Below are 56,155 nucleotides of genomic sequence, written 5' to 3'. Positions count from 1 at the left end.
CATTTTGTTTTTTTTTGGACAAGTTTCATTTGACTGCGGATCTCTCATCGAAATAGAATCGGACACAATATAATCCGCAAAGTCCTACCAAAGTATAAACCACCCGACTTAGCCCGGAAGACGCCCGATGGGAATCCCCTCCCAATAAAGCAGAAACCAAATCCCACTCGAAAAGCCCAACCAGCAGCCAATTCAGCGCTCCAATGATAACCAGAGTCAACGCAAATTTTGCCATGTTATCACCCTCTTTGTTAGGAATAGTTGCTTTTTATTCAACTTTACTATGCCATTATTGTAGGAATTTTATTCAATTACCTGGCAGTAGGAGGATTTACCATGGAAGAAGATGATTATGGGTTAGAAAGATTTTGCATACTACTCCTACACATACGGATAACTCTAAGGAGTGAGTAAATGGAACACGCAGCCGCACCCTACCTCTACATCCGGCTTCGTCGGAGAGCCCGTGTTCGCAAAGGAAAACCTGTACTTCTAAGCGACATCGCGCAAATAATCGTTGATCCTGAATATGAGGTTTCACTCCGTGATCTGATTATTCACAAACCTCAACATGAAGATGGCAACCGAGTGCTCATCGATATGATGCTAATTGTCCGAAAGGTCAAAGAACGTCACCCTGAACTGCAAATTGAGCATTTTGGCGAGCCTCACGTGCTGCTTGAGATTTATACCGACAACAAGAAGCCGAATCCGATTCTAATCGGGATGGTATGGCTGCTTTTGTTTATCGGCTCAGGGTTGGCGATTATGAACTTTCATGCCGATGTCAGCATGTTAGAGGTTCATAGGCGCATCTACGAACTGATGACGGGGAAAAGAGTCGATCATCCGCTTATTTTGCAAATTCCATATTCCTTTGGCATTGGCATAGGGATGGTGATTTTTTTCAATCATTTATTTAAGAAGAAATTCAACGAAGAACCGAGTCCGCTGGAAGTAGAAATGTTTATGTATCAGGAAAACGTGAACCATTATGTCATAACAGAGGAATACAGCAAAATTCATAAGGGAGACGACGTCAAGTGATTGCACAGCTGGGGGAAGCTGTTCTTGCCGCATTCGTCGGACTCGCCGGCGGCATCGCTGTGGGAAGCGGAATGGTGGCTTTTCTGGTCGTGCTGGACATAATTCCGAGGCTCGCCCAAATCACTCGTTCCTTCCATAAAATCCATACGTATGAAGCGGCAGTCGTGGCCGGTTCGTTGGTTTTCACTTGGGTCGATTTTGGAGACGGCAAGTTGCATTTATTCCCGATGGGGACCGCCTTGGTGGGATTGTTTGCGGGGTGTTTTGTCGGGATGCTGGCCGCTGCATTGACGGAAATCATCAATGTGCTGCCCATTCTCGCTAAAAGGCTTGGCATGGGATCCTATATGATTTTATTGCTGATGGCCATGATATTCGGCAAAGTGATTGGATCTTTATTCGAGTGGCTTCTTTATTGATAAAGAGGAAAGGAAGAAAAAGTTGGAGGGATCTAGATGAAAGTTATTGTGAAAGCAGGAGATTCGAGCGAGAAGGGCGATTCCCCGCATCAAGGGCAAGAACAAAAATTGGCTGTCGATGAGGAAGGAAATCTCTCTCCGTACAATCCGGAAACGGATATGACACCTCGAGAAAAAGCATTGAAAATTCAAGAAGACATTCCGCGCAATTTGCGGGAAGTGCAAAGAGTGCTGGAGGAACGTGTTGGCCTCAATCGCAGTTTCGATCTGGTGCTTAGAGAGATGGTGTTCGGCTCCAAACGTGTAGGCATTTTCTATTGTAACGGATTTGCGAAGGATACTGTGTTAACGGACATCATTACCCGCCTGTCCTATGCGGACAAAGAAGCGGTTTCGCACCATACAGTCGAAGCGTTCATGGAAAAACTGATTCCGCATATTCAAGTGAAAAGCTATAAGAAGATGTCCGAGGTTGTCGGTCAAGTGCTGATGGGCGGTACGGGACTTTTCATCGAAGGCGAAACTACGGCTATTGCGATCGACGTCAAGAACTATCCGGCACGTTCCACGGAAGAACCGGATTTGGAGCGGGTTGTTCGCGGCTCCCGTGACGGCTTCGTCGAAACGATGCTTATTAATGTGACGCTCGTTAGGCGCAGGATTCGCGATGAAAGATTAAAGCTTGAGATCATGCAGATCGGGAAGCGGACCAAGACGGACGTCTGCATTGCCTACATTAATGATATCGCCGATGCCAATTTGGTGGAATCCATCAAAGATAAGATCAAACAAGTCCAGATTGACGGACTTCCGCTCGGTGAAAAGCAACTGGAGGAAGCCATTGTCAATAAAGGCTGGAATCCCTATCCCATGGTACGCTTTTCCGAGCGGCCTGACGTCATATCGGCTCATTTGCTGGAAGGCCACGTATGTTTGTTCGTAGACACTTCACCGAGCGTAATGATTTTGCCTTCGACGTTCTTTCATCATGTTCAACATGCGGAAGAGTATAGACAGACACCGTTTATCGGTACCTATTTACGATGGGTGCGGTTCGCCGGGATGATGGCATCCTTGTTCTTGTTGCCGCTCTGGTATCTGATGGTTGCTGACCCTTCGTTGAAACCGGCAGGGTTGGAGTTTCTCGGCCCGCAAAAGCAAGGAGCGCTTCCTTTGCTCGTGCAATTTCTTCTGGCCGATATCGGAATTGATCTGATGAGGATGGCGGCCGTGCATACGCCTACTCCGTTAGCCACTGCGATGGGCTTGGTTGCAGCGATCATGGTCGGAGATATCGCGGTGAAAACAGGGCTGTTTATCAACGAGGTGATCCTGTACTTGGCACTGGCTTCGATCGGTATGTTCGCCACGCCAAGCTATGAGCTGGGGCTCGCCAACCGAATAACAAGATTAGTTCTACTCATCGCTGTGGCTATTTTCAAGGTGCCGGGACTAATAGTTGGAGGCACCCTGTGGCTATTGTGGCTGGCAACGCGGAGATCCTTTAACTCACCGTATATGTGGCCCTTAATTCCATTTAACGCCAAGAGTTTCTTCTCCATTCTGCTGCGCAGACCTGTGATGGACAGCAAAACGCGACTCAGCTTAACGAAGCCTGTCGATGGTACTCGGCAACCGAAATAAGAGCGAAAAAAAGGACATGGAACCATCCTGTCCTTTTTGCTGTTTTGTCGAAGAAGTGTATTGTCAAAACCGCTTCCCTTATGGTACGTTTAATAGAAATGCCCTTAAAGTAGCTTCGGCGGAATATTGGAATAGCAATGTGTAGGAAGAGGGGAAAACAAAGCTATGTATTTGCACGGTACGAGTAAAATAAATGATCAAGGCCACCTCGAAATTGGCGGTGTCGACACGACTAAGCTGGTTGCCGAGTATGGTTCACCCTTATATGTTTATGATGAAGCGCTTGTACGTCAGCGCTGTAGAGAATTTGTAGAAGCTTTTCAGGCTTCCGGTTTAAAATTTCAAGTAGCTTATGCCAGCAAAGCATTTTGCGTTATGGCGATGTGCCGCATCGTCAGCGAAGAAGGGATGTCGCTGGATGTTGTCTCCGATGGCGAGCTGTTTACGGCGCTGCAAGCAGGATTCCCGGCAGACCGGATCCACTTTCATGGCAATAACAAAACCCCGGACGAAATCGCGATGGCGATCGACGCCAAAATCGGCTGTTTCGTGGTCGACAATTTCATCGAGCTTCACCTGCTGAATACAATAGCCTTTGAGAAACGCCAAAAAGTGAAGATTTTGCTGCGGATTACACCGGGTGTAGAGGCGCATACGCACGAATATATTTCGACAGGACAAATCGATTCCAAATTCGGTTTCGATTTGGGGAACGGTTCCGCATTCCGTGCCGTTCAAGAAGCTTCGCAATTAAGCAATTTGGAGCTTCTAGGCGTACATTCCCATATCGGTTCGCAAATTTTTGAAGTTGACGGGTTCCGTATCGCGGCTGAGAAAGTAGCTGATTTTGCGGTCCAAGTGCGCGGGCAAATCGGGTTTACGTTCAAAGTAATCAATCTTGGCGGCGGTTTTGGCATTCGCTACGTGGAAGGAAACACGCCGCTTCCTGTTGCGGTATACGTCAAAGCAATCACAGACGCAATTAAAGAAAACTTCGGGAAGAACGATTACCCGCTGCCTGAAATTTGGGTAGAGCCGGGCCGCAGCATTGTTGGCGACGCGGGAACTACGCTTTATAGCGTGGGAACAACCAAAGACATTCCAGGCGTTCGCAAGTATGTAGCCGTAGATGGCGGGATGACCGACAATCCGCGTCCAGCCTTGTACGAGTCTGAGTATGAAGCGATGCTGGCTAACCGAGCTACCGAAGTCCCTGAAGAGGTCGTATCCATTGCCGGCAAATGCTGTGAAAGCGGCGATATGCTAATCTGGGATCTCAAATTGCCTAAAGTTAACGTAGGCGATGTGCTGGCTGTATCCTGCACAGGAGCTTACAACTATGCCATGGCAAGCAACTACAATCGTATCCGCCGTCCGGCTGTTGTATTTGTAAAAGAGGGTCAAAGCGATCTCGTCGTAAAACGCGAATCTTTTGACAACATTGTCAGTAACGATGTGATTCCTGCAAGAATGAAACAAGTTAGCGGAACCGTTTAAGATCATTGATTTGAGCGAAGAAACCAGGAGCCGAACTCCAGGTTTCTTTTTTGTTGTATAGAAGATCATAGAGCAGTCTTTCCCAGGCCACCTTAAACGAATAAGCGCAGCTTGCTTTGCGCATAGTAAAGTTCGACGCAGGATACCAGCAGAGTAGGGAGAGAATCACGATGGCTAAAAGCAAAGGTCAACAAAAAGCTCACGGAATTGGACAAGTAGAAGACCAATTGAATAATCAGGCGCAAGCTGCGGAGGAAATGCAAGGGCTTAATGAAGCCGATCAGCATGTAATTGCAGCGGCGCAAGAAGAAAGCTCGGAACTGAATGAAGTCATTGAACGAGAAATAACTTGAAGGCATGTATGGTTAAGGGCGAATAGGAGCAAAGAACCACCATCTTCGAATGAAGAGCCGGTGGTTTTTTTGCGTGGATGAGCAGGAGTTTCCTGAAAAAGTAGGCTCCGGTTTGTGAAATGGACGCATTCATAGTAGAATAAGGTATTATTGTCTAAAAGGAGTGGACCTCACATGGCCAAACAAGCAAAAATTAAACTCGCAGGCGGCGGAGAAGTCGTTATCGACCTTTTCGAAAACGATGCACCGAATACGGTTGCCAACTTTGAAAAACTAGCAAACTCCGGTTTTTACAACGGACTTGTCTTCCACCGTGTCATTCCTGGATTCGTCGCACAAGGCGGTTGTCCATCCGGTACGGGCACAGGGGGTCCTGGCTACCAAATCAACTGTGAAATCAACCCGAACAAACATGAGCGCGGAACACTCGCAATGGCTCATGCAGGCAGAAACACAGGCGGCAGCCAATTCTACATCTGCTACGCACCACAGCCGCACCTTGATGGTCAACATACGGTTTTCGGTAAAGTAACGAAAGGTATGGAGCTTGTCGATGCGTTCAAAGGCAGAGATTTGATGGAGAAAGTTGAAGTTGTTGAAGCATAGTTCATAAGCAAAAATAAGGCTGCCCACAGGTTCGAAAAACCCGTGAGACAGCCTTTGCTTTAACTAAGCAAGCGAGTTGAGCATAGATGGTGGAGATTCCTATCCCGTCCTTCTGAAAAAAGACCTTGCTTTTTCCAAGACCTAGTGATAAATTCATAACCAAAGAAATCTGTTTCTCGCGAGAGTTACATGATGACTTTTATAATGTGTGCAACCTTCGGGGCGTGGTGAAATTCCACACCGGCGGTGATACGTTTGGAAGGAAATCCATACTTCCGATCGTTCAGTCCGTGACCCGTTTTGAAGCTCAGCGGTACCTGACATACAGCTTCGCTACGGCTGACCCGGTGCAATTCCGGGACCGACAGTATAGTCTGGATGGGAGAAGGAGAACGCGAATACCAGATTCGCTATGCACGTTTGTACATTTTTTCACATGGACATAAATTCGGCAGGTCTGTCTTTATCGATGGACGGGTCGTTGTTGTTTGATTTGAGCAAAAATGTGGACAAACGCGTGTAGATGAAGCTTCTTCGTGTTACCTACAATCTCTAGCCCCTATCCTATACTGGATGGGGCTTTTTTGCATTCGATTTTTACTTAGGAACGAGGGGTGGACGTCACGCAGTTATTAAATGACGAAGCCTACATGCGGCTCGCGCTGCAAATGGCGCAGAGTGCGCTTGGGCAGACGGGGATTAACCCTGTTGTCGGGTGCGTCCTCGTGAAGGATGGACGCATCGTCGGTATGGGAGCGCACCTGAAGCGTGGGCAAGGACACGCGGAAGTGCTCGCCTTGCAGATGGCCGGCGAGGAAGCGAAGGGCAGTACGGCTTATGTGACACTGGAGCCGTGCAGCCACTACGGGAAGACGCCGCCATGCAGCGACCGGCTCATCGAAGCCGGCGTGACGCGAGTCGTCGTCGCCGGTACCGATCCGAACCCTCAGGTCGCGGGTTCGGGCATTGCCAAGCTGCGCGCCCACGGCGTAGACGTGACCGTCGGGCTGCTGGAATCGGAAGCCTCGGCCATGAACGAGGCTTACAATAAGTTTATCGTCACGCGCATGCCCTTCGTGACGCTCAAGACGGCGAGCACGCTCGACGGCCGGATCGCCTCGAAGACCGGCGACAGCAAGTGGATCACGTCCGAGGCGTCGCGAGCCTTTGTCCATACCCTGCGCCACCGGCATCAGGGGATCATGGTCGGCGTTGACACCGTCATCGCCGACGACCCGCAGCTGAGCGCGCGCGGCGACGTACCGGCTGTGCAGCCGGTACGGATCGTCGCGGACTCGCAGCTGCGCATCCCGCCGGGCGCCCGCGTGCTGCAGGAGCAGGATCGTCAGCCGACGATCCTGCTCGCGAGCGCACAGGCGCCCGCTGAGCGGCGTGCCGCGCTGGAAACGCGCGGCATCGAAGTGCTCACCTGCGGCGACGGCCCGCAGGTGGATCTAACGCTCGCCATGCGTCAGCTCGGCGAGCGCGAGATCGGCTCCATCCTCCTCGAGGGTGGAGGCCGATTGAACGGCGCCATGCTAGAGCGGCGCCTGATCGACAAGCTGGTGCTGATGTACGCGCCGAAAATTATCGGCGGCGGCAGCCTGGCACCAGGGAATTTCAACTTCGCCGGCTTCGCGAAGATGGCGGAGGCGATTGAGCTCGACCGCGTGAAGGTCGAGCAGTTCGGTCCCGATATTAGCATTACCGGCTATCCGATCTACAAGGGATGAATATCGAAAGAATGGAGGGCTGGCATGTTTACCGGCATTATTGAAGAAATCGGCCGCATGCGCCGCATCCATAGTCAAGGACAAGCGATGGTGTTGACGATAGGCGCCAAGAAAGTGCTCGAAGACGTTCATCTTGGCGACAGCATCGCCGTTAATGGGGTTTGCTTGACGGTGATTGCTTTTGACACGGATTCCTTTTCCGTGGACGTGATGCCTGAAACGTACCGCAAAACCAATCTGCGCAAGCTGCAAACCGGCACACGCGTCAATTTGGAGAGGGCCATGGCAGCAAACGGACGCTTCGGCGGACATATCGTTCAAGGACATGTTGACACGACGGCGACGATAAGCTCCCGTACCCCCGAAGAAAATGCGGTTGTCTACCGGTTTGAACCGGAGAACAAGCAAATTTTCAAATATATCATTGCAGGCGGCTCGATCACGATCGATGGCATTAGTCTTACGGTTGTGAACGTGACGGACCGTGAGGTTTCGGTCTCCATCATCCCGCATACGCTTGCGCAAACCGTACTTTACGATAAAAAAGCCGGAGATACGGTGAATATCGAGTGCGACGTGCTCGGTAAGTACATGGAGCGTCTTCTCGGATTCGGTCCGTCAGGCGCGGCCGGAGGTCATTCAAGCGGGCAAGGCTCATTATCGGAAAGCTTTTTAGCCGAGCATGGCTTCATGTAGGTTCAGAGTTAGGAGAGATGAACAATGACTGACATACGTTTTAATTTGATAGAAGAAGCGATTTCCGATCTCATGCTGGGCAAAGTCATTATCGTTGTGGATGATGAGGATCGTGAAAATGAAGGGGATTTTATCGCGCTCGCGGATAAGGCGACTCCTGAAGTGATCAATTTTATGATTAAAGTAGGTCGTGGCCTCGTGTGCGTGCCGATTACCGAAGAGCGGGCGCAAGAGCTTGACCTCCCGCCGATGGTCGCTCGCAATACAGACTACCATGGCACAGCATTTACCGTTTCTGTCGATCATGTCGAGACGAGCACCGGAATTTCTGCCCATGAACGTTCTCGTACGGTCCAGGCGTTAATCGATGCCCGAACGAGACCGCAAGACTTCCGCAGACCCGGTCATATTTTTCCGTTGATAGCCAAAAAAGGCGGCGTGCTCCGCAGAGCAGGGCATACCGAGGCCGCAGTCGACCTGGCCAAAATGTGCGGCTCTTATCCGGCAGCTGTCATCTGTGAAGTGATTAAAGAAGACGGTACGATGGCACGTGTACCTGATCTTATGGAAATCGCAGCCGAGCATGAGCTGCGCATCATTACGATTCAGGATTTGATTCATTACCGGAATCAAAAGGAGAAGCTCGTCGAGCGTGAAGTGGAGATCAAGCTGCCGACCGATTTTGGCACATTCAAAGCAATTGCCTATACCAATCAGTTGGACAATAAAGAGCATGTGGCGCTGGTAAAGGGAACGATCGACCCCGAAAAACCGACTTTGGTGCGCGTACACTCCGAATGTTTGACCGGCGATGTGTTCCATTCGCACCGCTGTGATTGCGGCCCGCAACTCGATGCTGCATTAAAACAGATTGATGAAGAAGGCAATGGTGTATTATTATATATGCGTCAGGAAGGTCGCGGCATCGGCCTGATCAATAAATTGAAAGCCTATGCGCTGCAGGAGCAGGGATTCGACACGGTTGAGGCGAATATTAAGCTTGGCTTTGCTCCGGATCTTCGGGATTACGGCATCGGGGCGCAAATTTTAAAAGATCTCGGTATTCGCCAACTTCGCCTTCTGACCAACAATCCACGCAAAATTAAAGGCTTAGAGGGCTACGGCCTTGAGGTTGTCGAGCGGGTAGCCATTCAAATGGAAAGCAAAGAGCATAACCTGAATTATTTGCAGACCAAAAAGCAAAAACTTGGACACATGCTTGAGTTTCACGACTCCGGCAGCGGCATTTAAATACGGAACTTAAAGAGTGAAAGGGAGAAATCACATGTCAAAAATTTATGAAGGTCATTTAGTCTCGCAAAACTTGAGATACGGCATCGTTGTCGGCCGTTTTAATGAATTTATTACATCCAAGCTGCTGGGCGGCGCTCAAGACGCTTTGAAACGCCACGGCGTTCAAGATGATGAAGTGGAAATCGCCTGGGTGCCTGGTGCTTTTGAAATTCCTTTAATCGCGCAAAAAATGGCTGAAAGCGGCAAATATGACGCCGTCATTACTTTAGGTACAGTCATTCGAGGCTCAACGCCGCATTTCGATTATGTGTGCAGCGAAGTTGCGAAAGGCGTATCCGCCATCAATTTGAAAACAGGAGTGCCTACGGTGTTTGGCGTATTGACCACGGATTCGATTGAACAAGCGGTTGAACGTGCCGGCACTAAAGCAGGCAACAAAGGTTGGGAAGCGGCAGTTACCGCTATCGAAATGGCCAACTTGACGAAACAATTGACTTCCTAATGCTTTCTTATTTCCATCTGGAAACCTTGCTGCCTCGGCTGTTCGCTTTTCTCATCGCCATGACGTTGCATGACGCGGCGCATGCCGGAACCGCATGGTTATTAGGAGATCGGACAGCCCGGGAGGGTAAAAGATTATCGCTGAACCCCTTGGCACACTTAGATGCTTTGGGGCTCGCGATGATTGCTTTCGGCCCTTACGGTTGGTCGAAAAAGCTTCCGGTTGACGTGGCTCGCTTTCGCTTACGACCAAGGTTGTCGAATACGCTTGTTTATCTCGCAGGTCCTTTTATGAATCTATTACTCGTCTTTTTCTTCTGGTGGTTGAATTTCTTTCTGCCTTCTTGGATAGGAGGCGGTATCGAAACAATGGCCGTGGAACAATGGCGAGTTTATTTGCAGTATTGCGTAATTGTGAATTTAATGGTATTAATCATACATATATTACCGTTGTATCCGCTAGACGGATGGTACATCCTTAAAGGACTCGCCGCAAGCCACAATCAAAGTTGGTTTGAGCGAAATGAACGTTATGGTTTACTGCTTGTCCTACTTTTGATGATAACGCCTATCGGTCAATGGGGATTGGCACACGCCTATCCGATTGCCGCGCAGCTTGTGATGAATATATTTGCACTATGACAAGGGGGATTGCTGGATGAAAGTCACTTATAAACTGGAAGCGTTTGAAGGCCCCCTTGATCTGCTGCTGCATCTTATCGATAAGAACGAACTGGATATTTATAATATTCCGATCAAAGAGATCACCGATCAGTACTTGGCCTATGTGCAGGCGATGCAAGAGCTGGAGCTGGAAGTCACGAGCGAATTCCTGGTAATGGCGGCAACGCTGTTATCCATTAAGAGCAAGATGCTCTTGCCGAAGCCGCCGGTTATTGAATTTGATGAATATTATGATGAGTTCGAAGATGAGCTGGATCCTCGAGCCGAACTCGTCGCCAAACTGATCGAGTACCGAAAGTACAAGTCGATCGCGGATATGCTCAGGGATAAAGAAGTAGAGAGAAGCATGGTGTATACCCGCGAGCCGGAAGATTTAACGCCGTTTTTGCCGGTTGTACATGAGAATCCGGTTGAGGGATTGGATGTCGCCGATTTATTATTCGCTTTTCAACGCACCTTGCGGAAGCTGGCCAATCGCAATATCGTCGCCAGAATTCGTCGCGATGAAATTTCCGTGAAAGACCGCATGCGAGAAGTTGTAGATATGCTCAAATTCAAAGGCGGGAAACTGCTTTTCTCTAAGCTTTTCGACTATGAAATGACACGTGAAGAAATCGTCGTCACCTTCTTGGCTTTACTTGAGTTAATGAAAATGAAAAAGATTATGTGCTTCCAGCATCAGCTGTTTGAAGACATTGTCATCCATGCGAAAGAGGAGGATTCTGAAATTGACGCTCAATTTTCAACAGATGAAATCAATTATTGAAGGACTGCTCTTTGCTTCCGGCGACGAAGGCTTGGATGCCAAGCAATTGGCTGAAGTGTTGGAGCTCGACGTGCATCTGGTTCACGACTTGGTCCGCGAAATGAAGACGGACTTCAAGCGCAAAGGCAGGGGCATTCAAATCGTTGAGGTGGCCGGCGCTTACCAATTGACAACGCTCGCCGAGCATGCGCCATATTTTGAACGGCTTGCGTATTCGCCCTCGCGCTCATCGCTCTCTCAAGCAGCACTGGAAACATTATCGATCATTGCTTATAAACAGCCGATTACAAGAGTGGAAATTGAAGAGATCCGCGGCGTTAAATGCGACCGCGCCTTGCAAACGCTAACCGCCAAAGACCTGATCGAAGAAGTGGGCAGGGCCGAAGCTGTAGGAAGACCTATCTTATATGGCACCTCGAAACAATTTCTTGAATATTTCGGGCTTAGCTCGATTCAAGAGCTTCCGGATTCCACAAGCATCCAAGGGACTTTTGACTTAGAGGAAGAAACACGCATGCTGTTTGATCGATTAGGCGATGATCAGAAGCAGATTACGTTTGAGGATATGGATAAAGTCGTCGAATAATGCTTTTCACATACTCCGATATGCATTTCATTTCCTTTTCAAGGTCATACTAACTCCAATGGCGAGAAGATTCTTTCTTGCGGTGGAGTTTTTTTGCTGTACAGGAAATAGTTCAAAGCATTTCTATTCATAAATGGGGGATCTTGAGGGAGGGATCTGCGCGTTGTTTTGGTTAGGCCTAGTTGGCTTCCTTATTGTGATCGCACTTTTAATTACCATGTTTAGTTTTATTCGCGGAGAGTTTTATTTTTCACGGGTAAAAGACAATGACACGCTTTCGATGGAAATGAGAGCTTTATTTGGGTTGGTGCGATACCGGTATGTCATTCCGATTATTCAATTTAAAAGTTTCGCACAGGGGATTATGATTAAATCCGAAACTGTGAATAAAACTAGCACTGAACTTAAAGATGCGACCAAAGATCACATAACGAAGGAAAAAGTCGTTGAGTTTTTCAAACAAGCGAAGATTGCCCTTGTGAATACCCTGAATTTTTATGATTGGATGAAGCAAACGTTAGCTAAAGTACAGTGCACCGAAATAAAGTGGATTACACGCATTGGCATCGGTGACGCACCTGAAACCGCGATTACAACAGGAGCCATTTGGGCTATTAAATCTTCCTTGCTCGGCTTTGCAGCGAAGTTCGTACAAGTCCAAACAAGGCCTCGGGTTGAAGTCATCCCTCAATACAACGAACCGCAATTTTCAACCGAGTTTCGGCTTGCGGGCCGCATCCGGGTATGGTTTGTATTGTTTGCCGGCGTACGGCTCCTGGCGAGAGCGGCCAAGATAAAGGGAGGAATACGCACTTGGTACCAAATTTTCTTAAAAGCTAGAGCCAAAATGGCATCTTGATTTTTGTACATAAGGGCATTCCCGCGAGGGCACTATAAAAAAGAACCATTATTGCTCTTTCAAGCTTATGGCTTTCACTATCTACGAAAAAAAAGGAGGAATATCAAGATGTCCGAACATCCGATTCAAGGTCTCATGAAAGTAGCGATGGAAAATATTAAAGAAATGGTCGACGTCAATACAATTGTCGGCGATCCTGTTGAGACCCCAGATGGTAGTGTCATCATGCCTATCTCCAAAGTTGGTTTTGGCTTCGCGGCAGGCGGAAGCGAGTTCGTTACAGACTCCGAAATTGAGATCGAAGGCGGCGCTATTAATAAAAGCGATGCATTAAATGCAAAAGTTGCCCTTCCTTTTGGCGGCGGCAGCGGCGGCGGGGTATCCATTACACCTATCGCTTTCCTCGTTGTTGGTAAAAATGGGGTAAAAGTGGTTCCGCTTGACAATCAAACACACATACTGGAACGTTTGATCGATTCTGCGCCTCAAGTAGTGGATAAAATCCAGAGCATGCTTAAAGGCGTTGGAACCAAGACGGCGAGCAACTTGGGTACTGCGACAACGGGTTCAACGAGCGTAACGAATATCGAAAATCAGAACTTTATCGTTTAATGGGATGAAGAGCAAAGAGCTGATCTCGCGGTTGCGGGCAGCTCTTTTTTGTGCGTTTTTACATCAAGTAGCGCAGGTACACATAAACTTGCGCCAGCATCAATGAAATAATCGTAATGGGTGCGCCGATTTTTAGAAATTCCCAATAACTAAATCCTTTTCCTTCTTTCGTGGCAAGACCTGCGACAATAACATTGGCAGAAGCCCCGATAATGGTGCCGTTGCCTCCTAGACATGCGCCAAGCGCCAGCGACCACCACAAGGTGTTCACTTCCGGTGAATTCACAGACAGGCCGAGACCTGCCGCCATGTCTTTGATTAACGGAATCATCGTAGCGACAAAAGGGATATTGTCAATCGTTGCCGAGGCTATGCCCGATCCCCATAAGATGAGCACGGAAGCGATTCTGATGTCCCCTTCGGTTACGTCCAAAGCTTTCATGGCCAAATCTTTGATCAATCCGACCTCTTGCAGCCCTCCCACCAAGCTGAACAACCCCGCAAAGAAAAAGATCGTCACCCACTCTACTGCGTCGAATGCGGTCTCTACATCATGCTCTTTCAGACCAAAAAGCATAAGCAGAATTGCGCCTGTAATCGCTACAACAGCTGCATCAACATGGATGACGGCATGGAGCATGAAACCGAGGATGGTCAGCGATAAAATGACGAGCGACTTTCTCATGAGAACGTGATCTCTAATCAAATCTTGTTCCTTCATCTCCATGAGCTTTGCTTGAAGCTCAGGGTTTGGTCTTAATTGATTCTTATAAATCCAATAAAGTATGAATAACGTGACTCCCATAATGATGACTGTGATGGGTGCGAGATGAACTAAAAAGGCATTAAAAGTAAGATGAGGGTTAGCGGAGCCAATCATGATATTAGGCGGATCGCCAATCAGGGTAGCTGTACCTCCAATGTTGGATGCGATGATCTCGGCTAATAAGAAGGGGACCGGATTCACTTCCAGAATACGTGTAATCGCAAATGTCACGGGTACAACCAATAATACGGTTGTAACGTTATCCAAGAGCGCTGATCCGAAGGCCGTTAGTACGGACATGGCCAATAATATCCGCAGCGGATCTCCTTTCACCCGTTTAGCCGCGCGAACCGCGGCGAATTGAAATACGCCGGTTTGATTCGTAATGCCTACAAGAATCATCATCCCGATCAAAAGAGTGATGGTTTCCCATTCGATGTACTGCTGAAAAGCTTTGTGGACGTCGAGAATACCCACGAAGACCATAATTGCGGCACCGAGCAAAGCGATCACTGCGCGATTAACCTTTTCCGAAATAATGAGTGCATAGGTGATTAAAAAAATAATCAGTGCGAGCCATGTAAGCATGTTAGCCCTCCTTGTCTATGTGTAGTTTGTGCGGAGAACCCCAAAAAATGCAAAAAGAAGCCTGCGTTGGCAGGCTCCTCCGGTGATCTCCGTATGAAATTCTATCTCATTATAGCGAGAGGCGTCCGGTTTGTAAATAACCTGGTTCAAGGTCTATCCCCGCTAGAGAAGCATATACTTGTACAAAGTTTTGGCATGAGCGAGCAAAAAATATTTTTGATACAAGCTCTTTCGCGTAGGAGGAAGAAAATGAAGAACAGAGTCGTCAATACGATCTTATGGACATTGATTGTCGTCTTTCTATGGACACCTTATGGACAAGCGGAGGCTGCCCCGCCTGGAATCAGTACGAACGCGACCGGAGCATCGCTTATTGATGTGGAATCCGGACGCATTCTATACAGCGTTAAAGGTGACGTGCCGATGCGTATTGCCAGCTTGACCAAGATCATGACGGCGATCGTTGCCATTGAGAACGGCAAGCTAAATGATATGGTAAAAGTTAGTAAAAACGCGTTCGGCAAAGAAGGCTCGTCCATCTATCTCAAACTTGGCGAAGAAATGCGCCTGCACGATATGCTGTATGGCCTGATGCTGCGTTCGGGCAATGATGCGGCGACTGCCATTGCCGAACATGTTGGCGGGAGCGTGGAAGGCTTCGTCTACATGATGAATGAAAAGGCGAAAATGATCGGCATGGATCATTCGAATTTCACGAATCCGTCCGGGCTAGATGAAGGCGAAGGCCATCGTGCCAGCGCTAACGATATGGCCAAGCTGACCGCCTATGCATTGAAAAACCCGATTTTTCAAGAAATCGTGAGCACGAAAATGAAAAAGGTACCGAATCCGAATGAAAAATGGGATTACACGTGGTTCAATAAAAACAAGATGCTGTCGATCTTCGAAGGATCGGACGGTGTCAAAACGGGATATACCAAGCTGGCCAAGCGCTGTTTGGTTTCGTCGGCGACGCGAAATGGACAACAGCTTGCCGTCGTGACTCTTGACGATTCGACTGATTGGGCAGATCATGCCAGATTGCTCCAATACGGATTCAAGAATTATCCGCTTCAGCAAGTGACGTTAAAAGGAGGGACTGTTGAAGGCAGCCCATGGGTAGTCGGCCGTTCTTTTTCTTATCCGCTAGGGGAAGGGGAGGCAGGCTCCATTAGTAAAAAGCTCGTATTTACGGATACGGCATCAACGAATTACCGTCTGGGAGAGAGAGGGATCATTCAGATTTATCTGAATCAGAAGCTGATCCAAAACGTCCCTTTGTACGATAAAGCAAGTGCCCGCATGCAAGAGTCCGATCAATCCACGTTCAGTTTTAAAGAAGGAAAGGCTTACCAGGAAACATTGACTACGAAATATCTACTGATCTGTAGAATGCTAGTACAGAAATTATTCACGTTCTCTATGTCCGAATGGGCCGACTAGGGGGGATTCAGCAATGGTGAATTGGATTTGGTTGTTTTTTATTGTTGTAGGATTCGTCGTGGCGGCGTTTAACGGCAATGTGGAGATTGTGACCCAAGCTGCTTTTGATGGGGCGAAAAGCGGAGTGACTGTGTGCTTCGGACTGATCAGCATTCTCGTTTTTTGGCTAGGCATGATGCGAATCGCCGAAGATGCGGGGTTACTTGGCAAGCTTGCGATTCTTTTGCGTCCGGTTGTACGATTTCTTTTTCCCAGTGTCCCGAAAAACCATCCGGCATTAGGCTACATCATGTCCAATATGAGCGCTAATATATTAGGGTTGGGAAATGCAGCCACGCCAATGGGGATCAAAGCGATGCAGGAATTGCAGAAGCTGAACACGGATAAAGAGACAGCGAGCCCGGCAATGTGTACCCTTCTGGCATTAAATACGTCGAGTATTACGCTCATTCCGACTACGCTGATTGCCATCCGAATGAATTTTAATTCCGTGAATCCGGCTGAAATCGTCGGGACCACGCTCATTGCCACAGCGATATCGACGGCTGCAGCAATTCTAGTGGATCGTTGGTATCGAAGGTCGCGTTCGCCCATACCGCCTTTGAAAGGATGATTACACATGTACGCCTTCATTTCGCTTCTATCGGCATGGGCTATCCCTGTCATGATTGTTTTCATACCTTTATATGCTGCATACCGTAAAGTTCCGGTCTATGAGTCCTTTGTGGACGGGGCGAAAGAAGGGTTTGATACGGCTATTAAAATTATTCCGCATCTCGTCGGCATGATGGTCGCGATCTCGGTTTTTCGCGCATCGGGAGCGATGGATATCTTACTTGGCTGGATGCGGCCGTTTTTCGAGAACCTGGGCATCCCGACCGAGGTGCTGCCGCTAGCGATTCTGCGCCCTATTACGGGTGCGGGGTCTTTGGCTTTTACGACCGATCTTATCGAGCAATTCGGGCCTGACTCCATGATCGGGCGCATCGCATCTACCGTTCAGGGCAGTACAGACACGACGCTTTACGTGATAACGGTGTATTTCGGCGCGATCGGCATCCGCAAAGCGGGCTACGCGCTTAAAGTCGGATTGATCTCCGACCTCGTAGGTTTTGTGGCATCCATCGTTATCTGTTACCTTGTTTTTGCTTAAATCGCTGCGCTCTTGTGATTTACATGCAACTCCGTTATCATTAGCATGAGGTGAATAGCGGATCATGGAAAGACTGCAAAAAGTTTTAGCCGAAGCGGGAATCGCATCCCGCCGGAAATGTGAGGAAATTATTACAGCCGGGCGCGTGCAAGTGAACGGAGAAGTTGTCACTACGCTCGGGGTGAAAGTGAACTCGCAGGAAGATGAAATTAAGGTAGATGGACGAGCCATCAACCAACAGCAAAAAATATATGTGCTTTTGAATAAACCCAAGGGCGTCATTACAAGCGCGACAGATCCTGGCGGACGGAAAGTCGTCACCGATTTCTTGCCCGGCATTAAAGAACGTGTCTACCCGGTCGGTCGTCTCGACTACGATACGGAAGGCCTTCTACTTCTGACCAATGATGGGGAATTCGCGCATTTGTTAACACACCCGAAACATCATGTACCCAGAACCTATCAGGCTACAGTTAAAGGTGTGCCTCATGGTACGCTTCTCGATAAACTAAGAACAGGCGTTCAATTAGAGGATGGAATGACCTCTCCGGCGGAAGTGGAATATGCGGACGTGAATCCGGAGAGAAATGAATCGATCATTGAGATCACGATCTATGAAGGCAGAAACCGACAAGTACGACGTATGTTCGAGTCGATCTCATTTCCGGTTATCCGTCTTAGACGAATAAAGTTTGGTCCGATCTTCCTGACAGGAGTGCCGCGAGGGAAGTATCGCCATCTCACCGTGAGTGAAATCAAAGAGCTGAAGGACGCTGCGCTCTCGACACATAAAGTTCAAAAAGGCCAATAGGAATTGGCCTTCTTTTCGTTATAATGAACATATAAACGTATGTGAAATGGTTAACAATGTTATGTAAAAGCGAAGGTGATTGAGTGTGGGTGCAAAAAAGAAATGGGTACAGATGGCGATATTTGCTGTTGTGCTCATTATTGGCGTATTTACCATTATTACGAATTTATCCGCCGCGGATAGCAAGAAATACCCGCAAGTAGGGGATAAAGCGCCCGATTTCTCCTTGATCGGTTTGGATGGAAAAACGCATAAATTGTCGGAATATAAAGGAAAACCGGTGCTGGTTAACTTCTGGGGAACATTCTGCCCGCCATGCAAAGAAGAAATGCCGGATCTCCAAAAACAATATGACAAATGGAACTCTCAAGGCGTTGTCTTCCTGGAAGTGAACGTCGATAAAAACAAAGTGACGGTACAGGGATTCATGGACCAGTATAAGCTGAACCTGCCTGTATTGCTGGATGCGAAGGAAGAAGTGCGCAAAAAGTACGGTGTTATGGATTATCCCACGACATTCTTTATAAATCCGGACGGTAAAGTCGAAGTGAAAAAAATCGGGCAAATGACGGAATCGTTTATTGACCAAACGCTTGCCCAATTAACAGCCAAAGCGAAATAAACTGAAGGTTTTTTAGGAGGACATCATGTTTCACAACACCAAATGTGATTGCGGGCATCAGAATCCGACCGGTACCACGCTTTGCGAATCGTGCGGGAAGCCGCTCATTGATGAGGATGGTACTGATCTGCTGGAGATGCGCTATGACGGAATGGCCCGCCGCTCTCAGAAGTCGAATCCTTCCGTACTGGATAAAGTCTGGAATTTCTTCTCCTCGGTTAAAATAGCGGTAGGTATTATTCTAGCGACTGTTGTGGCATCAGCGGTTGGAACGATTTATCCGCAGGAAAATACGTTTCTTGATATGGATCCGGCCCAGTATTATGCACAGAACTACGGAACGCTCGGTAAAATTTATCATTTTCTGGGCTTCTCTCATACATTCAGCTCATGGTGGTTTATCACGCTATTGTTTATGATCGGGACTTCGCTTGTCGTATGCAGTCTAGACCGTGTGCTTCCGCTTTACAAGGCTCTGTCCAAACAGCAAATCCGCAAACACGAAAGCTTTTTGACAAGGCAAAAGGTTACGTATGTCGGGTCGTTGCCAGAGAACGCGCGAGCCGAAGAGTGGACAAACCAGTTGGGGGCATCACTTCGAAAAAAGAATTACCGCGTACATACGGATGGAACAGCGCTTCTGGCTGAGAAATACCGATTTAGCCGGTGGGGGCCCTATATTAACCATATTGGACTTATCATTTTTCTGTTAGGTGTGTTGATGCGAAGCATTCCCGGATGGCACATGGACGAATATATGGGCATTCTCGAAGGCGAAACCAAGCAAATTCCTCATACTTCTTTTTATTTGAAAAATGAGAAGTTCAATCTCGAGCTATACGATGACAAGGAATTGCCGGAAAGCATCAAAGATAAAGGCCAAATCGTACCGAAAACATACGAGACCAAGGCTGTTTTATATCATTGTACAGCCAACTGTGACGATCCTTCGAAAGAACCTCAGCTCGAAGAAGTGTATAAAGCGGAGATTCTAGTCAATCATCCTTTGGACTACAAAGGTTTGCAAGCGTATCAATTCGATTACAAAGCCTCACCGATGCTAATCTCAGTTAAGCCCACGATCAGTAATCCGCAAACAGGCGAGTCTTATGGCAGCTTTGAGCTGCCGATGAACAATCCGAAGGATGAGTATCAGGTCGGTCCTTACAATTTGAAGTTAAAGGGATATTTCCCGGATTTCGGATTAGATGACAAAGGACAGCCGATCAGCAAATCGAATGAACCGAAAGCGCCTGCATTTATTTTTAGCATTACGGGGCCCGGCCTTGCTGCGAATGGCGAGCCGTACATGTATTTCCCGAGACAAATTGATAAAGAATCATACTCCCAAGATGCGATTAACGGCGCTATCGCCAAAAAGCTTAACATTGCAGTAGGCTCGATGGAAGGCGTGCAATTCGCCCAATATACGTCTTATTTGAACATTCGTGTGGATAAGGCGATGCCATACATATGGGTAGGATCCGCGATTTTCATGATTGGCGTTATTATGGGGTTTTACTGGCAACATCGCCGGGTCTGGCTTCGCATTGATGGCGATCAAATCACGCTCGGAGCGCACACGAACAAGAACTACTTTGGATTACGCAATGAAGTGGCAGCTGCGCTAACTAAGAATAACATTACGATTTCGCCAAAATTGTTAGATAAAGGAGGAAAGCAAGGGTGAATGTCAATTCAGTCAGCAGTACGTTTCTACTTATCGCCTTTTTTGTATATTTGTTAGCCTTTTTGCTTTTCGTCCTCTCCATAACAGGGAAAAGGTGGAGCAATCGCGATCCTGAAGAGCATACCAAACGCTGGGGCTTTGTCGCTTTCATTGTTTCTGTTATCGGTTTTGCCTGTCAAGTGACGTTCTTCTTTACAAGATGGGCGGAAGGCGGCCATATTCCTACATCGAATATGTATGAGTTTATGACCTTTTTAGGCATGATGATCATGTTTGCGTTCCTGATTGTCTATCTGATCTATCGGACGCCTGTACTTGGTGTTTTCGCTTTGCCGATCGGATTCATTATGATTGCTTACGCATCCGTGTTTCCGAGCGAAGTACAACCATTAATTCCTGCCTTACAAAGCTATTGGCTCAAAATTCACGTGACAACGGCAGCAACGGGGGAAGCTTTCTTCGGTGTCGGTTTTGCAGGCGGATTGATGTACTTGCTGCGAGCCGTTGATTTTAAAGGAACTTCCAAGCAGGATAAGCGGGAACAACGAGGCATCGAATTAACGCTGTTTTTCATTTTGATGCTGGTTGCTTTCATAGGCAGTATTTTCACATTTAACGGATCGGGATATAAAGCGACATTTACCAAGCAAGTGACGGATGCACAAGGCCAACAGCAGACCAACACGCAGAATGAAACTTATGTGCTGCCTCCCATTGTTCAGCCTCATGGCATGCAAGTGGTTGAAATGAAACCTTTTCTGGGCATGACAGAACCCCTGTTCACTGCACCATCCTGGATGGAAGGCGCTAGTGCGGGCCGCAAGCTAAATACAGTTATCTGGTCGCTTTTGGGCGGGTTCATTCTTTACGTTCTGGCTAGATTGATTGCGCGCAAGCCGTTAGGAGCGGCCATCTGTCCTGTTGTAAAAGGCATGGATCCTGAGGATCTGGACGAGATCAGCTATAGGGCGATCGCCATCGGCTACCCGATCTTCACACTAGGCGCGTTGATCTTTGCGATGATTTGGGCGCAAGAAGCTTGGGGACGTTTCTGGGGATGGGACCCCAAAGAAGTATGGGCATTAATTACTTGGTTGTTCTACGCGGTATTTTTACATCTGCGTCTTTCCAAAGGCTGGATAGGAAAGAAATCGGCATGGTTAACGGTCGTAGGATTTATTGTGGTTATGTTTACGTTAGTCGGGGTGAATCTGGTCATTGCCGGTCTCCACTCTTACGCGGGTGTATAAGGAAGGGAACTTGTTTCAACAAAACCTCTATAAGGGAGAAGGGTGTGACGCTCTATGGATATGAAGGCAAGCATATTGGTTGTTGACGATGAAGAACGGATTCGCAGATTGCTGCGGATGTATTTGGAAAAAGAAGGCTATATTATCGAAGAAGCGGAGGATGGGGAAACTGCGCTGCGCATGGCGTCCGAGACGGACTACGATCTGGTGCTGCTCGATGTGATGCTGCCGGGCATTGACGGCATTGAGGTTTGTTCCCGTCTTCGTCAAGTGAAGTCCACACCGGTCATCATGCTGACGGCCAAAGGGGAAGAGACGAACCGGGTAAGCGGTTTTGAGGTGGGTGCTGATGACTATGTCGTTAAGCCATTCAGTCCGCGTGAAGTGATTTACCGGGTTAAGGCGATCCTTCGCCGCTCCTCAGCGACTGCTTATTTATCCAAGGATGCCGGATCCAGCAATAATATCGTATTCCCCAATTTGGTGATTGAGCATGATGCGCACCGGGTAACTGCAGGCGGGCAGGAGGTCGCTTTAACGCCGAAAGAGTACGAGCTGCTGCATTATCTGGCAGTTTCCCCCGACAAAGTGTTCTCTCGTGAGGAACTGCTCAAAGACGTATGGAATTACGAGTTTTTCGGGGATTTGCGAACCGTAGATACGCATGTGAAAAGATTGCGCGAAAAACTAAACAAAGTATCCCCGGATGCTGCTGCGATGATTACGACTGTATGGGGAGTAGGCTATAAGCTAGAGGTGCCTAAATAACGTGTTTATTTTCAGAAGCGTCGTAGGAAAGTTGTGGTTAACGATTATTGGCCTGGTTGCGGTTGTACTGCTCATACTGGGCTTTTTTCTTGTCAATTATATGGGGAATTATTTCGCTCAAGCTAAAGGTCAAATGGAGAAAACGATAAAGATGGCGCAGCGGTTTTCGGATGAAGCCTCTCGCCATATGTACGATAACCAATTCTATCTTTTGAGCAATGAATTGTTAAGCTTCCAGGACGCGAAAATGCTTGTGGTCAATACCGACATGAAGGAAACTGCTATGCCTCAGGTTGAAGGCAGCAGTGTAGCTGCATTCCATGCTACTGACTTCTTCACGGAGAGCGAGCTCAAGCAAGTTTTTTCCGGTCAGGTACAATGGAAGCAAATGAGCAATTCCAGCGGCGGCCATTTATATACAAGCGCTGAGTATTTGGTCGTTGCGGTGCCGTTAAAAAATCAACTGGGTACTATTGTCGGGGCGACATTGCTTTACCAATCCCTTCAATCGTTTGAAGCAACGCAATCATATATGCTGCGGCTATTCATTTATGTATCGATTGTTGGCTTCCTGATGACCACTTTTTTCGCGTTCTTCCTGTTCTCGCGAATTACGCGCCCGCTGCAGCAGCTGAAAAAAGCGGCGGATCTGATTACACTCGGCGAATATGGAACGCGTGTCCCGATCCTCTCCAAGGATGAGATCGGTGAGCTCGCCAAAACCTTTAACCATATGGGCGGTAAAATGCAGGAGAGCGTGAGAGCCCTTAGTGAAGAGAAAGAGCATCTGTCCAGCATTTTGCGAAGCATGACGGATGCCGTGATTACGCTGGATGCAGACGGTTCAGTCATGCTGACCAACCCGCAAGGAGAGAAGATCGTTCAAGAGTGGGGCACGATCGATTGGTCCGATGACGAAGGCTCGGAGCGCTTCCGCAAGCCGGATACGTCGCTCGGTGACTGGGGGCTGACCAGTTATAGCAAGCTGGAATCCGAGCCCATCCCGGTTCCGCTTATCCCTCTCTTTGAAGCTGTCGTGGCCGAGTCGTCCGAAGCTGCCTCGAAACTGTACGTGCAGAATGGCGTCTGGTCCGTCGCCATGACGCCGCTCTACTCGCGCGAGCAGGTGCGAGGCGCCGTCGCGGTTCTGCGCAACGTGACGGAAGAAGAGCGCCTTGATAAGCTGCGCAAGGACTTCGTCGCGAACGTGTCGCACGAACTGCGTACGCCGCTTTCGATGCTCCAGGGCTACAGCGAAGCCCTGCTGGACGACATTGCCTCCTCGCCGGAGGAGCGCAAGGAAATGGCGCAGGTCATCCACGACGAGTCGCTCCGCATGGGGCGGCTCGTCCGTGACCTGCTCGACCTGGCCCGGATGGAAGCGGGCCATCTCGAGCTCTACTTCAGGGAGGTCGAAGTCGACTCCCTGGTGAAACGCATGCACCGTAAGTTTACGGTGCTGGCCAAAGAGCGCGGCATCGCGCTTAGCGCCGAGCTGCCGGAGCAGCCCCTCATCCTCCAGCGGGCGGATGAGGATCGTCTCGAGCAGGTGCTGACGAACCTGCTCGACAACGCATTCCGGCATACGGTCGGCGGCGCTCGTATTGCCGTGAAGGCGGAGCCGGCTGTCTATAAGGATCAGCCGGCGATCCGCATTGAGGTCACCGACGAGGGGAAAGGGATCCCCGCCGATGACCTGCCGTATATCTTTGAGCGCTTTTATAAGGCCGATAAAGCGCGTACGCGTGGATCTTCAGGCGGTACGGGGCTGGGCCTCGCCATCGTGAAGAACATTATCGACGCGCATCAAGGCAGCGTAACGGCTCAGAGTTCACTCGGTCAAGGGACAACCTTCACCATCTTGCTGCCTTGCGACCCAAAGTGAGAATTGCGTAACAATTTCGACAAATAAAGAGGCGTTTGCTGGAGAAAGTCTCAGCAAACGCCTTTATTTTGTAGAATTATCAGAAAAAATCTTGTTGTTCGTGAAACAAATGAAAGGAAGTTTAAAAAGCCCACTTTCAAAACGAAGCTGTTTCAAGGAAGTTACTCGGCGTCGAATCTTGAACGAATCCGGGAAGTCCGGTACTCACATAGCTATCACTATGCTCCGATCCTCCTTCTCCGGATATCGTCCAACCTTAGCAATCCTTAAACCGTAAGAGCACGAACGTTGACGATTTCCGCTTGTTTGCCAAGATCAGCCAGCACTTCCGCCGGAGCCGGTTTATCAATGGTCAGCACCATGATTGCCGATCCGCCGATCACTTTACGGCCCACTTGCATCGTTGCAATGTTAACATCGTTGCTGCCGAGCAGCGTACCTACGCGGCCGATAATGCCTGGCTTATCGTTGTGGGAGATCAGCAGCAGGTTGCCATCAGCGGCAAAGTCCACCGGATATTGATCGATGCGCACAATACGCTCGCCGAAACCTGCGAGTAATGTACCCGCGAGTGTTTTTTCTTCTTGCTTCGTTTTTACGGTAACCGTTACTAAATTCGTGAAGCTGCTTGAAATATTCGATGTTTGAGTGACGATGTTGACACCGCGCGATTTTGCCAAATGCATCGCGTTGATGATATTGATCGATTCTAACTGGTTCTGGAACACACCTTTTACGATGTAACGTGTCAATTGGCTTGTATCGACATCTACCAGTTCCCCTGCGTAGTTAACGACGATTTCGGCAACGGCGCCTTGTGCGATTTGACCGAGGATGCTGCCGATTTTCTCGCCAAGGCCGAAGTAAGGCTGCAGCTTGCTGAGCACGTTAGCAGGCACTGGAGGCATGTTAACAGCGTTTTTGAACGGCTCGTTGCGCAGAATGTGAAGTACTTCTTCAGAAACGTCAATAGCTACGTTTTCTTGAGCTTCGATGGTTGAAGCGCCAAGGTGAGGCGTTACGATCACTTTAGGATTGTTCAAAAATGGATGATCTTTTTGCGGAGGCTCCACTTCAAATACGTCAAATGCAGCTCCGGCTACGATGCCTTGATCAATGGCTTCAACCAATGCCAATTCATCAATAATGCCGCCGCGCGCGCAGTTGATAATGCGAACGCCTTTTTTCATCAACTCGAACTGTTGCTTGCTGATCAGATGACGAGTTTCCGGCGTGAGTGGCGTATGCACGGTTATGAAGTCCGCTTGAGCGGCAATTTCATTCACCGTTCCGAGCTTAACGCCCATTTTCTCAGCGCGTTCTTCGGTCAGGAAAGGGTCATAGCCGATTACATTCATACCGAACACTTTCGCACGTTTGGCGACTTCGCTGCCGATACGGCCCATGCCGAGAATCCCGAGTGTTTTGTTGCGAAGCTCGACACCGATAAATTTACGATCCCACTCGCCGCCAACCGTCTTTTTGTATGCTTGAGGAATCATACGAGCCGTAGACATCATCATGGCAAATGTAAGCTCACAAGTCGCGATTGTGTTGCCGTCCGGCGCGTTAATCACAACAATGCCTCGTTTAGTCGCAGCTTCCAGATCAATATTGTCAACGCCGACGCCGGCACGGCCAATGACCTTTAATTTGTTTCCGGCCGTCATAATTTTTTCCGTAACTTTCGTTTGGCTGCGAACGAGCAAGGCATCATATTCGCCGATAATCGCCACCAGCTCATCCTCGGAGAGTCCGGGCTGTTTAACAACCTCAACATCGCTTGCATCATAAAGCATTTGAATACCCATGTCGCTGATCGGATCAGATACTAAAACTTTGAACATCATTGTTTGCCTCCTTAGCATTTTGCGAAAATTGAATATAAAAAAAACTCCCAATCCCTCAGATATAGACACTATGTCTATAGCCAAAGGGACGAGAGATTGCTTTCGTGGTACCACCCTAATTCGCTACCCGTTCGCACGGACAGCCTCACTGGTCTTGCGACCTGGAACTGTAACGGGTTCCTTGCCGATTGCATCTACTAAATTTCAATGCAATAACTCTGGAGTGCTCCGCAAAAGTTCACTGCCGATTCTCACCTGCCACCGGCTCTCTGAAAGCTACTTTTATTGCTTGGCTCCGTCAACGCTTTACTGTATTGTAGAATTTTCAATAGCTTATCATGGGTTTGAAATCGTGTCAATACATGTCGATTCATTTTCATGAAAGTATCATTTTTGGACACTTTTGAAGCACTTGCAAGCTTATTGTTATTCATTTTATAGCAAGCATTGGGAGAATGCAATGCGTGAACGCTTGAAATTTAGCCTATTTTTCGCTATTCTTCTGAATACATCTATACCATGACTTAGCACGTTATAAAGGGGGATTCTCGATATGGAAATTACAAGCATACAACCGCAAAAATTTTTGGAAGATCTGGATCAGTTTCGACTGCAGGACAGCATCATCGTCGATGTGCGAGAGCCTCATGAATGGGAGTATTATCACTTGGACGAGGCCGTTCTGATTCCCATGCAGCAAATTCCGCTCAGAATGGGCGAGCTGCCGGAAGAGAAAGATATTTATATCGTTTGCGCACATGGCGTTCGAAGCTACCGCGTTGCTGAATTTTTGCAGCAAAACGGTTTCGACCGTATCATTAATGTGGAAGGCGGGATGGCGGCAATCGGCATGCTGCGCGGCTTTCAATACGACTAGGCTAGGTTAACAAAACAAAAAAAGCCAGACGCGAATCGGCGTCCGGCTTTCCTTATCAATTTGCGTCCGAGAAAAATGGCAGCTGCGGAAGCAGTTCGTTGCCATACCATTTCGCTTTTCCTTTTACGAAATCACCTGTTCTTACAGCATTCGTACTCAGCAGCAAATCCATCGTCTGGTTGACATCGGCCACATTCATTTTCTTGGCTTGACCGGAAGCGATGAAATCATCGATGCGAATCGTTAAATCTTGCGGATAGAAGGGTGAAAATGCTTTATTCTTTAGCAGTTTAGCTGTTATGTAAAGATTTTTAACATTCACGTTCATGGCACGCCATTGATCCAGGTTGGCATTGTTGTTTGGATCGAAAGCTTCCAGGTCGTGATCCAATGTCGCATTCCAAGCGACAATCGATTCGAAGTAGTTTTTTTGCGCCGTCAGAGCTTGCGTTTTTGCTTCCTGGAAATAAGCATCGTTGTCGATGGCTGCCAGGAGCGCTTGGCCGGTCATGCCATTCGCTTTGCTTTGTAAGCTCTTCAACGCATCTGCAAAGAGTTTCAGGCTCTTTAGGTAGCTTTGATGAGACTGTACAAGAAGCGGTGAGGAAGCGGGCATGTTTTTGCTTTGCAGTTGGTTGTATTTGTCATTGGCGACATTGCTCAACTCTTTGAGTACTGCGGATGCATCGATTGCCCCGTTGCCGAGTTCAATTTGATTCATCTGCTCGAACCATTTATTCTGAAATTCCCTAAAGGGTAAAAAGATGGTATGGTAGTAAGAGACCAGAACTTGTTGATCGTAAGCCCCGATTTCTTGGACAGCAGCTTTGTCTGCATGCAGCATTTTTTCATACTTCTCGTCCGATTTCTGCCCTCCAATCTTTAAGCCGTAGAAAAAGGCGCCGAGTATACAAACAAGCATAAAAATGAACATGAGGGCGAATAAATAATCAGTGCGAGTCAGACGCTTATCCATAATCAAAAGCTCCTTATTCTCTCTTTTTCTTTTAATTAGTATAGGTGAAATAGCTAGAAAAGGGAATATGTGAGGAAAAGAGGAAGCTTACGTGAGAAAATTCGATTTCAAAAATATTCGCTTCGGTAAAGTCGATCTGAATGACTTAAATGATCAGACTTTATTGCTCAATTTGTACATAACCCAACTTCTTACGCTTATTATCGGAATTGTTATCGTTTTATTTCAGAGCAATCATAAGATTCTTGCAATGTTTTCGATAAAGGCAGGATGGGCGATCCCATTATGGGGCTGTTTATTCGCCGTTGCCGTGCTTGGCATGGATCTGCTCATATCCAGATGGGTGCCCAAAGAAGTGTCTGACGATGGCGGGATTAATGAAATGATTTTCGGTAAACGCGCCGTCTGGCACATTGCGCTCATTTCATTGATCGTATCGATTTGCGAGGAATTTTTATTCCGCGGTGCCATTCAATATTGGTGGGGACCTTACTGGACGAGTATTTTGTTTGCGGCGATTCATATTCGTTATTTGCAGCATTGGTTAATGACCGGCATGGTTTTCAGCATCAGCTACGGTTTAGGCTGGATTTATGAGCAAACGGGCAGTCTATGGACCCCGATTATTGCACATTTTGTCATTGATTTTGTGATGGGTTGCATTTTAAGATTTGGCAAGGAGGAAGAACAGGAACCATGAGCTTGGAAGAACGGACACCATTGCGATCGGCTCAAATAAAGATGGAACAAGAAGAGGATGATACCTATTTGCCGCCGCGAAAAGCGGTGCATCCCTCCGAGAAAGGGAAATGGGCGCGACTCTTTTACCTAACGCTGCTCTGGTTGTTCATCATGCTTGTAGTCGGCTTAACCGTGTGGGGAATACGCTATTCCTAATCATTGCTCTAATATATTGTGTAACTTCAGCCCAGAAGCTATGATAGATTCATAGTTTCTTTTTTATTTACATGAGAGGGAGAGTTGAAAGATCTCTATGAAAACATTCAAATGGCCATCAATGATTAAAGTCTTTGCAATGCTCTGTCTATTCATGTCGACATTGATTTGGTCAGCAAATCCTTCGTATGCGCTTTCTTACGGGTATAGGGCCTATCCAAAAGGCGATGTGGGGCTCCTGCGACCCGACATCGGCGCTACAATTGAACTAAGTGAAGGTAAAACACCAGAAAGCTATCATTTTTATTTAAATGGTACAGAAGTCAATGCTACCTATGATCCCGTCTCTGTAAAATATAACTATCGCCCAGCGACAGACCTTGCTCCTGGTGATTATACCGCTCGTTTAGTCTTTTCATTCAGCGGCTACCAGCCTGTGGATATTGATTGGAAGTTCACAATTACGCCTAATGCTTCAAGTTTATCTACTGCCCCAACAAAAGAGCAGCAAGATGGGCTGCGGGCGATCAATGATTATCGCGCGAAGCTGGGACTTTCGGCAGTCAAATTCAATGATGCCCTGAATACGGCTGCACAAAAGCATGCCGAATATTTGTTCCAAAATAAAATTGATCCGATTCACACGGGTGTTTCCTTGCACGAGGAGAATTCGACTTTAACGGGTTATACGGGGAAAACGCTTGGAGAACGCATGCAGTACATTGGTTATTCGCGTGCAAGCGGCGAGGATGCGGCCTATAACCGCGCATCGTTAGTAGAAGCGATCGATAGCTTATTCGATGCCCCGTACCATCGTTCTCCATTTATGGTGCCAGGCCTCACAGAGATTGGTGTCTTTAAGCAAGGGGATTACCATGTGGTTGAGTTTGGTTTTTTGGAAGGTGTTGCTCCAGAATTAGTCGTTTCGCCGGGCAATAATGATGTCTATGTGCCAACGATGTTTGACGGGCACGAAAGTCCTGATCCGCTCCGAATCCATTCTGGTAACGATTACCCAGTCGGATATCCGATTATGGCTGCAGTCAACGGTCCCGGTGTTGTGAAAGTCAGCCTCAATGAAGCAGAATTAAAAGACGAGAGCGGCAATTCGGTGCCCCTCTTATCGAATGCGCCAGGTCAAGACGACCATCTGGATACCGAAGTGATTATGATGCCCAAACAGCCTTTGCAATTGGACACTACTTATAAAGCAAGCGTGAAGCTGACAGCAACCATGAAGGATGGCAGTACAAGATCTTTCAATAAAGACTGGTCTTTCCGGACAGAATCCAAAGTAGGGCTGGGTGTTACTAAGTTACATAGCGATTCAGTTGCTTATACCATCCAAATGGCTAACTTTGGTTTGAACCGTGTGCACACCGTTATGTTTGGCTTGAATGACGAAACTTACAGATTGGATCAAATTCCATTTACTATGAAGCAAAAGCCTTATATCGCAGATGGAACTTCATATCTATACATCCGTGATTTGGCCGCGGCGCTTGGCGCCACAGTCGAATGGGATGATTCAAAGAAAGCGACTATTTATAAGAAAAAAGATAAGACGATCATGTTCTATACAAATCGTAATGCTTACGTCATTAACGGCATAGAGCACGAAACGGATTCAGCGGCGAAGCTGGTCCATGAGACTACGATGATTCCGGTGCGTCTACTTTCAGAAACATTAGGAGCCAAAGTCGATTTTATTGAGAGCACACGCACAGTTGTCATCAATTATTAACAAGGAGAGCCCCGCAATCCATAATGGATAGCGGGGCTCTTGTCTTCATTTCATTTCAAGTTCAATTGCATTCGGGTCTACGAAGGAATAGCCTTGCTCTTCTAATTTTGTGAGAAGCGTATCGAGCGCCCGAACCGTCCACGGAAGTTCATGCATCAGAATGTTGCTGCCTGGATGCAGCTGTTTCAGCACATTGTCGATTACTTTTTGAGGATCGTTTTGTTTGTTCGTCATATCCCAATCCAGCGAACCGTTAGACCAGGTCATGTACAGCATATGGTTATTTTTAATTTTTTGTTTCAAATAATCATTACCTGCGCCATAAGGAGGACGGAAGAATTGAGGTTCTTGACCAATCAATTCTTTGACAATTTTCTGAACATCATCGATTTGCTGATCGATTTTCGCGTTACTCATATCTTTCAGGTTATCATGATCCCATGCATGGTTGCCGATGATTTGGCCGCTGTCATGGACGAGTTTAACCAGTTCGGGTTTCTGCTTAATGCGGTAGCCATTCATGAAAAAGATCGCTTTCGCATTGTGTTTCTTCAATGTAGCAATAAGTGCCGCATTCATTTCTTGTTCTTTGGGACCATCATCGAACGTTAGCAGAACAATTTTCTTGTTGCCATTCGGGTCATTCGGGACAATATCATAGTTTTTGTTCATATGATATTCCTTTTTGACCGCCTCTTCTGCCGGCTTTTCCGGAGTTGGCGTTGGGGTGGGCGCAGGGGTGGCGGTAGGCACAGGGGTTGGCGATGCAACCGCTGCCGGCGAAGTGCTTGCAGTTACCGCGGGGCCTGATGCCGCTCCTCCTTGGCCGCAGGCCGTAAGTAAAAGAGTTGCACACACCAGAAGTACACTTGCTTGTTTCATATCAACTCTCCTCAATCTTCATTGCTCTATAACTTTAGAGCTACGAGTATTTTACCACATTTTTCGCCGAACATATCCCCTTTGTTTTCCTGTCATCACAGCGTATGCGCCTCCTGAATCTCGCACAAGCTAGTCTTGATTCAAACTACATGACATGGAGGGAAGCCAAATGAAAATTGGTACATTTTTGCTTGGTGGCATCGCAGGCGCAGCGGCGGTCATTTATTTGAATCGCAAAAGCAAATCCTTGATGTTATCTGCATTCAGTTCTTCCAGCGAATCAATGGGTAAAGTGATGGACAGAGCCAAAGATAAGTTCGTCAGTAAAACTTTCAAAGATTCTACAGCAAAAAATTTCTCAAGTACAAGTTCTAACAACCTCAATCAGGTAGAGAAAATTGTGAAGGAAGACCCGCATTTAAAGGCGACAGTCAATGAAATTTTGCAAGAAAACAAGGAAACCGCAGCGACGATTCAATAAACATAAGGTTCAGCACAGTCAGGCATACCCACGGGGCCGGCTGTGCTTTTTTCTTTTATACTTAACTTCCACGTGCATTTGAATGAATTTAGTGTTAACATGAGAGGTGAAACGTAAGATGGATGCAAGTCCATTTCGTTTTCACAACTCACCTTTTTCTTTTTTTTATCATATTCTGTTTTAATAAGGCCAAGATGATAGCTTTTCTTCGAAAAGCGCTAAGGAGGATCCTATCATGAAAATAGAACGCTTAAGTCAGGATAAGATACGGATTTTCCTAACATTCGATGACTTAACTGAACGCGGGATTCAGAAGGATGACATGTGGAGAGAAATTCCTAAAGTGCACGAACTATTCAGCGAAATGATGGATCAAGCTTATTCTGAACTCGGATTTGACCCGTCCGGACCTCTTGCAGTCGAAGTGTTTGCGCTTCCGGCTCAAGGTATGGTAGTTATCGTAACCAGAGGCAAGCTTGATTTATACGCGAACTCCGACGCTTATGACGATCATGAGGCTGAAGAAGTGTACGAAATGGAAGTTACGCTTGAACAAAGCGATCTAATCTCCTATGCTTTCCGTGATTTTGAAGATCTGCTTCGCGTTGCGAAAGTAATCAATCCGCTTCTTATGGAAGGCGGTACATTGTATTCCTACAAAGGAAAATATATTTTACAGCTGGAACCTGTCGAACTTGAGGATTCCAAGTATCAAGCGCTAATCGCAGTTCTATCTGAATTTGGAGAAGCTGCTTCAGTTACCCCTGCTGTGTTGGAAGAGTATGGAAAAACAATCATTGCTGATGATGCCGTGAAGGTGCTTTGCCACCATTTCCGCTAATTTCAGCCTATAGCTATTTTCCTTTGCATTTAAATGAAACAAGCATCTTCAAAAACATTTGTTTTTGCTAGATGCTTTTTTAAATTTCGTATATGATGGATTTCTTCATTTTTGGGGGATGTATTGGGGGGACAACGTAGATGACGATCTCAGAACGCAAACTTCTGGCGCCTACGCCGGCAGCCGTTGATTTGGATGGATTGATGGCTTATTATCAAAAGCAACTCCGAGAAGATGCATTTTACTATTTGCAAAAAAGAGGCATCACCGAAGAAACGGTTGAGCAGTTTTGCATTGGATTTGAAATCGGGAAGATTGGGTTTTACGTAGACCAGAACCTGTTAGGCGGTTATTTCGAAAACCGGGTGATCGTCCCGATTCGCAATTATGAGGGAGACATTGTCGATCTGATCGGACGAGCAATCGACCATAGGGAGCCGAAATACAAGCCATTGTACGGGGTGGATCAATATCTATTCAATTATCCGGCACTTCCAGAGTCGGAAGAGGTCGTGTTGTGTTCCGGCATATTCGATGTATTGACCTTGACTCAAGCCAGAATGCCGGCTGTTTGCGTGCCTGATTTTGCAGTGTTCAAAGATTACCATGTTCAGATGTTCGAAAATAAGCGCGTTTACATTTGTATGGGGAACGATGAGACGGGGAGAAGAGAAGCCGCTCGCATAGAAACCTTACTGAGGGAACATGCTAAAGAAACTTACATCGTAAATTTACCAGAAACGATTCGAGATATTAATGATTTGTTCATCCGAGCGCAGAATCCGGCCGAAACGTTCATTCAGCTTGTCAATCAAGCTGTCGAAGAAACGATGTTGGCTCCGGTGGCCCCAGACATTAAGAACAGCACCATCTACCTGGAAGAATACATGAAGCGGTATCGCGGTCAAGTAGCCAGTGTGAGCACCGGGTTTGCCAGTCTGGATACGCTGCTTTTCGGCGGATTTGACAGTGGTTTATATTTGTTGGCTGGAACCGGTGCCGTAGGTAAAAGCATGCTGCTTAAACAGATCGCCGATCAGCTTGCTTTGGATCAAACCCCTGTGATCTTCGTATCCTGGGACATGACGAATTTTGAGCTTTGGGCACGCAGCATCGCCAGAATTATTGGGGCCGCTCCGCAAAAAGTACTTGCTGGGAAAGTTGAACCTGATCAGGTATCTGAGGCAAACAAACAATATGCCAAAATTAGCAAGATGCTATGGACGCTTGAATGCACAATGGATACGACGCTGGATCAAGTTGCGGCTTCGATTGAGCGAATTGCAGTGATCGTCGGGCGTGAGCCGGTCATTTTCATCGATCATCTACAGCGCATTCCTGTCCATAAGCAAGCAGCTCAGATGACTTGGCAGCAGCAGCAAGCTGCAATTGCTTACACCCTGAAGCAATGGTCCAGAGAATGGAATTGCCCGATCGTCGCCGCATCTGCATTAGAACTGGGGCAAGATCGTGTTCATGAAGCCGTACAGGCTTCTGCGGATGTCGTCATGATTATGAAACCAAACGAGGCAGAAGAAGATCTTCCGCAAGCTTTAACCATTGAATTAACGAAAAATCGCAATGGATCGTTAGGAAGCTTCGCCTTGCTTTTCCATAATGATCGCGCACTATTTACCGAATAAATCGCTCACGAGGTGGACTTTATGTCGAATACGGAAAATCTAAATGTTCTTCAATCTACCCAAACGGTCATTCACGAAGCACTCAAGCGGCTCGGCTATTCGGACGATATGTATGAATTGTTGAAAGAGCCTTTACGGGTTCTGACGGTTCGCATACCGATTCGTTTGGATGATGGGAGTGTAAAGGTGTTTACGGGCTATAGAGCTCAGCACAATGACGCTGTCGGCCCGACCAAAGGGGGCGTTCGCTTTCACCCGGATGTAACCGAGGATGAAGTAAAGGCACTTTCGATATGGATGAGTTTGAAATGCGGCATTTCCGATCTGCCTTACGGCGGGGGGAAAGGTGGCATTATCTGCGATCCGCGTCAAATGTCATTCCGTGAGCTGGAACGTTTAAGCCGAGGGTATGTAAGAGCGATCAGTCAGCTTGTTGGGCCATCCAAAGATATTCCTGCGCCCGACGTGATGACGAATTCTCAAATCATGGCTTGGATGATGGATGAATACAGCCGTATTCGCGAATATGACTCCCCGGGATTTATTACAGGTAAACCTATCGTGCTGGGCGGGTCCCATGGTCGGGAAACGGCGACGGCGAAGGGCGTCACGATTATGATTGACAAAGCGCTGCAGAAGAAAAATATCCCCCTGCAAGATGCAAGAGTTATCATACAAGGCTTCGGCAATGCGGGTAGTTACCTGGCCAAATTTATGCACGAAGCCGGGGCCCGAGTAATCGGCATTTCCGACGTTCATGGAGCTTTATACAATCCCGATGGCTTGGATATCGAATATTTGTTGGATCGCCGAGATTCCTTTGGCGGTGTGACGAATCTTTTCAAAAACACGCTATCGAATAAAGAAATTCTGGAACAAGAGTGCGATATATTGGTTCCTGCCGCCATTGAGAATCAGATTACATCTGAAAATGCAGACCGTATAAAAGCAAGCATTATCGTTGAAGCTGCGAACGGGCCAACTACTTTGGAAGCGACCAAAACGTTGACGGACAAAGGTGTACTCATCGTTCCGGACGTGCTGGCAAGCAGCGGCGGCGTAATCGTTTCCTACTTCGAATGGGTGCAGAACAACCAGGGATATTATTGGAACGAAGATGAAGTTCATGCCAAACTTCAAATTGTCATGGAAAAGTCGTTTGAAAATGTCTATAATGTTCATAGCACTCGCGGAGTCGATATGCGGCTTGCCGCCTATATGGTGGGGGTACGTAAAATGGCTGAAGCCTCTCGCTTTAGAGGCTGGGTTTAAGATTTCTGTGAACTAATGCAAAAGGGGGAGCTATGCGTGCATATATTGCCAATTGTGCTGGCATCTGTAGCCCCGGGTCTCTCACTGCTCGCCTACTTTTATTTGAAGGATCGCTACGAAACAGAACCGATTCATTTGGTGATCCGAATGTTCATCTTTGGGGTTCTTCTCGTCTATCCGACAATGGTGCTGCAGCGTTCGTTTATTGAAGAGATTGGAGAAGGCACATTTACATCCGCTTTCTTCCTGTCTGGCGGAATTGAAGAGTTTCTCAAATGGCTGATTCTATATCATCTGATCTACCGGCATGCATCTTTTGACGAGCCTTATGACGGTATCGTATATGCCGTAGCCGTGAGTTTGGGTTATGCGACTTTAGAAAATATTATTTATGCTTTCTTGAACGCCTCATCCTTCTCGGCACTCATGATTCGTGCGCTGCTCCCTGTATCCGGTCACGCGCTGTTTGGTGTAATGATGGGTTATTACATGGGGAAAGCCAAATTTACGCCAAACAAGTCGCAGAGATATTTATGGATATCCTTGCTGCTGCCGATCGCTTGGCACGGCTTATTCGATTACATTTTGCTGGTGGCCAAATCGTACTGGGTGTGGATTATGATACCGGTCATGTCTTATCTTTGGATTCGTACACTTTGGCGGGTCGATCGAGCGAATGCTCGCTCACCTCTGCGGATCGCTTCAACGGACGATAAGATTAAAGTTAGCTGATTTGGGTCATAATGGACATTAACAACGGCGATCAACCGGAGGGTGTACATGTCCACAACACGAGTTAAAGTGACGATCCGCTGCAAGAAGTGCGGCGAACGATTTGTGCTGAAAGGCAAAAAGGAAAAAGGGAAAATTGAAACCGGGTTTCGGCAATGCATCTGCAGCAATGAGCATGATTTTGACGTTGAAACCGATGATTAACGAGGGGCCAATCTTTTTGAATTGGCCTCTTTTTCGTATTTGAAGGGTTTTGGGGGTTTGAGGCTTTGAGGTTTTCGGGGGCTCCCCCAAAAGTAATAGGAATAGGCTTCGAAGGATGTCTTCACTTTTGGGGGAACTATATTGTATGTATAAACCTTTGTTTCCACGCAAAAACTAACGGCAAGTTTGGCGGAAATGAAAGGAGTCAGAATATGTACAAAAGATTAAGCGTCGTCATGTTTCCATTCCTCTTGCTCGCTTTAATCGGAGCTTCGGTGTGGGGGTATCTGGAACATCAAGAGAAAAACACCATTCTGATCAAGGCGGAGAATCAATACCAGCGGGCGTTTCACGATCTCTCCTTCCATATGGACAAGCTTCATACGGAACTTGGCAACACGCTTGCTGTGAACTCCGCATCTGAGCCTTCCTACCGGAAAGGCTTAGTTAATGTATGGAGGCTGACCAGTCAGGCGCAGAGCGATATCACCCAGCTGCCGCTGTCATTGCTTCCCTTTAATAAAACGGAAGATTTCTTGGCTAACATGGCGAATTTCTCGTACCGGATGTCGATTCGCGATATGACGAAACAGCCCTTGAATGAGCAAGAGGTCAAGACGTTGAATGATCTTTATAATCATTCCAAGGATATTACGGGAGAGCTGCGAGGCGTTCAGGATAAAGTTATCACGAACAATTTGCGCTGGATGGATGTGGAGAGTGCTTTAATCTCACAAAATGAAGTGCATGATAATGCGATCATAGACGGGTTCGCTTTGGTGGATAAAAAAGTCGGCGCCTATGAGGAACTCAATTGGGGACCGGGCAATCTAGGCGTTCTCTCTAAAAATGACGCAAAAATGCTGTCAGGCAACGAGATGACGGCTGATGCGATCAAACAAAAAGCGGCCCAATTCCTGGGAACCAATGATACCTCCCATATCCAGGTTATTGAAAATGGGAATGCCGGACCCGAATATCAAAGCTTCAGTGTTGTCGTTCCCTCAGGAGCGGGAAGCGAAAATGATGCTCAAATGGATTATACCAAAAAAGGCGGTCATCTCATTTACTTTATGAAGCCGCGCACCGTGAAAGAAAAGAAATTTGATCTTCGCCAGGCCCGGGATATCGCGAATGAATTCCTGGATCAGCACGAATATAAAGATATGAGTGCAGTCAGTTACGATCAATATCAAAATACAGCCAACATCATTTTTGCTAAGCGTGAGAAAGATGTAACCATATATCCGCAACAGGTTAGTGTAAGAGTAGCTTTGGACAATTTAGAGGTGACGGGACTTCAGGCCAACGATTACATTTTCGGTCAAAAGCAACGCAACTTTGGACAGCCGAAAGTAGCTGCTGCGGAAGCGCGTAAAACATTAAGTCCTACCATGGAAGTTTCCAGTCAATCATTGGCCGTTATTAAAAATGACTTGAGTGAGGAAGTGCTGTGCCACGAATTCATCGGCAAAATGAACGGAAATCTGTACAGAATCTATGTCAACGCCGATACAGGCTCTGAAGAAAAAATAGAAACGATTCGACCGGAGCAAGCAGCGGCCGCGGCAAAGTAATCGTAAAAAAGAAGCATAGGACCATCCTTGCTTCTTTTTTTGCTTTCCTAATTCTTTAGTCGTGGTATAATCGATGGAGTGGCGAAAGTTTTGGCACATTATGTCGGAGGTGCAGAAATTGCTTCCTAAGGTTAACCAGATATTACATTTACAAATCAACTCCATCGATGACGAAGAATCCAAGATCGAATACAAATCAAGAATTGCCGACGTTACAGATACTGCAATTGTGATAGAGGTTCCTCTCAATGAAAAGACGGGGCGTCTCAAGAAGCTTTATTCGGGCGATGAGCTAAGTACATATTTTTTGGGGCAGGGCGGAACGAAGCATTACTTCACAACGACGGTCACGGGATTTCAAGAAGATGTCATAAGACTAGTAGAACTTAGAAAACCTGAACCTGAAGCGATTACGCAAATCCAGAGAAGAAGCTTTTTACGAGTGCTTGCTGAGCTGGAGATCGCTGTAAAATTATCCGAACAAATTCAGTTTATTGCCGTCACCGAGGATGTCAGCGGCGGCGGGATATCATTCATTTGTGATGGACACATCCCTTTGGGTGTACAAGCTGCCATTTCCTGCTGGCTCCTTGTTCCATTTAAAAATGGCACCATTGAGCATCTTCCTTTTAAAGGAGAAACCGTTCGCGTCAAACAATTGGAAACAGGTAAATTATTGGCAATGGTCCGATTTATAGAAATTACGGATCGCGATCGTCAGAAGTTAATTCGCTTCTGCTTTGAGAGACAAATGGATTTCCGCAAAAGATAAATGCATGAGAACTTCACAGCTTGGGCATACTACGATGCAAAAATGTATGGTAAGCAGGTGAAGTGATCCATGCGGTCGGAGCAAGAAGATCAATCATACGAGCAGCTGTTTATACGTTTTTCTGCGAAAGTGGAGAAAGTCATCATTCGGCTTGCGCTCGTATTTTTTGTTTTGCTTATTAGTGCCCAAGCCCTATTGCAAATCCCGTATGTTCGGAAACATTTTACACGGGTGGAGCCGCTGGAAGGTAAACCGTACTCACAACCTCAAGAAGCAGGTAAAGAGCGATCGTAAACAAACTATATATGGCTAGTAAGTACGGTCAAAGTTTTGCATATGAGATAGTAGTGTGATATAATTTCCTTAATTAGCAGGCAGTGCCTGCTTTTTTGTTCGTAAGGTATTGTTAGTATTTTTGGGCCCTCGCAAAGTAATAGGAGTATGTTACGAAGCAGTACTTCACTTTATGGGGTGAATTTAGGAGGAAGTGCAGCTTGGATAAGTTCAATATTGCCATTGATGGACCTGCTGGAGCCGGTAAAAGCACCATTGCACGGCTGGTTGCCGGAGCGCTTGGTTTTGTTTACGTGGATACAGGGGCCATGTATCGGGCAGTAACATGGAAAGTACAGCAAGAAGGGCTGCGTCCTGATCAAGAATCCGAGGTTGTTGCTTTAGCGAATCGCATGAACATCGATTTAATCCCCGGGCCTGCTGGACAACAGGTGATTGTGGATGGTGTTGACGTGACCAAAGACATTCGCACTACTGCCATTACCGATGATGTTTCCCAAATTGCCAGCATCGGTGCCATTCGTCAGCTATTAGTTTCTCTGCAAAAGCAGATGACGATTTCCAAAGGCGTTGTCATGGATGGTCGAGATATCGGAACCCATGTCATGCCGGACGCTGAAATCAAGATATTCCTTACGGCCAGCGTATCGGAAAGAGCGGAACGACGTTTCAAGGAAATGCAAAGCAGCGGAACCTGTACGATGACGCTGGAGCAATTGGAGCAAGACATTGCTCGTCGCGATCAAATCGATCAGGAAAGAGAAATTTCGCCGCTGAAACGTGCACATGACGCCATATTAATGGACAGCACTTCAATGACCATTGAGGAAGTTGTGGACGAAATTCTTGGGCTTTGTAAAAACAAAGTCGGAGGTGGCAAATAAGATGCTGTATCGCATCGGCAGGGCCATATTTCGTGTAATTTTCACTCTGTTTTTTCGTCTTCGAGCAATTGGCATGGAGAATGTACCTGCTCATGGAGCGGTCGTGTTATGCGGGAATCATACCAGCCTTCTGGATCCCCCGTTATTAGGTACACCGCTTACGCGGAAAGTGCATTTCATGGCGAAAGCCGAGCTGTTCGATGTGCCGGTCTTAGGAACGGTTATCTCAAAAGTTGGCGCTTTCCCTGTCAAACGTGGAGGCGTGAGCAAGGAATCTATCCGGCTCGCCATTCAGTTGCTGAGAGATGGCAATATGATGGGGGTTTTCCCCGAAGGATCGCGCAGCAACGCAGGCGGGATGGGCAAGAAAGGTGCAGCCAGCCTTGCGCTTAAAGCAGGCGCAGCCGTCGTGCCGGTTGCCATTATCGGCAACTATTCTTTATTTCGCCGTATGACCATCGTATATGGCAAGCCGCTTGATTTAAGTGCTTATACCGGTGGAAGCTCCGATGACCTGGAACAAGCAACAGAGACGATCATGCAAGAAATTCGCAGCATCCATTCCGCATACAGCAAAGGCTGAATGCGATGTATGGAAACGAATGCTTGGAATTATACTATCCTTAAGTGTATGGAAAGATTTTGTTTGAAACAGAGTAGACGCTTTCTTCCGGCTGCTTTGTGACTTATAGTGAGTGTTTAAAAAGTCCGCTTTCAGAACCGAGAAGGTTCGATACGCGACCACGGTTAAATGTAAGTTTATTCGCTAATTAGAATACTTTCTGATGTGGTCAAAGTGGACTTTTTAAACAACCTCTTATAAATTATTTATTGTTGGTTGTAAATAGAGGAGGGTAAACCCATGTCAGATGAAGTAAAAGTTGAAGATCAATCTCAAGAGGTTCAAGAAGTGCAGGAAACAGCTGTTTCACAAGCTGAGGCTGAGCAAGCGCTTAATAATGTAGCTGTACTGAAGAAAGGCGCTACCGTTAAAGGTAAAATCGTGAAGGTAGACGCAGATCAGGCCTTCGTTGATATCGGTTATAAATACGATGGTGTTATCCCGGTTCGCGAACTTTCTTCCGTGGCTTTGGATGATGCTGGCCAAGCTGTGCAAATCGGTCAAGAAGTTGAATTGAAAGTCGTTTCGATCAATGACGCGAAAGAAACGCTGGTTCTTTCCAAACGCGTTGTTGATAATGAAAAAGCTTGGGAAACTTTGCAGGGGCAGCTGGAAAGCAAAGAAATTATCGAAGCAACTGTAGCTGAAGTTGTAAAAGGCGGACTTGTCGTTGATATCGGCGTGCGCGGATTCGTTCCTGCTTCCATGGTGGAGCGTCAATTCGTTGAAGATTTCAGCTCCTACAAAGGCCGTACGCTGCGTCTTCGCGTGAAAGAAATCGATCGCGAGAAAAACAAAGTCATTCTTTCCCAAAAAGATGTATTGGATGAAGAATACGAAGCAAACAAAAAGAAAATTATCGAAGGTCTGCAAGTAGGTCAAGTACTTGACGGAACCGTTCAACGCTTAACGCAGTTTGGAGCATTCATTGATATCGGCGGCATCGACGGTCTGGTACATATTTCCGAAATGGCTTGGCACCATGTTGAACAAGCTTCTGATGTTGTCAAAGAAGGCGACAAAGTGAAAGTGCAAATTCTTAAGCTTGATCCGTCTGCTGAGAAAATCAGCCTGAGCATCAAAGCGACACAAGAAGGCCCATGGTCCAAAGTTGATCGTGAATTCAAAGCGGGAGATATCGTATCCGGCACAGTTAAACGCCTGGCTGCATTCGGCGCATTTGTTGAAATTGCTCCTGGCGTTGAAGGTCTTGTGCACATTTCTCAAATCGCACACCGTCATATCGGCACTCCGCATGAAGTGTTGAAAGAAGGCCAAGAAGTTCAAGTCAAAATCCTGGAAATTAACACTGGTGAAAAACGCGTTAGCTTGAGCATCAAAGAAACCGAAGAAGCTCCTGAAGCTCCAGCTGCTGCAGCGAAGCCGGAAAGAGAAAGACAGCCTAGAGGCGACCGTGATCGCGGTAACAGTGCGAGCCACCAAAAAGAGATTGCCGGCAACGAAAACGTATCGCTGAGCAATCAAGGTCTTTCCTTGACACTTGGCGAGCGTTTTGGCGACAAACTTTCCAAATTTAAATAAGTAAAGCTCAGTCACTTTGTGGGGTAATTTTAGGAGGACAACAAGTATGCGCATCTCACGCAAAATGGAGCATGTCCATTACGCGCTGGAGTTTGGTCAATCCAAACAGCAAGGGCTGTCGGATGTCAAGCTTGTGCATAACTGTCTGCCTGAGACTTCGACAGATCAAATTGCATTAAAGACCCAAATCGGCGATCTCATTATGAGCTCGCCGATTTTAATTAATGCGATGACGGGCGGCGCTCAGGAGACAGAGAGCATTAACCGCGAGCTGGCCATCGTGGCCAGGGAGAAAGGGCTTGCCATGGCCGTCGGTTCGCAGATGTCGGCGATCAAGAACAGCGAGGTAGCGTCCAGCTACCAAGTGGTGCGCCGTGAGAATCCGAACGGCCTGGTATTCGCGAATTTAGGCAGCGAGGCAACGGTCGATCAAGCGCTCCGGGCAGTCGACATGATCGAGGCGAATGCGCTGCAAATTCATCTGAATGTCATGCAGGAATTGATTATGCCGGAAGGCGACCGGAGCTTCATCGGCATGCTGGACCGCATTGCCGCGATTGTTCAGCGCGTTCACGTGCCGGTCATCGTGAAGGAAGTCGGCTTCGGCATTGTTAAAGAGAATGCCAAGCAGCTCCAAAGCATCGGCGTCCATCTCTTGGACGTCGGCGGCTCCGGCGGCACGAACTTCGCCGCCATCGAAAATGCACGCCGTTCAGCCGCCATGGACTGGCTGAACGACTGGGGCACACCGACAAGCATCGCTTTGCTTGAGGCGTTGTCGGTGTATCCCCGAGGCGCTGTGATCGCCTCGGGAGGCATTACGAACGCTTTGGAGGCAGCCAAAGCGCTAGCTCTTGGCGCCTCAGCCGTAGGCATGGCCGGCGCCTTCTTGAAAGTGCTGCGCACCGATGGCACAGATGCGCTTCACCGCTTCGCGGATGAGCTGGAGCAAGGGCTCATTCTGATCATGACGGCGCTTGGCGCTAAGACGGTTCAAGAATTATGGCATCACCCGGTCGTGATTACGGGTGAAACAGCGGAATGGTGCCGCAGCAGGGGCATCGACATAACTGCATATGCAGAAAGAGGCAGCCGGAGTAAATAATCGATTTTTTGCCATACTAAGGATCAGACGGGCTCTTCTCATGAGGAAGCGAGGGAAGTCCGATGATCCGCAGGGTGGTTATGATTATGAACTCCGGCTATTTGTCTCTCATACTCCTCTGCATCACGTTGATTTTGTTTGCCAGCGGGTGGAAGGAGCTGTACGTCAGAAGTATATCGCACAAGGGAATACTTCTTTTTTTTGCTGCATGGCTGACGTTATCGCATATCACGATCAGGATTGGGCATTTGCAAGTGCATTTGGTTTATTTATGGATATTGTGCATTTGTATAGGCATTCTTTACGTAACCCGCGGCTTCATCCATAAACTTCATCTCCTTTCGATTGGCCTTTTGCTAGGTTCCTTGCATTTTTTGCTTCAGCAGCTGCTTCAGATGGATCCGATTCTCATTGTCGGCAGTTCAGAATGGGATACGGCTTTGCTTCTTGCCGTCGTTGTCACGGTTCTGCAGCGAAGCGAGCTGGAGCAAATTGCAGCCATCTCCCTAGGCTATTTGCTTGGTGACCTCTATCAAGCGGGTATTCATCAAGAGGTGGGTGCACAGCGTTTAGGCAGCCCTCATTTTCAAGATCAGTGGTGGCTTTCGGTCTTTGCGGCACGAACGATGACGATTGTGCTGCAGGCTGTTTACAATGGCTGCCGCTTAATCATTCGAAGTTGGATGGAACGGAAGGGTGGATGGCGCAAATAATGGATTGGTTTTATTCGCATCGCTATACGATTGGCATTGTGGTTGGCGTGGTTTTTGGCATACTGGCCCGGTTGAACATGCTGAGGACGGATTACCGTCAATATCCCACCTATCCGCATGGTAAAATTATCCACATTTCTCTCGGGGTCATTGCAGCCGGTTTAGGAGCGGTCGCTGTACCTGCATTGCTGGATAAAAATTATACGGCGGTGACCTTTCTATCGCTCGCAGCACAACAATTTCGTGACGTGCGCAATATGGAGAGACAGAGCTTGACGAAGATCGATGAATTGGAGCTTGTCCCTAGAGGCGCTGCCTATATCGAAGGGATTGCCATGGTATTCGAGGGGCGAAATTATCTCGTTATCTTTTCTTCGTTTGTAGCATCTTTGTTTAGTATTCTGTTTGCCTGGTATTGGGGAATCGTAGCTGGTGTGCTTTCCATTTTTGTTGCCAATTACTTTAAATCGGGCAATAATCTTGCCAAGATTGCCGATATTGAACAGGTTCCCATTCGTTTGGATGGGCCGGATTTATTCGCCGGATCCATCTACATCATGAATATAGGGCTTGAAGACAGCCGCCGTAAAATTCAAGAACATGCTTTAGGTTTTATCATTAAGCCTAAAAATCGGAATTCGCGAGTTACGCTGGCCAATCTGGGACAAAGACAAGCGATCCTTCATGATATTTCAACTCTATTCGGTGTTTACAGGGATGAAGGAGAGCCTTCATTGCTTCCGATGGCAAAACTGGATATGAATACAGGCGTGCTCGGCTTGCTGCTGCTCCCGCAGGACAGAGACGCGGATCGAACGTTAGTCGCTCTGCATCGCATACCGGTACTGGAAAGCGCTGTGCGGATGCCCTCCGAAGCCGGCGTTAATCAACAGAAGGAGGCGTAGTCGCATGGCCCAAATCATTGCAGTAGTCACGATGAATAAAGATCGGGTAGGCGGAGGTGCTCCCATTTTCATCGTAGACGATGCGGAGCAACAACAGAAAGTATCTTTTTCTCTGGAGAAAATTTTGGATGCTACCGCGCATGATTTAAAAAACGGCACGATGATTTTGGTGAAGCACTCCTGAAAAACATTCATGGAATGCGGACTCAGGTGAGATTATTCTCAAATGAGATTAGCCAAGTCGTGTCTTTTTTGTTATGATGTAAGTTGCGTTATTTTCCATGGCTGATCATGGAACTGGCTTACGAAGAAAGTTTTCTGACGAAAACTCTAAGGAGTGAATCAAATGGCTAGACCTATTATTGCTATTGTAGGCCGACCGAATGTCGGCAAGTCCACCATTTTTAATCGAATTGTAGGCGATCGCCTTGCGATAGTGGAAGATAAACCGGGAGTCACACGCGACAGGCTGTACGGAGTAGGCGAGTGGTTGAATCAATCGTTCAGCGTTATCGATACAGGGGGTATCGAAATCGATGAAGAGGATGCCATCCTGAAATCAGTGCGTATACAAGCAGAGCTTGCCATTGAGGAAGCGGATGTTATCGTGTTCATGGTGGATGCCAAAGCAGGCGTAACGCCTTCCGATGAGGAAGTGGCGCAGCTTTTGTTCCGCTCGAAGAAACCGGTCGTGCTCGCCGTCAATAAAGTTGATAATTTGCAGCGTCAAGATGAAATTTATGAGTTTTACAGTCTCGGTTTCGGCGATCCGATCGCGATATCAGGTTCACATGGGATCGGCATCGGCGATTTGCTGGAAGCCGCTTGCTCTCATTTTCCGGACAAGAAGGATGAGGAGTATGGTGAAGAGGTTGTTAAATTCGCGCTGATCGGGCGTCCGAACGTCGGTAAATCCTCATTGACCAATGCCATTCTTGGCGAGGAGCGGGTTATTGTCAGCGATGTGGCGGGTACGACGCGCGACGCGATTGATACGCCTTTTGAACGTGATGGCCAAAAGTATGTCATTATTGATACGGCCGGTATGCGTAAAAGAGGGCGTGTTTACGAAAATACGGAGAAATACAGCGTCATGCGGGCGATGAAAGCCATTGAGCGTGCGGATGTCATTCTCGTCGTGATTGACGGGGAAGAAGGCATTATCGAACAAGACAAGCATATCGCCGGGTATGCGCACGAAGCGGGAAAAGCAGCCATTTTCGTTGTGAATAAGTGGGATATCGTGGAGAAAGACGATAAGACGATGCATCAATTCACGCAAAAAATTCGTGACCACTTCTTGTTCATGACATATGCGCCAGTCGTATTCGTGTCGGCCAAAACGACGCAACGTCTGCACAAACTTCTTCCTGTTGTCGTCCAGGTCGCAGAAAATCACGCCCTTCGCGTGCAGACGCATGTGCTTAACGATGTTGTCTCCGATGCCGTCGCGTATAACCCGCCTCCAACCGATAAAGGTAAGCGTCTGCGCATCAACTACGCGACTCAAGTTGCGGTTAAGCCTCCTGTTTTTGTGCTTTTCGTGAATGAGCCTGAGCTCATGCACTTTTCTTATGAGCGGTATTTGGATAACAAGATTCGCGCAGCCTTTGGTTTTGAAGGCACGCCGATTCGGATCCTAAGCCGCCGAAAATCTTCGGATAATGAATAGAACAATAGCTCGAAGGAGGTCATGATGTTGTTTTCGGTAATAACGATTGTGGTGGGTTATCTGTTAGGCTCCATTAGCTTTAGTTATTTATTCGGAAAATGGTTCAAGGGGATCGATATCCGCAAGCACGGCAGCGGCAATGCAGGGGCCACGAATACGCTGCGCGTTCTTGGTAAGGGGCCCGCGATCCTCGTTCTTTTGCTCGATGCGTTCAAAGGGGTTGCCGCCGTTTATCTTGGCAAATGGGCGGCTCCCGGCGCGGATATGATCTGGATTCCCGTCTTATGCGGCTTAGCTGCTATTGTTGGCCACAACTGGCCGATCTATTTCGGCTTCCGTGGCGGGAAAGGGATTGCGACGACCATCGGCGTGATGGCAACGCTCTGCTTCCTACCAACTCTTATCGCTGGTGTTACAGCTATCGTTATTATTGCAATTACCCGATTCGTATCGCTCGGTTCTCTCATGCTTACAGCCCTTTTACCTTTTCTTATCTGGGGAATGGACCGACCGCTGCCGATTCTGTGGATCAGCATTTTGCTTTGTATATTCGCTTTTGTTCGCCATCGGACCAACATAGTGAAACTTATTCAAGGCAAAGAGAACAAGCTGGGGCAAAAGAGAGCCTAGCAAGATCATGCTTATAAATTGAATTTGCAATTGCAAAATTCAAAATAGGCTTACGATGCGAGTTTTCCTTCGGAAAACGCTTAGGAGGATTTGGAACCATGTCGAACAAAGTATCAGTTCTAGTGGCTGGTAGTTGGGGAACGGCGCTTGCTTCGGTACTGGCGGATAATGGCAAGCAGGTGCTGCTGTGGTCTCGAAATGAAGAGCAAGTTCGTGAAATCAATGAAAAGCATACCAACAGTCGTTTTCTGCAAGATATTGAACTATCTCCGCTAATTGTTGCTACGAGCTCACTGCAGGAAGCAACACAGGATGCCGATGCAATTTTGATGGTTGTACCATCATCCGGGATGCGGGAAGTTGCCGCACAAATACGTCCATTTTTAAAAAAGGATACACTCATCATCCACGCGACCAAAGGCTTTGAAACCGGCACGTTGAAGCGTATGACGGAAGTTCTTGCAAGTGAACTTCCACAAATCGATGCCGATCGCATTGTCGTATTATCCGGTCCGAGCCATGCAGAGGAAGTGATCCTCAAACTTCCCACGACCGTCGTAGTAGCAGCTCAAAATCTGGAAGCCGCAGAAGCTGCACAGGATCTGTTGATCAACTCTTACTTCCGCGTCTATACAAACCCCGACGTTACTGGCGTCGAGGTAGGCGGAGCGTTGAAGAACATCATCGGGCTTGGCGCGGGCTTGACTGATGGTCTGGGGTTTGGAGACAACGCGAAGGCAGCGCTATTGACCAGAGGTTTGGCGGAGATCGCCCGTCTTGGCACGGCGATGGGAGCGAATGCACTCACATTTTCCGGTCTGGCGGGTATCGGGGATTTGATCGCGACAGGCGCGAGCAAACACAGCCGGAACTGGCGAGCTGGCTACAAGCTCGCGCAAGGATTGCCGCTCGATGTTGTGTTGGAGGAGATAGGCATGGTCGTTGAAGGTGTTAAAACAACAAAAGCCGCCTATGAGCTGTCTCGGAGCTTTCAGGTAACGATGCCGATTACCGATGAGCTTTACAATGTTTTGTTCGCTGGCAAATCCCCTAAACTAGCCGCGCAAGATTTGATGGGGCGTGTCCGAACGCATGAAATTGAAGAGGTTGCCAGCGGAAACGCGACAAATTGGATGGGGTAGGAATTTATGCGCAGCTAATTTCTGTGGATAACGGGGGCTCCCCCAAAAGTAACAGGAATAGGCTGCGAAGGATTTCTTCACTTTTGGGGGATTAGGTTGGGGTAGCCTACACCACCTAAAGCCCGCTCTCATACTATACCTTAGACGCATTTAGTCATCATGCGGTATAGGGAGGCGACAATATTGACGGATAAAGATATGTCCAAGGACGTATTGAACGTTGTAAAAAAGAAAACAGGAAAATCCGTTACCTCTAAAGATATTCAAAAGATTGCCAGCGGCGTGAAACCATCGACGTTGCAAAGCGAGGCGCAGCTTCGTCAGCTGATTAAACAGGTTTCCGGACTTGTGAACGTCAAAGTATCTGAAGAAACGGTTAACGAAATCATTCAGGCTGTCAAAAGCAGCAAGTTGGATACGAACAACATGCAGCAGCTTATGCAAATGATGCTGGGCAAGAAATGAGGAGCATAAAGGGGAGCGCGTTCCCCTTTATGCTTTTTTTCTTGCTGTATGCTATAATTAGCCGTAACTTTGCAAATTTTTACGATAAAGATCTAAGGAGTCATCATCATGTCAAGTTTGGATAAAATGTGGGCATCCTTCGTCGCGATTGGACTTATGGTTGTTGCCTCACTTTTAATTTCTTACGCAAGAACGCGCACACAAGGTGCCGTTCGCGTCATTTTATCAACCATCGCCTTTTTATTGTTCGTTCCTATCATGCTGTACATGCTACTATCTTTGTTCTAACAACTTGGAGGATGGGAAAATGCTAGAATTAAAAACGCGAAAAACGCAAAAATCGATGGAGCCGGAAACCGGGCTAACCCTGTTGGATCATGCATTGAAACATGATGTGGACTGGGGGTTCTCTTGCACACGCGGGACTTGCGCACGTTGCCGTTGTTACATAGCTACGGGTCGAGACCTGTTAACGGATCCTACGGAAGCAGAGGAAGATCGCTTGGAACCTGAAGAAATCGAACAGGGCTATCGATTGGCATGTCAATGTGTCGTGAAGCAGGACGGGGACATTTCCGTTACGCATAAGCCTTATTTTTAATACCTGACGGAAAGGTGCTGGCCTCATGTTTCTGCTACAACCCATGCTGCAAACCATTGTGACCTTAGACAGGCATTTGATGCATGCCCAAGAGTCCCGCTGGTTGATCGGCGGCAGCTGTGGTTTGCTGCTGCATCAAGTAGATATTCAGAGCAACCCAAGAGACTTGGATCTTTATGTTGATCAAAATGACGTTCCTACCATACACGCAGCCTTGCTTGAATTTTCCTTGGATTTACCGGCTTGCAGCCGCACTCCGATCTATTCATCTATCCTTAGCCACTACGACATAGAAGGAAATGCGGTCGAAGTCGTCGGTGATTTTCATGTAGATGCACAGCAATCGCACTACTCGGTCGAAGCGGCTTATTTGTGGGAGCGGCATAGCTTGAGCGTATCTTTGAGCGATTCATGTACCGTAAAAATTATGCCTTTGGCACATGAGCTTTTATTTAATATGCTTCGTGATCGCCCAGATCGTTATGAAATTATCGCGCAGGCGATCCGGAAACAGCCTGAGCGGCATATGCCTGCGCTTCACGACTTGTTGGAGCGAAACCGTTGGGGAAAAGAATTCCGCAACAGATTAGCGCAGTTATTCGATTAAAGAAGGGATACAGGATGTCTTTTTCAGACGTGCATTTTTGGCCAGATGATAAAAAGATTCAGGTACGTTCCGGTACAACGCTCCTCGATGCCGGACGGAAAGCCAAGGTCCTTATACGGACACGCTGCGGTGCTAAAGCCGCATGTTTAATGTGCAAAGTGAAAGTTCTGGACCAAAAAGGCCTTGAGCCCATGAACCAAAATGAACGGTTAAAGTTAGGTACGCAAGCGGAGGAAGGATATCGGTTAGCTTGCCAGGCGCGTGTTAAAGGGGCAGTAGAGGTAACAGTGCCCGAAGACCCGCTCAAAGCAGCTATTCGCGCTCAGCTTGCCAAGCAGCAGACTGATGACGACGATTTATTTTAAACGTAAGGATGGTTGCAGTGAAATTATTCCGAATACAGTTATTAGGGAAGCGGATGTGTGCAGCGTTGTGCCTGATTGTACTGCTAAGCGGCTGTGCGTATCCCAAAGAATTGCGTAAGGAGAATCAAATCAATCCTGCCGAGTTCATTACGCTCGTTCAGCAGGCTGTTGACCAATTTCATGAAAAAAGCGGTGTACTGCCTATCAAAAATAGTGACATGACCACACCTTTATATGAGAAATATGTGATTGATTTCGGTAAATTGCAAAAAATGCATCTGCTTAGCAGCGTCCCCGCCAACGCTTTTGAAAGCGGCGGGATCTTTCTGTATGTGTTGGTTAATGTGGAGACCAAACCGCAAGTAAAACTGATGGATTTGTCCGCCTATCAAAGCGTTGAAGATGTTCAGAAGAAAGTGGATGATTATAAAGTAAAGCACAACGGATCGCTTCCGTCTGGCATTGAAATCAATGACGTTTTTGAATATGTGGATTTTAATAAGCTTGGTATCAAATCACCGGAGATTAAGTCGGATTTCTATCGGCAAAATTTCATTACGTATATGGTTCATAAGCAATCAGGCAAAGTTGCCATCGATTATGGGATGGATATCATGAAAATGATCCAAAGCGGATCGCTGGAAAGCTCGCTCAAACCGGATCAGGATTTGCGAGAGCTCCTAGTTACCAAGTCGTATTTTGTTCCGATTCGCAGTTTTTCGTATTATTGGCAAAATAATCAGCCCATGCCTCAGGATCATGAATAAGTTCAGATGAACCTCTTACACAAGTTGTGTGAGAGGTTTTCTCTCTTTTTCAGAATATCGGCAATCCCTCCGACATATATTCATTTCAATGGAGAGAGTTTGGTCTGCGATCAAAGATCTCTAAATATGGTTCTATAGGGAAAGCCGTATGTACGACAACGAAATATGAGCTGCAAAAAAAAGATCATGCCTATCTATCATATTTCTAGTGAAAGTACATATATTTCTTACTAGTCCAAATGAATGTACGAGTAGTCAATTGTTACCGTCATTTGCGTCAGTTGACGACCAAACTGTAGGAGGGATTCTCTTGGAGAAAGTGGATATCTTTAAGGACATTGCAGAACGGACGGGAGGGGACATTTACCTGGGGGTTGTCGGAGCGGTCCGGACAGGAAAATCAACCTTTATTAAACGTTTTGTGGAATCTGTAGTGCTTCCGAACATTCAAAGCGAAGCGGATAGGATCCGGGCTACCGATGAACTCCCGCAGAGCGCTGCTGGCCGCACGATTATGACAACCGAGCCGAAGTTTGTACCGAACACGGCAGTTCAAATCTCAGTAGCCGAAGGGCTGAACGTTAACGTACGCCTCGTTGATTGCGTTGGTTATGCCGTCGATGGCGCCAAAGGCTACGAGGATGAGAATGGACCGCGCATGATTAATACGCCGTGGTTCGATGAGCCCATTCCTTTCCAGGAAGCGGCTGAAATCGGAACGCGTAAGGTCATTCAGGAGCATTCCACACTTGGTGTTGTCGTTACAACCGACGGCACGATTTCCGATATTCCTAGGTCATCGTATGTGTTGGCTGAAGAAAGGGTTATCAATGAGTTAAAAGAAGTCGGCAAGCCGTTCATTGTCGTCATCAACTCGCAAAAACCGAACAGTGAGCCTGCTTTAGAACTGCGCAGCGAGCTGCAAAGCCGTTACGACGTTCCTGTTGTCACAATGAGCGTGGCCAGTGCGGGCGAAGAGGAAATGGTCTCCGTGCTGCGCGAGGTACTCTACGAGTTCCCGGTACACGAAGTAAACGTCAACCTGCCAAGCTGGGTTATGGTGTTGGATGAAAATCACTGGTTGCGCGGCAGATTCGAAAATTCCGTACGCGATACCGTTCAAGACATTCGCCGTCTGCGCGACGTTGATCGTGTCGTCAGCCAATTTGGCGAGTATGATTTCATCGACAAAGCGGCGCTAGCGGGCATGAATATGGGGCAAGGTGTTGCAGAAATTGATTTGTATGCACCGGATGAGCTGTATGACCGTATTCTCCAAGAGGTAGTCGGCGTAGAAATACGCGGTAAGGATCACCTGCTTCAACTCATGCAGGACTTCACCCATGCGAAGCGGGAATATGACCAGTTCGCTGAGGCATTGGAAATGGTCAAGACAACAGGCTATGGCATTGCGCCTCCGACACTTGCGGAGATGGCTTTGGATGAACCGGAACTCATTCGCCAAGGCTCCAGATTCGGTGTCAGGTTGAAAGCGACTGCGCCATCCATTCATATGATCCGAGTTGATGTGGAGTCGGAGTTCTCGCCGATTATTGGAACAGAGAAACAAAGTGAAGAACTGGTTCGCTATTTAATGCAGGATTTCGAAGACAATCCGCTTAAGATTTGGGAGTCGGATATTTTCGGCAGGTCGCTGCACTCTATCGTTCGAGAGGGCATTCAAGGGAAGCTTGCGCAGATGCCGGATAATGCGCGCTATAAGCTGCAAGAAACGTTGGGTCGCATTATTAACGAAGGCTCCGGCGGTCTCATTGCCATCATTCTTTAAAATAAACTGACAAAAAACACTCGAAAGAGTGTTTTTTGTCGATTTATAGCAAATAAACCTACCTAAAAAGGAAAACTCTACTTGAAATTGCTCTCCCAGTGTATTACTATGAATTTATTCGTCTGCTTCGATATCGATTTTCATTTAGAAAATCAACGTTTTTTCACAGGATCATGTATATTTTGTGAGGAAACGGTGAAAACAGGAAGTAACGGAAGTCAGTATTTCTGGGGGGAGGTGAATGGCATGAATAAATCTGAATTGATTAACAAGGTTGCTGAAACCTCTGAGCTTTCCAAGAAAGATGCAACAAAAGCGGTTGACGCTGTTTTTGATGCGATTTCCGAAGCTTTGCAAAGCGGAGATAAAGTACAACTTGTAGGATTCGGTAATTTCGAAGTTCGTGAACGTTCCGCTCGTAAGGGACGTAATCCACAGACTGGTGATGAAATTGAAATCCCTGCAAGCAAAATCCCAGCATTTAAACCGGGTAAAGCGCTTAGAGACGGAATTCAATAATGGTTAGTTTTACATAAGATTGTACGTTATTCCACACGAACAAAGCCGTGGCCGCATATTGCTGTCGCGGCTTTATTTATCGATCTAAAACATTCTACAAAATACCTTTACAATTCGAAAATCTCCTACTATAATTACAAAAGTAAATATGTAAGCTGATGCTTACGAACGGGGTATGGCGCAGCCTGGTAGCGCGCACCCTTGGGGTGGGTGAGGTCGCACGTTCGAATCGTGTTACTCCGACCATGGGAAAGACATCGTCAAGCCGATGTCTTTTTCTTTTGCGGACCCCATTACAAACTGGGCACGGCAACACTTGAGAATGATTAGGGGGAACCGCATTGAATAAGCTGAAAGTAAATGAGCTGATCAGAGCACAAGATTGGACGATGTATGGGATCATAGCGTCCATTTACTTAGTTTGGCGAATCGGAACAGTGGGAAATTGGAGCAAAGAATGTTGGATCCTGCTGCTGATTTGCTTGCTTGGCGTGAGAAAAGATCAAGTTGATGTGGATTGGAAACGATTTTTCATCTTTGGTATTCCACTTTTAGGTGTTTTTTATTACTTTTATGGATCGGGAAACAGCTTATGGTGGAGAATAGCCAATTGGATGTTCGAAAATAACCGCCACCCTTGGCACTGGGATGCTTATATGAACGCCATTCCGCTGAATACGGGCGGATGGGCAAGATGGATTGCGAACCCTTTCCTGGATAAGGTGATGGTGTGGATTTATAATTATGGTTTCGTTCTTTCCTTGTGGATATGCATTGTACGCAGTTTTTGGACACGCAGTATCAAGAAGATGATCTCTTATGCATTGTCCGGTCATATGCTGCAGTTCCCGCTCATCTTGCCTTTTTACAACTTGATTCTGCTTCATGAGGTTTGGTATGTAAATAAGCAGCCGGATTTGCTGCATCGAGTTTTTACAGATGAAAATTCATTGCTGGTTGCAACCATGAACTGTTTTCCCAGCATGCACACCTCGATTTCCTTTGCAATGCTGCTGCTCGCCCTGCGGGAGAAAGATCGGATATTCAAAACGATGATGGTGACCTACTGCGCGGCGATTATTTTTTCCACCTTGTACCTCCAAATTCATTGGCTGGTCGATGTATTTGCCGGTATGCTGTTCGCTTTCGGAACGGTGAAGCTATCAGACTTCTTGATTCGTACGGTTTCAAACAAAGTGTTGCCGATGAAATTCAAGCTTTTTTATCGCAAAGGGGCTCCATCTTCCAAGGGAATGTCAGTTTAATATCCCTTTATTGACTTCTTGGTGCTTTTTGAGCATCATTAGTAAGAAAGGTAAGTATGGCACGAATGGAGGAATGAAGTGTGGATAATAAAAGCAGCAATCCCGCAAACAATAACACCAGCGCCCCCAACGGGAATGAATATTTCGTCATTAAAGCTAAAGATAACGGTGTCCATGTGATCGGATTAACGCGCGGACAAGATACTCGCTTTCATCATACGGAAAAGCTGGACAAGGGCGAAGTGATGATTGCTCAGTTCACTGAACATACATCGGCAGTGAAAGTACGAGGCAAAGCTTTGATTATGACGAAGTTCGGTACGATCGATACGGAGGAATAAATTTTTCATAGCAGGCATAGCCTGCTTTTTTTCTTTGTACAATGGTATATGAGCTTGTTTAGGAGGTACCATGTACATGAAATGGTCATTACGAATCATTATCACTGCAGGTTTATCCGTTGCCATTGCTATCAGCTTGTCGATGATCCCAAAGCTTGATCGGTTAGCCGGTTTGCCCCCTTTTGACGCTTGGTCAGGCAAAAGAGCGGCACAGCTGACGGATCGCAATCTTGTCGATCTTCTTGTGCAGGTGCCACTGCAAATGCGCATTCGCAAAGTTGAACTGACCAATGCGAGGTTATCGCTTGATTTAAGCTTGCCCAAAAACGCGGAGTCCGCGTCCGTGTACCGCGATTTGTATACAATAGCCCAAACGATGACGGCTAAGACGAAAAACGTGAACCAGGTTTGGGTTCGCGTCATGGATTATTCAGGTGCAACCGACCAAGCCTCCGCGCAGTTGGTATTGGCGATGGTTGCAGACCGTGAACACGGTAAAGATATGACGGCCAGCGCCAGCGATCTTAGTCTTATTCAGCTTGAACAGCAGCTGCAAAACCGGTTTCGTCTCACCTATACATCCAGATGGCAGCAAAGATATCCATTATAGAAGGATTAGTTATAATTAATTGTGCTTCTGCGAACGGGTTATGCTATAATTACTTGGATAGAAGCACAAATGATATTCGGCATACGGTTACGGAGGCTTTTGCATGAATTCTTATCGGATCCCTGAGATCGCTAAGCAATACACAGAATATGATATGATCCAAATTCACACGGATTTGCCCGATTTTCCCGAACTTCGCTCCCGTTTGCTATTTGCGTTCCTGAACGGAAACACGAAGCATAGCGCGTCAAGCGAGCTGTATACATTGGCGACTTCCCTCGTCCAGTTAGCCCTTGATACCCATGAAATGGTGAATGCGTCGAATGAGGTCAAGGA

64 protein-coding genes, 1 tRNA gene, 1 riboswitch and 1 other annotated feature (1 of these 67 running past the window's edge) are annotated in these 56,155 nt (G+C 47.2%); of the genes, 60 read left to right on the top strand and 5 right to left on the bottom strand.

Going from position 1 to position 56,155, the window contains the following annotated elements; all coding sequences use genetic code 11:
* Nucleotides 1–25: 25 nt before the first annotated feature.
* Nucleotides 26–235 carry a DUF378 domain-containing protein gene (locus ACFQZT_RS12405; RefSeq protein ID WP_379300133.1) on the bottom strand — a complete coding sequence of 70 codons (210 nt, stop codon included), beginning with the start codon at nucleotides 233–235 and terminating at the stop codon, nucleotides 26–28.
* A gap of 179 nt (nucleotides 236–414) precedes the next feature.
* Between ACFQZT_RS12405 and ACFQZT_RS12400 the strand changes: the two genes are divergently transcribed.
* The 15 genes from ACFQZT_RS12400 (at nucleotide 415) to ytfJ (ending at nucleotide 13,257) form a co-directional block, all read left to right on the top strand.
* Nucleotides 415–1,047 carry a stage V sporulation protein AA gene (locus ACFQZT_RS12400; RefSeq protein ID WP_379300131.1) on the top strand — a complete coding sequence of 211 codons (633 nt, stop codon included), beginning with the start codon at nucleotides 415–417 and terminating at the stop codon, nucleotides 1,045–1,047.
* Nucleotides 1,044–1,466: a stage V sporulation protein AB gene (locus tag ACFQZT_RS12395; RefSeq protein ID WP_379300129.1), complete on the top strand. Its 423-nt coding sequence runs from the start codon at nucleotides 1,044–1,046 to the stop codon at nucleotides 1,464–1,466. Before ACFQZT_RS12400 ends, ACFQZT_RS12395 begins: the two co-directional genes overlap by 4 nt.
* Before the next feature lie 36 nt (nucleotides 1,467–1,502).
* Complete coding sequence (locus tag ACFQZT_RS12390; RefSeq protein ID WP_379300127.1) at nucleotides 1,503–3,110, top strand: spore germination protein; 1,608 nt, start codon at nucleotides 1,503–1,505, stop codon at nucleotides 3,108–3,110.
* A gap of 165 nt (nucleotides 3,111–3,275) precedes the next feature.
* Nucleotides 3,276–4,607 carry a diaminopimelate decarboxylase gene (gene lysA / locus ACFQZT_RS12385; RefSeq protein ID WP_379300125.1) on the top strand — a complete coding sequence of 444 codons (1,332 nt, stop codon included), beginning with the start codon at nucleotides 3,276–3,278 and terminating at the stop codon, nucleotides 4,605–4,607.
* Nucleotides 4,608–4,777: 170 nt separating this feature from the next.
* The gene (locus ACFQZT_RS12380) at nucleotides 4,778–4,960 is read left to right on the top strand and encodes a hypothetical protein (protein ID WP_379300123.1); all 183 of its coding nucleotides are present in this window, start codon (nucleotides 4,778–4,780) and stop codon (nucleotides 4,958–4,960) included.
* Between the two features lie 174 nt (nucleotides 4,961–5,134).
* Nucleotides 5,135–5,566: a peptidylprolyl isomerase gene (locus tag ACFQZT_RS12375; RefSeq protein WP_379300121.1), complete on the top strand. Its 432-nt coding sequence runs from the start codon at nucleotides 5,135–5,137 to the stop codon at nucleotides 5,564–5,566.
* A 209-nt stretch (nucleotides 5,567–5,775) separates the two neighbouring features.
* A riboswitch (FMN riboswitch) is annotated at nucleotides 5,776–5,960 on the top strand.
* A 220-nt stretch (nucleotides 5,961–6,180) separates the two neighbouring features.
* On the top strand, nucleotides 6,181–7,299 hold the full coding sequence (ribD, locus tag ACFQZT_RS12370; protein ID WP_379300119.1) for a bifunctional diaminohydroxyphosphoribosylaminopyrimidine deaminase/5-amino-6-(5-phosphoribosylamino)uracil reductase RibD: 1,119 nt from the start codon (nucleotides 6,181–6,183) through the stop codon (nucleotides 7,297–7,299).
* 24 nt (nucleotides 7,300–7,323) lie between these two features.
* On the top strand, nucleotides 7,324–7,995 hold the full coding sequence (ribE, locus tag ACFQZT_RS12365) for a riboflavin synthase (protein WP_379300117.1): 672 nt from the start codon (nucleotides 7,324–7,326) through the stop codon (nucleotides 7,993–7,995).
* A gap of 24 nt (nucleotides 7,996–8,019) precedes the next feature.
* Nucleotides 8,020–9,246, top strand: coding sequence for a bifunctional 3,4-dihydroxy-2-butanone-4-phosphate synthase/GTP cyclohydrolase II (locus ACFQZT_RS12360; RefSeq protein ID WP_379300115.1), 1,227 nt, complete (start codon nucleotides 8,020–8,022; stop codon nucleotides 9,244–9,246).
* A 34-nt stretch (nucleotides 9,247–9,280) separates the two neighbouring features.
* Entirely contained in the window at nucleotides 9,281–9,751 is a 471-nt protein-coding gene (ribH, locus tag ACFQZT_RS12355) for a 6,7-dimethyl-8-ribityllumazine synthase (RefSeq protein ID WP_379300113.1), read from the top strand.
* A complete protein-coding gene (locus tag ACFQZT_RS12350) occupies nucleotides 9,691–10,392 on the top strand; it encodes a site-2 protease family protein (protein WP_379300111.1) in 702 nt (233 codons plus the stop codon). Before ribH ends, ACFQZT_RS12350 begins: the two co-directional genes overlap by 61 nt.
* Nucleotides 10,393–10,408: 16 nt before the next feature.
* Nucleotides 10,409–11,200 (top strand): segregation and condensation protein A, encoded by a 792-nt coding sequence (locus ACFQZT_RS12345; RefSeq protein WP_379300109.1) that lies wholly within the window; start codon nucleotides 10,409–10,411, stop codon nucleotides 11,198–11,200.
* Nucleotides 11,184–11,786, top strand: coding sequence for an SMC-Scp complex subunit ScpB (gene scpB / locus ACFQZT_RS12340; RefSeq protein WP_379300455.1), 603 nt, complete (start codon nucleotides 11,184–11,186; stop codon nucleotides 11,784–11,786). Before ACFQZT_RS12345 ends, scpB begins: the two co-directional genes overlap by 17 nt.
* A gap of 163 nt (nucleotides 11,787–11,949) precedes the next feature.
* A complete protein-coding gene (locus ACFQZT_RS12335) occupies nucleotides 11,950–12,645 on the top strand; it encodes a DUF2953 domain-containing protein (RefSeq protein ID WP_379300107.1) in 696 nt (231 codons plus the stop codon).
* Nucleotides 12,646–12,753: 108 nt separating this feature from the next.
* The gene (gene ytfJ / locus ACFQZT_RS12330; protein ID WP_379300105.1) at nucleotides 12,754–13,257 is read left to right on the top strand and encodes a GerW family sporulation protein; all 504 of its coding nucleotides are present in this window, start codon (nucleotides 12,754–12,756) and stop codon (nucleotides 13,255–13,257) included.
* Between the two features lie 58 nt (nucleotides 13,258–13,315).
* Here the strand turns inward: ytfJ and ACFQZT_RS12325 are convergent, their stop codons facing one another.
* Nucleotides 13,316–14,611 carry an ArsB/NhaD family transporter gene (locus ACFQZT_RS12325; RefSeq protein ID WP_379300103.1) on the bottom strand — a complete coding sequence of 432 codons (1,296 nt, stop codon included), beginning with the start codon at nucleotides 14,609–14,611 and terminating at the stop codon, nucleotides 13,316–13,318.
* Nucleotides 14,612–14,860: 249 nt separating this feature from the next.
* Between ACFQZT_RS12325 and ACFQZT_RS12320 the strand changes: the two genes are divergently transcribed.
* From ACFQZT_RS12320 to ACFQZT_RS12280, 9 genes are all read left to right on the top strand, one after another.
* Nucleotides 14,861–16,054: a D-alanyl-D-alanine carboxypeptidase family protein gene (locus ACFQZT_RS12320; RefSeq protein WP_379300101.1), complete on the top strand. Its 1,194-nt coding sequence runs from the start codon at nucleotides 14,861–14,863 to the stop codon at nucleotides 16,052–16,054.
* A 13-nt stretch (nucleotides 16,055–16,067) separates the two neighbouring features.
* Nucleotides 16,068–16,667: a nucleoside recognition domain-containing protein gene (locus ACFQZT_RS12315; RefSeq protein ID WP_379300099.1), complete on the top strand. Its 600-nt coding sequence runs from the start codon at nucleotides 16,068–16,070 to the stop codon at nucleotides 16,665–16,667.
* Nucleotides 16,668–16,673: 6 nt separating this feature from the next.
* On the top strand, nucleotides 16,674–17,207 hold the full coding sequence (locus ACFQZT_RS12310) for a spore maturation protein (RefSeq protein ID WP_379300097.1): 534 nt from the start codon (nucleotides 16,674–16,676) through the stop codon (nucleotides 17,205–17,207).
* Nucleotides 17,208–17,271: 64 nt separating this feature from the next.
* Nucleotides 17,272–18,018, top strand: a complete 747-nt coding sequence (locus tag ACFQZT_RS12305; protein ID WP_379300095.1) for a pseudouridine synthase — start codon at nucleotides 17,272–17,274, stop codon at nucleotides 18,016–18,018.
* An 85-nt stretch (nucleotides 18,019–18,103) separates the two neighbouring features.
* Nucleotides 18,104–18,640, top strand: a complete 537-nt coding sequence (gene resA, locus ACFQZT_RS12300) for a thiol-disulfide oxidoreductase ResA (protein WP_379300093.1) — start codon at nucleotides 18,104–18,106, stop codon at nucleotides 18,638–18,640.
* Between the two features lie 25 nt (nucleotides 18,641–18,665).
* On the top strand, nucleotides 18,666–20,330 hold the full coding sequence (resB, locus tag ACFQZT_RS12295; protein WP_379300091.1) for a cytochrome c biogenesis protein ResB: 1,665 nt from the start codon (nucleotides 18,666–18,668) through the stop codon (nucleotides 20,328–20,330).
* Nucleotides 20,327–21,580, top strand: a complete 1,254-nt coding sequence (ccsB, locus tag ACFQZT_RS12290; RefSeq protein WP_379300089.1) for a c-type cytochrome biogenesis protein CcsB — start codon at nucleotides 20,327–20,329, stop codon at nucleotides 21,578–21,580. Before resB ends, ccsB begins: the two co-directional genes overlap by 4 nt.
* Before the next feature lie 54 nt (nucleotides 21,581–21,634).
* Entirely contained in the window at nucleotides 21,635–22,348 is a 714-nt protein-coding gene (locus ACFQZT_RS12285; RefSeq protein WP_379300087.1) for a response regulator transcription factor, read from the top strand.
* Nucleotide 22,349: 1 nt separating this feature from the next.
* Nucleotides 22,350–24,233: an ATP-binding protein gene (locus ACFQZT_RS12280; protein WP_379300085.1), complete on the top strand. Its 1,884-nt coding sequence runs from the start codon at nucleotides 22,350–22,352 to the stop codon at nucleotides 24,231–24,233.
* Nucleotides 24,234–24,499: 266 nt separating this feature from the next.
* Here ACFQZT_RS12280 and serA read toward each other — a convergent pair whose 3' ends face one another.
* Nucleotides 24,500–26,080: a phosphoglycerate dehydrogenase gene (serA, locus tag ACFQZT_RS12275; protein WP_379300453.1), complete on the bottom strand. Its 1,581-nt coding sequence runs from the start codon at nucleotides 26,078–26,080 to the stop codon at nucleotides 24,500–24,502.
* Nucleotides 26,081–26,164: 84 nt separating this feature from the next.
* Nucleotides 26,165–26,394 (bottom strand) — a binding site (T-box leader).
* 242 nt (nucleotides 26,395–26,636) lie between these two features.
* On the opposite strand from serA, the gene ACFQZT_RS12270 reads away from it, so the two are divergent.
* Entirely contained in the window at nucleotides 26,637–26,960 is a 324-nt protein-coding gene (locus ACFQZT_RS12270; protein WP_379300083.1) for a rhodanese-like domain-containing protein, read from the top strand.
* A 55-nt stretch (nucleotides 26,961–27,015) separates the two neighbouring features.
* Here ACFQZT_RS12270 and ACFQZT_RS12265 read toward each other — a convergent pair whose 3' ends face one another.
* Nucleotides 27,016–27,936, bottom strand: a complete 921-nt coding sequence (locus ACFQZT_RS12265; protein ID WP_379300081.1) for a hypothetical protein — start codon at nucleotides 27,934–27,936, stop codon at nucleotides 27,016–27,018.
* Nucleotides 27,937–28,027: 91 nt separating this feature from the next.
* On the opposite strand from ACFQZT_RS12265, the gene ACFQZT_RS12260 reads away from it, so the two are divergent.
* The 3 genes from ACFQZT_RS12260 to ACFQZT_RS12250 all read left to right on the top strand — a co-directional run bounded on the left by ACFQZT_RS12260 (nucleotide 28,028) and on the right by ACFQZT_RS12250 (nucleotide 30,577).
* Nucleotides 28,028–28,636, top strand: coding sequence for a CPBP family intramembrane glutamic endopeptidase (locus tag ACFQZT_RS12260; RefSeq protein WP_379300079.1), 609 nt, complete (start codon nucleotides 28,028–28,030; stop codon nucleotides 28,634–28,636).
* Nucleotides 28,633–28,833: a hypothetical protein gene (locus ACFQZT_RS12255; RefSeq protein WP_379300077.1), complete on the top strand. Its 201-nt coding sequence runs from the start codon at nucleotides 28,633–28,635 to the stop codon at nucleotides 28,831–28,833. Before ACFQZT_RS12260 ends, ACFQZT_RS12255 begins: the two co-directional genes overlap by 4 nt.
* A gap of 97 nt (nucleotides 28,834–28,930) precedes the next feature.
* Nucleotides 28,931–30,577 carry a stalk domain-containing protein gene (locus ACFQZT_RS12250; protein ID WP_379300075.1) on the top strand — a complete coding sequence of 549 codons (1,647 nt, stop codon included), beginning with the start codon at nucleotides 28,931–28,933 and terminating at the stop codon, nucleotides 30,575–30,577.
* Nucleotides 30,578–30,622: 45 nt separating this feature from the next.
* Here ACFQZT_RS12250 and ACFQZT_RS12245 read toward each other — a convergent pair whose 3' ends face one another.
* A complete protein-coding gene (locus tag ACFQZT_RS12245; protein ID WP_379300072.1) occupies nucleotides 30,623–31,459 on the bottom strand; it encodes a polysaccharide deacetylase family protein in 837 nt (278 codons plus the stop codon).
* Nucleotides 31,460–31,628: 169 nt separating this feature from the next.
* On the opposite strand from ACFQZT_RS12245, the gene ACFQZT_RS12240 reads away from it, so the two are divergent.
* From ACFQZT_RS12240 to ACFQZT_RS12085, 32 genes are all read left to right on the top strand, one after another.
* A complete protein-coding gene (locus tag ACFQZT_RS12240; protein WP_379300070.1) occupies nucleotides 31,629–31,940 on the top strand; it encodes a hypothetical protein in 312 nt (103 codons plus the stop codon).
* Between the two features lie 235 nt (nucleotides 31,941–32,175).
* Nucleotides 32,176–32,781, top strand: a complete 606-nt coding sequence (locus ACFQZT_RS12235; protein WP_379300068.1) for a genetic competence negative regulator — start codon at nucleotides 32,176–32,178, stop codon at nucleotides 32,779–32,781.
* A 140-nt stretch (nucleotides 32,782–32,921) separates the two neighbouring features.
* Nucleotides 32,922–34,424, top strand: a complete 1,503-nt coding sequence (locus ACFQZT_RS12230; protein ID WP_379300066.1) for a DnaB-like helicase C-terminal domain-containing protein — start codon at nucleotides 32,922–32,924, stop codon at nucleotides 34,422–34,424.
* Between the two features lie 21 nt (nucleotides 34,425–34,445).
* Nucleotides 34,446–35,696 carry a Glu/Leu/Phe/Val family dehydrogenase gene (locus ACFQZT_RS12225; RefSeq protein WP_379300064.1) on the top strand — a complete coding sequence of 417 codons (1,251 nt, stop codon included), beginning with the start codon at nucleotides 34,446–34,448 and terminating at the stop codon, nucleotides 35,694–35,696.
* A 36-nt stretch (nucleotides 35,697–35,732) separates the two neighbouring features.
* Entirely contained in the window at nucleotides 35,733–36,428 is a 696-nt protein-coding gene (gene prsW / locus ACFQZT_RS12220; RefSeq protein ID WP_379300062.1) for a glutamic-type intramembrane protease PrsW, read from the top strand.
* Between the two features lie 48 nt (nucleotides 36,429–36,476).
* The gene (locus ACFQZT_RS12215) at nucleotides 36,477–36,632 is read left to right on the top strand and encodes a hypothetical protein (protein ID WP_379300060.1); all 156 of its coding nucleotides are present in this window, start codon (nucleotides 36,477–36,479) and stop codon (nucleotides 36,630–36,632) included.
* Nucleotides 36,633–36,844: 212 nt separating this feature from the next.
* Nucleotides 36,845–38,209, top strand: a complete 1,365-nt coding sequence (gene ypeB / locus ACFQZT_RS12210) for a germination protein YpeB (protein ID WP_379300058.1) — start codon at nucleotides 36,845–36,847, stop codon at nucleotides 38,207–38,209.
* 118 nt (nucleotides 38,210–38,327) lie between these two features.
* A complete protein-coding gene (locus ACFQZT_RS12205; RefSeq protein WP_379300056.1) occupies nucleotides 38,328–38,981 on the top strand; it encodes a flagellar brake protein in 654 nt (217 codons plus the stop codon).
* Between the two features lie 69 nt (nucleotides 38,982–39,050).
* The gene (locus tag ACFQZT_RS12200; protein WP_379300054.1) at nucleotides 39,051–39,275 is read left to right on the top strand and encodes a hypothetical protein; all 225 of its coding nucleotides are present in this window, start codon (nucleotides 39,051–39,053) and stop codon (nucleotides 39,273–39,275) included.
* 200 nt (nucleotides 39,276–39,475) lie between these two features.
* Entirely contained in the window at nucleotides 39,476–40,159 is a 684-nt protein-coding gene (gene cmk / locus ACFQZT_RS12195; protein ID WP_379300052.1) for a (d)CMP kinase, read from the top strand.
* 1 nt (nucleotide 40,160) lies between these two features.
* Entirely contained in the window at nucleotides 40,161–40,742 is a 582-nt protein-coding gene (locus ACFQZT_RS12190) for a lysophospholipid acyltransferase family protein (protein ID WP_379300050.1), read from the top strand.
* Nucleotides 40,743–41,021: 279 nt separating this feature from the next.
* Nucleotides 41,022–42,323: a 30S ribosomal protein S1 gene (rpsA, locus tag ACFQZT_RS12185; protein ID WP_379300048.1), complete on the top strand. Its 1,302-nt coding sequence runs from the start codon at nucleotides 41,022–41,024 to the stop codon at nucleotides 42,321–42,323.
* Nucleotides 42,324–42,369: 46 nt separating this feature from the next.
* Entirely contained in the window at nucleotides 42,370–43,428 is a 1,059-nt protein-coding gene (gene fni, locus ACFQZT_RS12180; protein WP_379300046.1) for a type 2 isopentenyl-diphosphate Delta-isomerase, read from the top strand.
* 62 nt (nucleotides 43,429–43,490) lie between these two features.
* Nucleotides 43,491–44,141 (top strand): YphA family membrane protein, encoded by a 651-nt coding sequence (locus ACFQZT_RS12175; protein WP_379300044.1) that lies wholly within the window; start codon nucleotides 43,491–43,493, stop codon nucleotides 44,139–44,141.
* Complete coding sequence (locus ACFQZT_RS12170; RefSeq protein WP_379300042.1) at nucleotides 44,141–45,046, top strand: YIEGIA family protein; 906 nt, start codon at nucleotides 44,141–44,143, stop codon at nucleotides 45,044–45,046. The genes ACFQZT_RS12175 and ACFQZT_RS12170 overlap by 1 nt, the downstream gene beginning before the upstream one ends.
* A gap of 4 nt (nucleotides 45,047–45,050) precedes the next feature.
* Nucleotides 45,051–45,230: a capping complex subunit for YIEGIA gene (locus tag ACFQZT_RS12165; RefSeq protein WP_379300040.1), complete on the top strand. Its 180-nt coding sequence runs from the start codon at nucleotides 45,051–45,053 to the stop codon at nucleotides 45,228–45,230.
* Nucleotides 45,231–45,392: 162 nt separating this feature from the next.
* Nucleotides 45,393–46,718: a ribosome biogenesis GTPase Der gene (gene der, locus ACFQZT_RS12160; protein ID WP_379300038.1), complete on the top strand. Its 1,326-nt coding sequence runs from the start codon at nucleotides 45,393–45,395 to the stop codon at nucleotides 46,716–46,718.
* Between the two features lie 24 nt (nucleotides 46,719–46,742).
* Entirely contained in the window at nucleotides 46,743–47,348 is a 606-nt protein-coding gene (gene plsY, locus ACFQZT_RS12155; protein ID WP_379300451.1) for a glycerol-3-phosphate 1-O-acyltransferase PlsY, read from the top strand.
* Nucleotides 47,349–47,446: 98 nt separating this feature from the next.
* A complete protein-coding gene (locus tag ACFQZT_RS12150; RefSeq protein WP_379300036.1) occupies nucleotides 47,447–48,490 on the top strand; it encodes an NAD(P)H-dependent glycerol-3-phosphate dehydrogenase in 1,044 nt (347 codons plus the stop codon).
* 198 nt (nucleotides 48,491–48,688) lie between these two features.
* Nucleotides 48,689–48,955, top strand: a complete 267-nt coding sequence (locus ACFQZT_RS12145; RefSeq protein WP_379300449.1) for a stage VI sporulation protein F — start codon at nucleotides 48,689–48,691, stop codon at nucleotides 48,953–48,955.
* A 108-nt stretch (nucleotides 48,956–49,063) separates the two neighbouring features.
* Nucleotides 49,064–49,243: a DUF2768 family protein gene (locus ACFQZT_RS12140; protein WP_379300034.1), complete on the top strand. Its 180-nt coding sequence runs from the start codon at nucleotides 49,064–49,066 to the stop codon at nucleotides 49,241–49,243.
* Nucleotides 49,244–49,262: 19 nt separating this feature from the next.
* Nucleotides 49,263–49,556: a 2Fe-2S iron-sulfur cluster-binding protein gene (locus ACFQZT_RS12135; protein ID WP_379300032.1), complete on the top strand. Its 294-nt coding sequence runs from the start codon at nucleotides 49,263–49,265 to the stop codon at nucleotides 49,554–49,556.
* Between the two features lie 25 nt (nucleotides 49,557–49,581).
* Entirely contained in the window at nucleotides 49,582–50,163 is a 582-nt protein-coding gene (locus ACFQZT_RS12130; protein ID WP_379300030.1) for a hypothetical protein, read from the top strand.
* Between the two features lie 14 nt (nucleotides 50,164–50,177).
* Nucleotides 50,178–50,528: a 2Fe-2S iron-sulfur cluster-binding protein gene (locus tag ACFQZT_RS12125; RefSeq protein ID WP_379300028.1), complete on the top strand. Its 351-nt coding sequence runs from the start codon at nucleotides 50,178–50,180 to the stop codon at nucleotides 50,526–50,528.
* Nucleotides 50,529–50,545: 17 nt separating this feature from the next.
* Nucleotides 50,546–51,295, top strand: coding sequence for a DUF3939 domain-containing protein (locus ACFQZT_RS12120; protein WP_379300026.1), 750 nt, complete (start codon nucleotides 50,546–50,548; stop codon nucleotides 51,293–51,295).
* Nucleotides 51,296–51,605: 310 nt separating this feature from the next.
* A complete protein-coding gene (spoIVA, locus tag ACFQZT_RS12115) occupies nucleotides 51,606–53,084 on the top strand; it encodes a stage IV sporulation protein A (RefSeq protein ID WP_379300024.1) in 1,479 nt (492 codons plus the stop codon).
* A 246-nt stretch (nucleotides 53,085–53,330) separates the two neighbouring features.
* On the top strand, nucleotides 53,331–53,603 hold the full coding sequence (locus ACFQZT_RS12110; protein ID WP_235122749.1) for an HU family DNA-binding protein: 273 nt from the start codon (nucleotides 53,331–53,333) through the stop codon (nucleotides 53,601–53,603).
* Between the two features lie 169 nt (nucleotides 53,604–53,772).
* Nucleotides 53,773–53,849 (top strand) — tRNA-Pro (locus tag ACFQZT_RS12105).
* Nucleotides 53,850–53,944: 95 nt separating this feature from the next.
* Nucleotides 53,945–54,868, top strand: coding sequence for a phosphatase PAP2 family protein (locus ACFQZT_RS12100; RefSeq protein ID WP_379300022.1), 924 nt, complete (start codon nucleotides 53,945–53,947; stop codon nucleotides 54,866–54,868).
* An 80-nt stretch (nucleotides 54,869–54,948) separates the two neighbouring features.
* Nucleotides 54,949–55,209, top strand: coding sequence for a trp RNA-binding attenuation protein MtrB (gene mtrB / locus ACFQZT_RS12095; protein ID WP_379300020.1), 261 nt, complete (start codon nucleotides 54,949–54,951; stop codon nucleotides 55,207–55,209).
* A gap of 76 nt (nucleotides 55,210–55,285) precedes the next feature.
* A complete protein-coding gene (locus tag ACFQZT_RS12090; RefSeq protein WP_379300018.1) occupies nucleotides 55,286–55,819 on the top strand; it encodes a hypothetical protein in 534 nt (177 codons plus the stop codon).
* 103 nt (nucleotides 55,820–55,922) lie between these two features.
* Nucleotides 55,923–56,155: the beginning of a heptaprenyl diphosphate synthase component 1 gene (locus ACFQZT_RS12085; RefSeq protein WP_379300016.1), read on the top strand. It continues 634 nt past the right edge of the window; the window shows 233 of its 867 coding nt (coding positions 1–233); it begins with the start codon at nucleotides 55,923–55,925; its stop codon lies off the right edge, out of view.

It is taken from the genome of Paenibacillus sp. GCM10027628 (genome assembly GCF_042676385.1).
In the GTDB taxonomy this organism is placed as follows: Bacteria; Bacillota; Bacilli; order Paenibacillales; family NBRC-103111; genus Paenibacillus_E.
This window is presented reverse-complemented; position numbering and strand designations above follow the sequence as displayed.

Coding starts and splice junctions, on each gene's coding strand:
- ACFQZT_RS12190 (WP_379300050.1), top strand. CDS start 40,161: ATGCTGTATCGCATCGGCAGGGCCATATTTCGTGTAATTTTCACTCTG.
- ACFQZT_RS12250 (WP_379300075.1), top strand. CDS start 28,931: ATGAAAACATTCAAATGGCCATCAATGATTAAAGTCTTTGCAATGCTC.
- resB (WP_379300091.1), top strand. CDS start 18,666: ATGTTTCACAACACCAAATGTGATTGCGGGCATCAGAATCCGACCGGT.
- ACFQZT_RS12175 (WP_379300044.1), top strand. CDS start 43,491: ATGATCCGCAGGGTGGTTATGATTATGAACTCCGGCTATTTGTCTCTC.
- ACFQZT_RS12345 (WP_379300109.1), top strand. CDS start 10,409: ATGAAAGTCACTTATAAACTGGAAGCGTTTGAAGGCCCCCTTGATCTG.
- ytfJ (WP_379300105.1), top strand. CDS start 12,754: ATGTCCGAACATCCGATTCAAGGTCTCATGAAAGTAGCGATGGAAAAT.
- ACFQZT_RS12245 (WP_379300072.1), bottom strand. CDS start 31,459: ATGAAACAAGCAAGTGTACTTCTGGTGTGTGCAACTCTTTTACTTACG.
- rpsA (WP_379300048.1), top strand. CDS start 41,022: ATGTCAGATGAAGTAAAAGTTGAAGATCAATCTCAAGAGGTTCAAGAA.
- ACFQZT_RS12320 (WP_379300101.1), top strand. CDS start 14,861: ATGAAGAACAGAGTCGTCAATACGATCTTATGGACATTGATTGTCGTC.
- ACFQZT_RS12235 (WP_379300068.1), top strand. CDS start 32,176: ATGAAAATAGAACGCTTAAGTCAGGATAAGATACGGATTTTCCTAACA.
- ACFQZT_RS12200 (WP_379300054.1), top strand. CDS start 39,051: ATGCGGTCGGAGCAAGAAGATCAATCATACGAGCAGCTGTTTATACGT.
- ACFQZT_RS12135 (WP_379300032.1), top strand. CDS start 49,263: ATGCTAGAATTAAAAACGCGAAAAACGCAAAAATCGATGGAGCCGGAA.
- ACFQZT_RS12140 (WP_379300034.1), top strand. CDS start 49,064: ATGTCAAGTTTGGATAAAATGTGGGCATCCTTCGTCGCGATTGGACTT.
- ACFQZT_RS12360 (WP_379300115.1), top strand. CDS start 8,020: ATGACTGACATACGTTTTAATTTGATAGAAGAAGCGATTTCCGATCTC.
- ACFQZT_RS12165 (WP_379300040.1), top strand. CDS start 45,051: ATGGCCCAAATCATTGCAGTAGTCACGATGAATAAAGATCGGGTAGGC.
- plsY (WP_379300451.1), top strand. CDS start 46,743: ATGTTGTTTTCGGTAATAACGATTGTGGTGGGTTATCTGTTAGGCTCC.
- ACFQZT_RS12305 (WP_379300095.1), top strand. CDS start 17,272: ATGGAAAGACTGCAAAAAGTTTTAGCCGAAGCGGGAATCGCATCCCGC.
- ACFQZT_RS12315 (WP_379300099.1), top strand. CDS start 16,068: ATGGTGAATTGGATTTGGTTGTTTTTTATTGTTGTAGGATTCGTCGTG.
- der (WP_379300038.1), top strand. CDS start 45,393: ATGGCTAGACCTATTATTGCTATTGTAGGCCGACCGAATGTCGGCAAG.
- ACFQZT_RS12090 (WP_379300018.1), top strand. CDS start 55,286: ATGAAATGGTCATTACGAATCATTATCACTGCAGGTTTATCCGTTGCC.
- ACFQZT_RS12400 (WP_379300131.1), top strand. CDS start 415: ATGGAACACGCAGCCGCACCCTACCTCTACATCCGGCTTCGTCGGAGA.
- ACFQZT_RS12310 (WP_379300097.1), top strand. CDS start 16,674: ATGTACGCCTTCATTTCGCTTCTATCGGCATGGGCTATCCCTGTCATG.
- ACFQZT_RS12150 (WP_379300036.1), top strand. CDS start 47,447: ATGTCGAACAAAGTATCAGTTCTAGTGGCTGGTAGTTGGGGAACGGCG.
- ACFQZT_RS12255 (WP_379300077.1), top strand. CDS start 28,633: ATGAGCTTGGAAGAACGGACACCATTGCGATCGGCTCAAATAAAGATG.
- ACFQZT_RS12375 (WP_379300121.1), top strand. CDS start 5,135: ATGGCCAAACAAGCAAAAATTAAACTCGCAGGCGGCGGAGAAGTCGTT.
- ACFQZT_RS12390 (WP_379300127.1), top strand. CDS start 1,503: ATGAAAGTTATTGTGAAAGCAGGAGATTCGAGCGAGAAGGGCGATTCC.
- ACFQZT_RS12215 (WP_379300060.1), top strand. CDS start 36,477: ATGTCCACAACACGAGTTAAAGTGACGATCCGCTGCAAGAAGTGCGGC.
- ACFQZT_RS12325 (WP_379300103.1), bottom strand. CDS start 14,611: ATGCTTACATGGCTCGCACTGATTATTTTTTTAATCACCTATGCACTC.
- ACFQZT_RS12170 (WP_379300042.1), top strand. CDS start 44,141: ATGGATTGGTTTTATTCGCATCGCTATACGATTGGCATTGTGGTTGGC.
- ACFQZT_RS12380 (WP_379300123.1), top strand. CDS start 4,778: ATGGCTAAAAGCAAAGGTCAACAAAAAGCTCACGGAATTGGACAAGTA.
- ACFQZT_RS12130 (WP_379300030.1), top strand. CDS start 49,582: ATGTTTCTGCTACAACCCATGCTGCAAACCATTGTGACCTTAGACAGG.
- ACFQZT_RS12265 (WP_379300081.1), bottom strand. CDS start 27,936: ATGGATAAGCGTCTGACTCGCACTGATTATTTATTCGCCCTCATGTTC.
- ribE (WP_379300117.1), top strand. CDS start 7,324: ATGTTTACCGGCATTATTGAAGAAATCGGCCGCATGCGCCGCATCCAT.
- ACFQZT_RS12405 (WP_379300133.1), bottom strand. CDS start 235: ATGGCAAAATTTGCGTTGACTCTGGTTATCATTGGAGCGCTGAATTGG.
- ACFQZT_RS12110 (WP_235122749.1), top strand. CDS start 53,331: ATGAATAAATCTGAATTGATTAACAAGGTTGCTGAAACCTCTGAGCTT.
- ACFQZT_RS12225 (WP_379300064.1), top strand. CDS start 34,446: ATGTCGAATACGGAAAATCTAAATGTTCTTCAATCTACCCAAACGGTC.
- scpB (WP_379300455.1), top strand. CDS start 11,184: ATGAAATCAATTATTGAAGGACTGCTCTTTGCTTCCGGCGACGAAGGC.
- fni (WP_379300046.1), top strand. CDS start 42,370: ATGCGCATCTCACGCAAAATGGAGCATGTCCATTACGCGCTGGAGTTT.
- ACFQZT_RS12270 (WP_379300083.1), top strand. CDS start 26,637: ATGGAAATTACAAGCATACAACCGCAAAAATTTTTGGAAGATCTGGAT.
- ACFQZT_RS12240 (WP_379300070.1), top strand. CDS start 31,629: ATGAAAATTGGTACATTTTTGCTTGGTGGCATCGCAGGCGCAGCGGCG.
- ACFQZT_RS12145 (WP_379300449.1), top strand. CDS start 48,689: ATGTCCAAGGACGTATTGAACGTTGTAAAAAAGAAAACAGGAAAATCC.
- ACFQZT_RS12230 (WP_379300066.1), top strand. CDS start 32,922: ATGACGATCTCAGAACGCAAACTTCTGGCGCCTACGCCGGCAGCCGTT.
- ypeB (WP_379300058.1), top strand. CDS start 36,845: ATGTACAAAAGATTAAGCGTCGTCATGTTTCCATTCCTCTTGCTCGCT.
- ribH (WP_379300113.1), top strand. CDS start 9,281: ATGTCAAAAATTTATGAAGGTCATTTAGTCTCGCAAAACTTGAGATAC.
- ACFQZT_RS12125 (WP_379300028.1), top strand. CDS start 50,178: ATGTCTTTTTCAGACGTGCATTTTTGGCCAGATGATAAAAAGATTCAG.
- serA (WP_379300453.1), bottom strand. CDS start 26,080: ATGTTCAAAGTTTTAGTATCTGATCCGATCAGCGACATGGGTATTCAA.
- ACFQZT_RS12285 (WP_379300087.1), top strand. CDS start 21,635: ATGGATATGAAGGCAAGCATATTGGTTGTTGACGATGAAGAACGGATT.
- lysA (WP_379300125.1), top strand. CDS start 3,276: ATGTATTTGCACGGTACGAGTAAAATAAATGATCAAGGCCACCTCGAA.